Annotated in this window: 55 protein-coding genes, 1 tRNA gene, 1 pseudogene and 1 riboswitch (1 of these 58 cut by a window edge); of the genes and pseudogenes, 18 read left to right on the top strand and 39 right to left on the bottom strand. The window is 72.9% G+C overall.

Annotated features, from left to right (window positions below; genetic code table 11):
* Positions 1–440: hypothetical protein (locus tag ACXVGS_RS06175; RefSeq protein ID WP_458536745.1), on the bottom strand; the 440-nt coding region annotated here is incomplete at its 3' end.
* Positions 441–522: 82 nt separating this feature from the next.
* Here ACXVGS_RS06175 and ACXVGS_RS06180 point away from each other — a divergent pair.
* Entirely contained in the window at positions 523–945 is a 423-nt protein-coding gene (locus ACXVGS_RS06180) for an MmcQ/YjbR family DNA-binding protein (protein WP_458527696.1), read from the top strand.
* Here the strand turns inward: ACXVGS_RS06180 and ACXVGS_RS06185 are convergent.
* Entirely contained in the window at positions 923–1,327 is a 405-nt protein-coding gene (locus ACXVGS_RS06185) for an ankyrin repeat domain-containing protein (RefSeq protein WP_458527697.1), read from the bottom strand. The two genes, ACXVGS_RS06180 and ACXVGS_RS06185, sit on opposite strands and share 23 nt — an antisense overlap.
* Before the next feature lie 130 nt (positions 1,328–1,457).
* Here ACXVGS_RS06185 and ACXVGS_RS06190 point away from each other — a divergent pair, with 130 nt between their 5' ends.
* Positions 1,458–1,907, top strand: coding sequence for a group II truncated hemoglobin (locus tag ACXVGS_RS06190; protein ID WP_458527698.1), 450 nt, complete (start codon positions 1,458–1,460; stop codon positions 1,905–1,907).
* A gap of 9 nt (positions 1,908–1,916) precedes the next feature.
* On the opposite strand, the gene ACXVGS_RS06195 is transcribed toward ACXVGS_RS06190, so the two are convergent.
* The 3 genes from ACXVGS_RS06195 to ACXVGS_RS06205 all read right to left on the bottom strand — a co-directional run bounded on the left by ACXVGS_RS06195 (position 1,917) and on the right by ACXVGS_RS06205 (position 3,059).
* The gene (locus tag ACXVGS_RS06195) at positions 1,917–2,381 is read right to left on the bottom strand and encodes a DUF4825 domain-containing protein (protein ID WP_458527699.1); all 465 of its coding nucleotides are present in this window, start codon (positions 2,379–2,381) and stop codon (positions 1,917–1,919) included.
* Positions 2,382–2,455: 74 nt separating this feature from the next.
* Positions 2,456–2,716 (bottom strand): hypothetical protein, encoded by a 261-nt coding sequence (locus ACXVGS_RS06200; RefSeq protein ID WP_141786895.1) that lies wholly within the window; start codon positions 2,714–2,716, stop codon positions 2,456–2,458.
* Positions 2,717–2,837: 121 nt separating this feature from the next.
* Entirely contained in the window at positions 2,838–3,059 is a 222-nt protein-coding gene (locus ACXVGS_RS06205) for a hypothetical protein (RefSeq protein ID WP_458527700.1), read from the bottom strand.
* A 347-nt stretch (positions 3,060–3,406) separates the two neighbouring features.
* On the opposite strand from ACXVGS_RS06205, the gene ACXVGS_RS06210 reads away from it, so the two are divergent.
* Together ACXVGS_RS06210 and ACXVGS_RS06215 are read left to right on the top strand one after the other, a co-directional pair.
* Positions 3,407–3,943, top strand: a complete 537-nt coding sequence (locus tag ACXVGS_RS06210; protein WP_458536746.1) for a hypothetical protein — start codon at positions 3,407–3,409, stop codon at positions 3,941–3,943.
* On the top strand, positions 3,940–4,281 hold the full coding sequence (locus ACXVGS_RS06215; protein WP_458527702.1) for a hypothetical protein: 342 nt from the start codon (positions 3,940–3,942) through the stop codon (positions 4,279–4,281). Before ACXVGS_RS06210 ends, ACXVGS_RS06215 begins: the two co-directional genes overlap by 4 nt.
* Before the next feature lie 12 nt (positions 4,282–4,293).
* Here ACXVGS_RS06215 and ACXVGS_RS06220 read toward each other — a convergent pair whose 3' ends face one another.
* The 6 genes from ACXVGS_RS06220 to ACXVGS_RS06245 form a co-directional block, all read right to left on the bottom strand.
* Positions 4,294–5,235, bottom strand: coding sequence for a phosphotransferase (locus ACXVGS_RS06220; RefSeq protein ID WP_458536747.1), 942 nt, complete (start codon positions 5,233–5,235; stop codon positions 4,294–4,296).
* 151 nt (positions 5,236–5,386) lie between these two features.
* Positions 5,387–5,459 (bottom strand) — tRNA-Thr (locus ACXVGS_RS06225).
* Between the two features lie 274 nt (positions 5,460–5,733).
* Positions 5,734–6,486, bottom strand: coding sequence for a transglycosylase family protein (locus ACXVGS_RS06230; protein WP_458527704.1), 753 nt, complete (start codon positions 6,484–6,486; stop codon positions 5,734–5,736).
* Between the two features lie 31 nt (positions 6,487–6,517).
* Positions 6,518–6,618: riboswitch (cyclic di-AMP (ydaO/yuaA leader) on the bottom strand.
* A 228-nt stretch (positions 6,619–6,846) separates the two neighbouring features.
* On the bottom strand, positions 6,847–8,370 hold the full coding sequence (locus tag ACXVGS_RS06235; RefSeq protein WP_458536748.1) for a threonine/serine ThrE exporter family protein: 1,524 nt from the start codon (positions 8,368–8,370) through the stop codon (positions 6,847–6,849).
* Positions 8,371–8,414: 44 nt separating this feature from the next.
* Positions 8,415–10,088 (bottom strand): serine/threonine-protein kinase, encoded by a 1,674-nt coding sequence (locus ACXVGS_RS06240; RefSeq protein WP_458536749.1) that lies wholly within the window; start codon positions 10,086–10,088, stop codon positions 8,415–8,417.
* Positions 10,089–10,158: 70 nt separating this feature from the next.
* Positions 10,159–10,587, bottom strand: a complete 429-nt coding sequence (locus ACXVGS_RS06245) for a CBS domain-containing protein (protein ID WP_458527707.1) — start codon at positions 10,585–10,587, stop codon at positions 10,159–10,161.
* A 105-nt stretch (positions 10,588–10,692) separates the two neighbouring features.
* Here ACXVGS_RS06245 and ACXVGS_RS06250 point away from each other — a divergent pair, with 105 nt between their 5' ends.
* Complete coding sequence (locus ACXVGS_RS06250; RefSeq protein ID WP_458527708.1) at positions 10,693–12,144, top strand: alpha,alpha-trehalose-phosphate synthase (UDP-forming); 1,452 nt, start codon at positions 10,693–10,695, stop codon at positions 12,142–12,144.
* Positions 12,141–12,929, top strand: coding sequence for a trehalose-phosphatase (gene otsB / locus ACXVGS_RS06255; RefSeq protein WP_458527709.1), 789 nt, complete (start codon positions 12,141–12,143; stop codon positions 12,927–12,929). The genes ACXVGS_RS06250 and otsB overlap by 4 nt, the downstream gene beginning before the upstream one ends.
* A gap of 13 nt (positions 12,930–12,942) precedes the next feature.
* On the opposite strand, the gene ACXVGS_RS06260 is transcribed toward otsB, so the two are convergent.
* The 5 genes from ACXVGS_RS06260 to ACXVGS_RS06280 form a co-directional block, all read right to left on the bottom strand.
* Positions 12,943–13,956 carry a LacI family DNA-binding transcriptional regulator gene (locus ACXVGS_RS06260; RefSeq protein ID WP_458527710.1) on the bottom strand — a complete coding sequence of 338 codons (1,014 nt, stop codon included), beginning with the start codon at positions 13,954–13,956 and terminating at the stop codon, positions 12,943–12,945.
* A gap of 33 nt (positions 13,957–13,989) precedes the next feature.
* Entirely contained in the window at positions 13,990–15,828 is a 1,839-nt protein-coding gene (locus ACXVGS_RS06265) for a glycoside hydrolase family 13 protein (protein ID WP_458536073.1), read from the bottom strand.
* The gene (locus ACXVGS_RS06270) at positions 15,825–16,739 is read right to left on the bottom strand and encodes a sugar ABC transporter permease (RefSeq protein ID WP_458527712.1); all 915 of its coding nucleotides are present in this window, start codon (positions 16,737–16,739) and stop codon (positions 15,825–15,827) included. Before ACXVGS_RS06270 ends, ACXVGS_RS06265 begins: the two co-directional genes overlap by 4 nt.
* Positions 16,739–18,271 (bottom strand): ABC transporter permease subunit, encoded by a 1,533-nt coding sequence (locus ACXVGS_RS06275; protein ID WP_458527713.1) that lies wholly within the window; start codon positions 18,269–18,271, stop codon positions 16,739–16,741. Before ACXVGS_RS06275 ends, ACXVGS_RS06270 begins: the two co-directional genes overlap by 1 nt.
* A 98-nt stretch (positions 18,272–18,369) precedes the next feature.
* Entirely contained in the window at positions 18,370–19,677 is a 1,308-nt protein-coding gene (locus ACXVGS_RS06280) for a sugar ABC transporter substrate-binding protein (protein WP_458527714.1), read from the bottom strand.
* A gap of 163 nt (positions 19,678–19,840) precedes the next feature.
* Here ACXVGS_RS06280 and ACXVGS_RS06285 point away from each other — a divergent pair, with 163 nt between their 5' ends.
* The 3 genes from ACXVGS_RS06285 (at position 19,841) to ACXVGS_RS06295 (ending at position 23,632) form a co-directional block, all read left to right on the top strand.
* Entirely contained in the window at positions 19,841–21,052 is a 1,212-nt protein-coding gene (locus ACXVGS_RS06285; RefSeq protein WP_458527715.1) for an MFS transporter, read from the top strand.
* A 121-nt stretch (positions 21,053–21,173) separates the two neighbouring features.
* Positions 21,174–22,253, top strand: coding sequence for an ABC transporter ATP-binding protein (locus ACXVGS_RS06290; protein WP_458527716.1), 1,080 nt, complete (start codon positions 21,174–21,176; stop codon positions 22,251–22,253).
* Between the two features lie 113 nt (positions 22,254–22,366).
* Positions 22,367–23,632: a DUF4032 domain-containing protein gene (locus tag ACXVGS_RS06295; RefSeq protein WP_458527717.1), complete on the top strand. Its 1,266-nt coding sequence runs from the start codon at positions 22,367–22,369 to the stop codon at positions 23,630–23,632.
* Positions 23,633–23,695: 63 nt separating this feature from the next.
* Here ACXVGS_RS06295 and ACXVGS_RS06300 read toward each other — a convergent pair whose 3' ends face one another.
* The 10 genes and pseudogenes from ACXVGS_RS06300 to dacB all read right to left on the bottom strand — a co-directional run bounded on the left by ACXVGS_RS06300 (position 23,696) and on the right by dacB (position 34,498).
* Complete coding sequence (locus tag ACXVGS_RS06300) at positions 23,696–24,187, bottom strand: DUF3180 domain-containing protein (RefSeq protein ID WP_458536750.1); 492 nt, start codon at positions 24,185–24,187, stop codon at positions 23,696–23,698.
* Positions 24,181–25,065 (bottom strand): 2-amino-4-hydroxy-6-hydroxymethyldihydropteridine diphosphokinase, encoded by an 885-nt coding sequence (gene folK / locus ACXVGS_RS06305; RefSeq protein WP_458527719.1) that lies wholly within the window; start codon positions 25,063–25,065, stop codon positions 24,181–24,183. Before folK ends, ACXVGS_RS06300 begins: the two co-directional genes overlap by 7 nt.
* Positions 25,062–25,859, bottom strand: coding sequence for a dihydropteroate synthase (folP, locus tag ACXVGS_RS06310; RefSeq protein ID WP_458536756.1), 798 nt, complete (start codon positions 25,857–25,859; stop codon positions 25,062–25,064). The genes folK and folP overlap by 4 nt, the downstream gene beginning before the upstream one ends.
* Positions 25,860–25,870: 11 nt before the next feature.
* Positions 25,871–27,607 (bottom strand): phosphatidylglycerol lysyltransferase domain-containing protein, encoded by a 1,737-nt coding sequence (locus ACXVGS_RS06315; protein WP_458527720.1) that lies wholly within the window; start codon positions 27,605–27,607, stop codon positions 25,871–25,873.
* Positions 27,604–28,185, bottom strand: a complete 582-nt coding sequence (folE, locus tag ACXVGS_RS06320; RefSeq protein WP_458527721.1) for a GTP cyclohydrolase I FolE — start codon at positions 28,183–28,185, stop codon at positions 27,604–27,606. The genes ACXVGS_RS06315 and folE (ACXVGS_RS06320) overlap by 4 nt, the downstream gene beginning before the upstream one ends.
* Positions 28,163–30,199 (bottom strand): annotated as a pseudogene (gene ftsH / locus ACXVGS_RS06325) (ATP-dependent zinc metalloprotease FtsH). Before ftsH ends, folE (ACXVGS_RS06320) begins: the two are co-directional and overlap by 23 nt.
* A gap of 193 nt (positions 30,200–30,392) precedes the next feature.
* Positions 30,393–30,944 (bottom strand): hypoxanthine phosphoribosyltransferase, encoded by a 552-nt coding sequence (hpt, locus tag ACXVGS_RS06330; protein ID WP_458527723.1) that lies wholly within the window; start codon positions 30,942–30,944, stop codon positions 30,393–30,395.
* Between the two features lie 34 nt (positions 30,945–30,978).
* Entirely contained in the window at positions 30,979–31,959 is a 981-nt protein-coding gene (gene tilS, locus ACXVGS_RS06335; protein WP_458533074.1) for a tRNA lysidine(34) synthetase TilS, read from the bottom strand.
* On the bottom strand, positions 31,956–33,032 hold the full coding sequence (locus tag ACXVGS_RS06340; protein ID WP_458531658.1) for a zinc-dependent metalloprotease: 1,077 nt from the start codon (positions 33,030–33,032) through the stop codon (positions 31,956–31,958). Before ACXVGS_RS06340 ends, tilS begins: the two co-directional genes overlap by 4 nt.
* Before the next feature lie 20 nt (positions 33,033–33,052).
* Positions 33,053–34,498 (bottom strand): D-alanyl-D-alanine carboxypeptidase/D-alanyl-D-alanine endopeptidase, encoded by a 1,446-nt coding sequence (dacB, locus tag ACXVGS_RS06345; protein WP_458527726.1) that lies wholly within the window; start codon positions 34,496–34,498, stop codon positions 33,053–33,055.
* A gap of 89 nt (positions 34,499–34,587) precedes the next feature.
* Between dacB and ACXVGS_RS06350 the strand changes: the two genes are divergently transcribed.
* The gene (locus tag ACXVGS_RS06350) at positions 34,588–35,112 is read left to right on the top strand and encodes an inorganic diphosphatase (RefSeq protein ID WP_141786817.1); all 525 of its coding nucleotides are present in this window, start codon (positions 34,588–34,590) and stop codon (positions 35,110–35,112) included.
* Positions 35,113–35,201: 89 nt separating this feature from the next.
* Here ACXVGS_RS06350 and ACXVGS_RS06355 read toward each other — a convergent pair whose 3' ends face one another.
* The 6 genes from ACXVGS_RS06355 to ACXVGS_RS06380 form a co-directional block, all read right to left on the bottom strand.
* The gene (locus ACXVGS_RS06355; protein WP_458527727.1) at positions 35,202–36,563 is read right to left on the bottom strand and encodes an NlpC/P60 family protein; all 1,362 of its coding nucleotides are present in this window, start codon (positions 36,561–36,563) and stop codon (positions 35,202–35,204) included.
* Positions 36,564–36,807: 244 nt separating this feature from the next.
* The gene (locus ACXVGS_RS06360; protein ID WP_458527728.1) at positions 36,808–37,329 is read right to left on the bottom strand and encodes a GNAT family N-acetyltransferase; all 522 of its coding nucleotides are present in this window, start codon (positions 37,327–37,329) and stop codon (positions 36,808–36,810) included.
* Positions 37,330–37,418: 89 nt separating this feature from the next.
* Entirely contained in the window at positions 37,419–38,765 is a 1,347-nt protein-coding gene (locus tag ACXVGS_RS06365; RefSeq protein ID WP_458536751.1) for an MFS transporter, read from the bottom strand.
* Positions 38,762–39,409, bottom strand: coding sequence for a GntR family transcriptional regulator (locus tag ACXVGS_RS06370; RefSeq protein ID WP_458527730.1), 648 nt, complete (start codon positions 39,407–39,409; stop codon positions 38,762–38,764). Before ACXVGS_RS06370 ends, ACXVGS_RS06365 begins: the two co-directional genes overlap by 4 nt.
* A 109-nt stretch (positions 39,410–39,518) precedes the next feature.
* Positions 39,519–40,088 (bottom strand): DUF4352 domain-containing protein, encoded by a 570-nt coding sequence (locus tag ACXVGS_RS06375; protein ID WP_458527731.1) that lies wholly within the window; start codon positions 40,086–40,088, stop codon positions 39,519–39,521.
* A gap of 175 nt (positions 40,089–40,263) precedes the next feature.
* Positions 40,264–40,938 (bottom strand): helix-turn-helix transcriptional regulator, encoded by a 675-nt coding sequence (locus ACXVGS_RS06380; protein ID WP_458527732.1) that lies wholly within the window; start codon positions 40,936–40,938, stop codon positions 40,264–40,266.
* Between the two features lie 86 nt (positions 40,939–41,024).
* On the opposite strand from ACXVGS_RS06380, the gene folE (ACXVGS_RS06385) reads away from it, so the two are divergent.
* From folE (ACXVGS_RS06385) to ACXVGS_RS06400, 4 genes are all read left to right on the top strand, one after another.
* Positions 41,025–41,669, top strand: coding sequence for a GTP cyclohydrolase I FolE (folE, locus tag ACXVGS_RS06385; RefSeq protein WP_458527733.1), 645 nt, complete (start codon positions 41,025–41,027; stop codon positions 41,667–41,669).
* A gap of 43 nt (positions 41,670–41,712) precedes the next feature.
* Positions 41,713–42,933 (top strand): NAD(P)/FAD-dependent oxidoreductase, encoded by a 1,221-nt coding sequence (locus ACXVGS_RS06390; protein WP_458527734.1) that lies wholly within the window; start codon positions 41,713–41,715, stop codon positions 42,931–42,933.
* An 84-nt stretch (positions 42,934–43,017) separates the two neighbouring features.
* Entirely contained in the window at positions 43,018–43,287 is a 270-nt protein-coding gene (locus tag ACXVGS_RS06395; protein WP_458527735.1) for a DUF1876 domain-containing protein, read from the top strand.
* Positions 43,288–43,375: 88 nt separating this feature from the next.
* A complete protein-coding gene (locus ACXVGS_RS06400) occupies positions 43,376–44,998 on the top strand; it encodes a DUF3352 domain-containing protein (RefSeq protein WP_458531661.1) in 1,623 nt (540 codons plus the stop codon).
* 54 nt (positions 44,999–45,052) lie between these two features.
* Here ACXVGS_RS06400 and ACXVGS_RS06405 read toward each other — a convergent pair whose 3' ends face one another.
* Positions 45,053–45,511: an Hsp20/alpha crystallin family protein gene (locus tag ACXVGS_RS06405; RefSeq protein WP_458527737.1), complete on the bottom strand. Its 459-nt coding sequence runs from the start codon at positions 45,509–45,511 to the stop codon at positions 45,053–45,055.
* Positions 45,512–45,818: 307 nt separating this feature from the next.
* Between ACXVGS_RS06405 and ACXVGS_RS06410 the strand changes: the two genes are divergently transcribed.
* Together ACXVGS_RS06410 and ACXVGS_RS06415 are read left to right on the top strand one after the other, a co-directional pair.
* Positions 45,819–47,063 carry a PP2C family protein-serine/threonine phosphatase gene (locus tag ACXVGS_RS06410; protein ID WP_458536752.1) on the top strand — a complete coding sequence of 415 codons (1,245 nt, stop codon included), beginning with the start codon at positions 45,819–45,821 and terminating at the stop codon, positions 47,061–47,063.
* Positions 47,064–47,216: 153 nt separating this feature from the next.
* Positions 47,217–48,050, top strand: coding sequence for an alpha/beta fold hydrolase (locus ACXVGS_RS06415; RefSeq protein ID WP_458533080.1), 834 nt, complete (start codon positions 47,217–47,219; stop codon positions 48,048–48,050).
* A 25-nt stretch (positions 48,051–48,075) separates the two neighbouring features.
* Here the strand turns inward: ACXVGS_RS06415 and ACXVGS_RS06420 are convergent, their stop codons facing one another.
* The 5 genes from ACXVGS_RS06420 to ACXVGS_RS06440 all read right to left on the bottom strand — a co-directional run bounded on the left by ACXVGS_RS06420 (position 48,076) and on the right by ACXVGS_RS06440 (position 52,977).
* Entirely contained in the window at positions 48,076–48,633 is a 558-nt protein-coding gene (locus ACXVGS_RS06420; protein WP_458536753.1) for a flavodoxin family protein, read from the bottom strand.
* A gap of 123 nt (positions 48,634–48,756) precedes the next feature.
* Entirely contained in the window at positions 48,757–49,974 is a 1,218-nt protein-coding gene (locus ACXVGS_RS06425; RefSeq protein ID WP_458536754.1) for a CPBP family glutamic-type intramembrane protease, read from the bottom strand.
* A 5-nt stretch (positions 49,975–49,979) separates the two neighbouring features.
* Entirely contained in the window at positions 49,980–50,504 is a 525-nt protein-coding gene (locus ACXVGS_RS06430) for a hypothetical protein (protein WP_458527742.1), read from the bottom strand.
* A 155-nt stretch (positions 50,505–50,659) separates the two neighbouring features.
* Positions 50,660–52,294: a histidine kinase gene (locus ACXVGS_RS06435; protein WP_458527743.1), complete on the bottom strand. Its 1,635-nt coding sequence runs from the start codon at positions 52,292–52,294 to the stop codon at positions 50,660–50,662.
* Complete coding sequence (locus ACXVGS_RS06440) at positions 52,291–52,977, bottom strand: response regulator (RefSeq protein ID WP_458527744.1); 687 nt, start codon at positions 52,975–52,977, stop codon at positions 52,291–52,293. The genes ACXVGS_RS06435 and ACXVGS_RS06440 overlap by 4 nt, the downstream gene beginning before the upstream one ends.
* A 209-nt stretch (positions 52,978–53,186) precedes the next feature.
* Between ACXVGS_RS06440 and ACXVGS_RS06445 the strand changes: the two genes are divergently transcribed.
* Entirely contained in the window at positions 53,187–54,020 is an 834-nt protein-coding gene (locus tag ACXVGS_RS06445; protein ID WP_458527745.1) for an alpha/beta hydrolase, read from the top strand.
* Positions 54,021–54,243: 223 nt separating this feature from the next.
* Here ACXVGS_RS06445 and ACXVGS_RS06450 read toward each other — a convergent pair whose 3' ends face one another.
* Positions 54,244–54,495 (bottom strand): hypothetical protein, encoded by a 252-nt coding sequence (locus tag ACXVGS_RS06450; RefSeq protein ID WP_141786802.1) that lies wholly within the window; start codon positions 54,493–54,495, stop codon positions 54,244–54,246.
* Between the two features lie 181 nt (positions 54,496–54,676).
* On the opposite strand from ACXVGS_RS06450, the gene ACXVGS_RS06455 reads away from it, so the two are divergent.
* Positions 54,677–55,420 carry the start of a TIM-barrel domain-containing protein gene (locus tag ACXVGS_RS06455; protein ID WP_458527746.1) on the top strand. 1,674 nt of this gene lie beyond the right edge of the window, so the window shows 744 of its 2,418 coding nt (coding positions 1–744); it begins with the start codon at positions 54,677–54,679; its stop codon lies off the right edge, out of view.

A 55,420-nucleotide genomic window follows, 5' to 3' on the forward strand; every position in this document is an offset into this window, starting at 1 on the left:
ACCCCGGGCTGGATGACCCTGGTCCACTCCAGCACCGGCCCCAGCGGCGTGGACGAGGCAGCTGCGGCACTCCAGTGCAGCGCAGCCATCCGCGCGGCTGCGTGCGCGCGGACCTGGCCCCTGGTCTGCGTCGACGTGAACTGCCAGTCGGCGAGGATATCGCTCCACCCCTCGGTGCCGGGGCGGCCGTCGCAGGAGGTCCGTGACGGGGATGCGTCAGTGTGCTGCTGGACGACAGCCCCGGCAGGCAGGGCGACCGACACCTGCCTCAGGGCGGCCAGGCGCACACCACCCGGATCGCCACCGGCGTGGCCACCCCGGGACGCGGCCGCGACCCAGGGGACGGCCATGGCCAGCACAGCAGCGGCAGCAATGAGCCACCAGAGCCTGCGGTGTGGTGCCGTCGGCACCGCCTGCGCGTCCCCCCGGACCTCGGTCATGGGGCCATGCTGCCCGAGGAACCGGCCCGCTGTGCGGCTTCTTGTGGCTCCGGGCCAAGACGTTCCGCCCTACGCTGCTGACGTGGTGGGCAGGAGCCGGCGGGCGCGGGTCGAGGACGTGCACGACCTTGCCCTGGCGATGCCCCATGTGACGGCGGACCACGGCAACGCCGGCAACCCGATGTACCAGGTGGGCGGCAAGTCGTTCGTCTTCTTCCGCACCCCGCGGCCCGACGCGGTCGACCCGGCAACCGGGGAGCGCTACGACGACGTGGTCGTGTTCTGGGTGGCCGACGAGGCCGACAAGCAGTCCCTGGTGCAGGACCCGGCGTCGCCGTTCTTCACCACCGCCCACTTCGACGGGCATCCCTCGGTGCTGCTGCGCGCCAGCCGGATCGGCGAGCTGACACGGGAGGAGCTGATCGAACTGGTCCAGGACGCGTGGCTGTCCCGCGCCTCCGCGCGCCGGGCGCAGGCGTGGCTCAGCGCGCGGTCCCGTCGGTGAAGAGTGCCACGAGGCTGGTGGCGCCGAGGCGCTCGGCCAGCTCCCGGGGCGTCACCCCCACGTGGTTGGGCGCGTCCGGGTCAGCGCCCGCAGCCAGAAGCACCGCGACCGCCGCGCTCTCCCCGCGGGCATAGAAGACCGCCCTCGACAGCGGCGTGTTGCCCCAGTCGTCCCGAGAGTCCACGTGCGCTCCTGCGTGCAGGAGCAGGGAGATCACCGCCGGGCAGCGCGCCTGGGCCGCAAAGTGCAGCGCCGTGAACCCCTGGGCGTTGGCGAGGTCGGGGTCGAGCCCCTCGTCGAGGAGGCGCCGGACCGCGCACACGTCGCAGGCAAGGGCGGCGTGAATCAGGTCGCCCAAGCGCAGGTGCGCCTTCCCCGGCATACGCCCAGCATGCGCGTGGACTGCCTCCCCACCCCACTCCTTGACGAGATCTTGGAAGTCGGTCCTGCCGTGGCTCCGCGGCGGGTCGCCGGAGCTGTCGCATGGCGCCGTCAGCCGCCATCCTTGCGAGATGGGGAGCGTGTACGAGGCGGCGGGTGGCGACGAGGGCCTGCTCCGTCTGGCCGAGGCCTGGCACGCGCGCGTCATCGAGGACGAGGTGGTCAGCCACGCGTTCAGCCACGGCTTCCACCCCCACCACAGCGCGCGGCTCGCCGCCTACTGGGCCGGGGCGCTCGGCGGCCCGCCGGCATACTCCCGCAGTTTTGGCGACGAGACCTCGGTGGTGCGGATGCACAGCGGCAACGGGCCTCACCCGGAGATGGACGCGCGGGCGATCGCCTGCTTCGACCAGGCGATGACCGACGTCGGCCTGACCGACGGCGATCCGGTCCGGACCGTGCTGCACGACTACTTCGCCTGGGCGACGACCACGACCATGTCCGGCTACCACCGCTCGGCGGACGACGTGCCCGACGGGCTGCGGATCCCGCGCTGGTCCTGGCAGGGCCCACAGTCCTGAGGGTGTAGGTCAGTCCTGCTGACCACGCACGTAGGCGACGAGCTTGTCCCTGTGCTGGCCCAGCGACTTCACGTCGTAGCCCAGGCTCGTGGTCGCGCCGGCGGCGGTCAGCGCGTAGGTCTGCCCGCCCGCCGCGACGGTCACGCGGTCAAGGTTGGTCACCAGCCCGAGCAGGACGGTTGCCGGTGCACTGAAGTCGGTGCTGCGGAACGGCTTGTCGAGGTGGTGCAGCCGCACGGTGACGCCATACGGAGCGCGGTCGGTCTGCAGCTCCACGGTGTAGCTGCCCGCGGGTCCGAAACCGGCTTGGCTGACGAGTGCGACCACCTTTGAGCCGTCTCCCACGTACGGGCTGCGAGCCGACCACAACGAGTCAGCCCTGTCCGAGGTGTCCGGCTGGGTGGACGGTGAGGTGCCGCACCCGGTCAGGGCAACGGCGACCAGCAGAGCTACAGCGGCAACGCGACCACCCACGACTCATCCCCCATCCGTGGAACCCCTGGGTGCAGGCTACCCAGCACGACCGGGATGCGCCGTTGCTCCGTGGCCTAAGGCTCCACGAGCATGACCACCGTGTCGGGTCGGACCCCATCGAACTTCATGGCCTCGGCCGCCGCATCCGTCTGCATGAACTTCTGGAACGTGTCCACGTCCGCGAGCTCCACGATGAGCCCGACCCGGTTGGTCTTCGCCGGGTCGACGAAGGTCCGAGCCGTCATGCCGAGCGGCCCGAACACCTCTTCCCGCTTCGTCGACCGGAGCCAGTGGTCGACGTCGTCAACTTCATGGAAAACCAGCAACGTCGTCATGGTCGCCTCGCCTTCAGGTGCGTCGTGCGCTGAGCAGCGCTGCTCGCGACGCTAGTTCGCGACGGCCTCCCGACACTCGGCCAACCGGCGTAGCGGGTTCGGCCGAGCACCTGGTCGTGGGCTAGGGGTTCGGACTGAACCCCTCGTCCTCGCGGCGCCAGAGCTCCTGCTGGACCTCGTGGTGCCGGCCGGCTTCCGGGGAGATCTGCGGCGCGGCCGTCTCCGCGGGCGCCTGGAGTCGGGCCTCAGCCACGGCGGCGACCCAGTCCTGCCAGGCGGGAGAGCTTCGCTCGAGCTCGAGACGCAGCTCGGCATCGGTCAAGGCGGTTGTGGGTCTCGGCACGGGTGCACGCTAGCCACTCAACGGCGGGATTCGGGCGGATTGACAGGATTCGGACAGTCGCTCCACAGGTTCACGCGCGGCTCGCACCCCCACGCGACCTGTGCGGCAAGTGGCAAACCACCCCCTGCGGTCCAGCGCGAGAGCGAGGATCCATACATGGCCGTTCGGATCGACACTGACCGTATTCGCGCTCGTGCAGCTCAGCAGGCGTGCCGGGAGGGCTCCTCGGTCGACCTGTGGATCGTGCTGGGCGACCTGTGGGTCGTGCTGGGCGACCTGGATCGACGCGGTGCGGCCTCCGCGGTCCGGACCGCAGTTGCCCAGGTGGAGGGGCCAACCGAGCACTCGTGGACCGTCTACCCCACCAGCGGGGAGTCTTCACAGCCCTGCACGACGCCCGCAACTGGGTGAAGGCCGTTTCTGCACTGTCGAGGGTGCTGGAGGAGGCCGGTCATGAGGTCGTGGTCACCACGCCGCCCCGCGCGATTCGGGATGTCCCTCGACTCCATCTGCCTCAGCCCACGGCCTTGCTCGGGCATCGTTTGGACCCTCCCATCTCCACCGGCCCGTTCAACGAGTGGGACATGCCGGCCTACCGCTGGGGCGCGCCGGCGCGAGCGACCACGGCGCTGCTCGACCGCGCCGCCGAGTGGATCGCACTCCCCGGAACCCAGAGCCAGATCTTCACCGTCCCGGTGACCGCCGAAGACGCACCCGAGCTCTTCAAGGAAATGCTCCAGGACCGCGACCAGCACACCCCGTTGGTGTGCCTGGCCGACGAAGGTTCACGGCTGAGGCGATCAGTGACGCTCGATACCTGGGGTCAGAGCGCGTGGAACGACGTCGACCCCACCGGCCGCCGACAGCCGCTGCCCAGGACTTGAGCAAGCTGCTGACCACCTTTGCCCCCGCGCTGGACGTCGCCGCGATCCACCCAACCTTCGGACACATCGCGGCCTGGAACCGACTCAACGAACCCCTATGGCCCATGAACCGCCACTTGTGGAGCCGTTACGTGGTGGACGCCTTCGGCATCCAACTGCTCACGACGGAGCATCTCGACAAGGCCAACGACCTCTCCGCCTGGCAGGTCTCGAAGGTCACTGCGGATCGCTGGCTGGTCCGCGCACCCGACCTCTCGCCGTGGTTCGACGTCCCGGACGCGCTGTCGGTGCGCCGGCACCAATTCCCCGCCCCGGACCGAGCGGATCGCGGCGGATGAGTGGGTTCACACTCACCGAACTCGGTCGGCCCCCAGGAGGGGAATCGCCCTCGCTCGGGTGTCCCAGGCATCCACGATGCGGTCCAGGGTGCGCCTGCCCCACCGGCTCATCGTCGGGTTGGAGTCGAGGTAGTACCAGACCAGCCCCATCGCCTGCTGAAACGCCCAAGCCATCCCGCGCTGCCACTGGACGTCGCCGCATCCGAGCTCACGGCGGAGGATGCCGCGCTGGGTCTCGTCGAGGAGGTGCCAGGCCGCCACGAGGTCGAGCGCCGGGTCCGCCGGGCCGAAGCCGCCGCCGTCCAGGACCCCGACGAGACGGCCGTCTTCGACGAGGACGTTGGGCGGGATGAGGTCGCCGTGGCACATCACGTGCTCGTCGACCTCGGGCAGCGTCCGAAGCTCCGCCCAGATCCGCCGCAGGAGGGGTACGTCGAGCAGGTCCTCGCTCTGCCGGAAGCATGTCTCGAGCCACTCGTCGTGGTCCGGGAGGCGCCCGCCACGACCGACGCCGCCGAAGCGTCGCCCACGGGTGCCGTCGGCGCGCAGCCCGGCGATGAGCTCGGCCAGGTCATGGGCGAACGCGTTCGACCCCGCGGGGTCCTCGACGGTCGCGTCGTGGCCGGACAGCCAGGTCTGGACGCTCCACGGCAGCGGATAGCCCGCGCCCGGCTCCCCGATCACCACCGGCTCCGGGGTGGGCACGGTGGCGGCGTCGGCCAGTTCACGCGCGGCCTCGGCCTCGGCCACCAGCGACGCGCGGGCCTGCGCCGGGTCGTGACCGACCAGCGGGAAGCGGGCGGCCAGGTCGTCGCCCATACGGAAGATCGCGTTCACGGTCCCGGGCGTGCGCAGCTCGGTGACCGGCAGTCCGCGCCACTGAGGGAACTGGACCTCGATCAGCCGGCGGACGGTCTGCGCGTCGACGTGGAGCTGGCCGGCGTGCATCGTCATGCCGCCATCCTCGCTGTCGGCGACCCCGGGTGTCCTCCGACTTTTCGCGCGGCAGGCTCGGCGCCGTCATTGGCTGACCAGCCGCCGTGCTGCGCAGGTCGAGACGTCCACCTGCGCGAGGCACCAGACTGCCCCTCACGTGCGAAAACAGAGCCGACGAGGGGACTCGAACCCCTAACCACCTGTTTACAAGACAGGTGCGCTACCGATTGCGCCACGTCGGCCGACCCGCGCCGGAGCACGGGACGCGCCCACCAGGCTGGGTGGGCTCGCGAAATGCTACCGGCCCACCCGGCCCCGGATGGCCACCCCCGCGCGGCCACCCCACAAGGAGCGGCCGCGCCACGCGGAGACAGCGCACCCCTGCAGCGACCCGAACCCGGCACACGCCGAAGGCCCGGACGGGGACCGCCGGGCCTTCGTGTTCCTGCCACAGGGGAGCAGGATGTGCCGCTGGAACCAGGAGCCGCAGGCAGGGGGCCGACGACGAGCCTGCAATCAGCGGTGGCGGTTGAGCCAGCTCTGCAGCGCACGCACCGTGGGCGCGTTGAGCGAGCGGGCACCGTCCTGGCGCGCGTGGATGTGGCGCTGGAGCGCGCGCACCGTCTGGGGGCCGATGACGCCGTCCGGCGTGGCACCGACCTTGCGCTGCAGGGCGGCCGTCGTGATCGGGCCGAGGACACCGTCCTGGCTGGTGCCGACCCAGCGCTGGATCGACCGGACGGTGGAGGAGCTGAGGGCGCCGCTCACGGCGACGCGAGCGTGGTTGACGGCGTGCTTCTGGGGCACCGACGCCTTGGGCAGCGCCCTGCGCGTCATCGACCGGGACACCTCGACCGTGCCCGTGCCGCCGTTGGCGCGGGTGAGGCCGGCCTTGCGGCTGCACACCGGCCACGCGCCCGGGCCCTGCCCGGCGAGCACGCGCTGGGCGACGGTGATCTGCTCCTCGCGGCTGGCCTGGTCGGCGCGCGAGGCATAGCGGGCGCCGCCGTAGGCGACCCAGGTGCTCTGGGTGAACTGCAGCCCGCCGTAGTAGCCGTTGCCGGTGTTGATCGCCCAGTTGCCGCCGCTCTCACACGCGGCCACGGAGTCCCAGACGGAGGCGGCCTGCGCGGGGCCGGCCACCGCGACACCGGTGGTGACGGAGGCGGCTCCGGCGATGGCGACACCGGCCACACGAGACTTGTTGACACCCTGCGGGGCGGCGTGCCGCGGGGTGTACCGACGGGCGTGCCGGGGGGCGTAGTGCATCGAGGCGTTCCTCTCCTGACGATGCGCCGGAGAGGTCAGCTGTCGGGTTCGGGCGTGTCAGGCGTGCCCGGCCGGCGGTGCCGGCTTCACCCCAAGGCCGACCCGAAGGCCGGCCAACATCGTGGGTCCCCCACCCTCGTCCTGGCCCGGGTCACCCCGGTGAAGTGCCCGCCGGACGAGGTTTGGCGCTGCGGGCACGCATGCGTGTGGTCGGTATGCAGTTGTGGCGAACGTCCCCATTCCTATAACGGAACGGCATCGCGCCGGGCCGGTTTCACCGAACTTTTCCCAGCAGATCGTCAACCCATAGACAACGCAGGACCGGTATGCCGTGAATGTCCGGTTCCGGCTCGGGTCACCTCAGCGCATCCGGGCCCGACGCTGGCGCACGATCTGCCGGTCGAAGGGCGAGGCCATCAGGTCCCCGAGGACGACGCCGGTCGCGATGGCCAGGGCTGCCGCGCCGGCCCCGAGCAGGATCGTCAGGCCGGCTGCCGTCGAGGCGGCGCCCTGTCCGATGACCGAGCCGGACACGAGCATCGACATGCCTCGGAAGATGGTCAGACCGGGCAGCAGCGGGCCGACGGCGGGCACCACCAGCACGAGGCCGGGCGCCCCCATCCGCAGCGCCACCAGGCGACCTCCAAAGCCGACGAGCACGCACGCGATGGTGAGCCCGGTCAGCTGTCCCAACCCGAACGTCTGGTGCACCACCCCGGTGACGAGCGTGCCGAGGCCACCGAGCACTGCGGTTGGCACCAGCAGCTTTCGCCTGGTCCGTTGCGCGATCGCCGAGGCCACGGCACCGACCGCACCGGCGACGACGAGGACGGGCAGCGCGACCTCCGCACCCTCGACGGAGATCTTCGGCAGCGAAGCCCCCAACCCGAAGGCCTGGTCCAGGCGCACGGTGACCGACAGCGCCGCCGCGACACCGGTGATGATGCCGGCGGCGGTCAGCCCGACGGTGAACAGCCGTCCGGCGCCGGTCACGGGGTAGCCGGTGATCGCGTCCTCGACCGAGGACACCATGGCCCGGCCGGGCAGCAGCACGACGATGCCGCCGGCCACGATGTACGCGCTGTCCGCCCGGGTCAGGTCCAGCGCACCGCTGCGGCCAAGCACGAACGCGCCCCACGCGACGGCTGTGGCGATCGCCCCACCGACGGCCGACAGGTAGAACGACGGCAGCCCGCGGGAGGCGAGGACCCGCCCCACCCGGTCCACGAGCATCGCCGACAGCAGGGCCAGAGCAACCGCCGGGACGCTGGCGCCCAGCTTCAGCGCGACCGACCCGGCCAGCACGCCGTAGGAGAAGGTGATCGCCCACCGCGGCCAGAACCGTGGGTGCCGGCGGATCTGGCGCAGCCGCGCAGTGGCCTGGTGCAGGTCGATGCGGCCGGCGACGAGGGCCTCGACGAACTCGTGCAGGGCCGCCAGCCGGGCGAAGTCGCGGCTGGTCGAGCGGACCACGCGGAGCAGGGTGTGCAGCTGACCCGAGGGCGAGACGCACTGCACCAGCAGGCTCTGGTTGGTGATGTCGACCTCGAGCCGCTCCAGGCCCGCGGAGGTCGCGACGGCCACGACGCTCGACTCCACGTCGCGGGCGCTGCCGCCGCAGCGCAGCATCAGCTCGCCGGCGCGCACCGCCAGCTCCAGCGCGGTGCGCACCGTCTGCTCCTCGGCAGGGGCCTCCATCCGGCGCGGGTTGCGGTACGGCGTGCGGCGCAGCGACGCGGACAGCGGCATCGGCTCGGTGAGCTCCTCCCCGCGCCAGATGCGTGGCCGTCCACGGTGCTGGGTCACCCCGGGTTGCGGGGCGTTCGGGTCGGGCCGCGGTGCGGTGGGATCCGGTCGGGATGTGGCGCGATCCGGGTCGGTCATGGGCAAACGCTAGCCCGCCGCGTCAGACCGGTATCGCGCCCACCTCACCGCTGCAGGAACGACGGCAGCGGCGCCCGGGTCCCGTTCGTCGGCCACCACGAGACCTGGCCGTGACGGGTCCACGCCCACACCCCGAGCCCGGCCGCCGCGAGCAGGAGCAGCGTGACCACCACCCGGGTGGCGGTGCCGGGGCGGGCCACCCCCCGCACCAGGCTGCGCGACCCTCGGCGCAACGCAGGCGAGGCCGGGCCCCACCACACCACGAGCAGCCCCACGAGGGCGCCGATCGCGATGGGCGCGGAGGAGTCGGGGCGGGGCTGGCCGCCGGTCAGGGAGGTCAGCGCCAGGGCCGCGGAGAACGTGGTCGCGACGGCCACCACCAGGGGCAGCAGCAGCGAGACGACCGTGGCCACGGCAGCGCGGAGCACGTGCCACGGGCTGGAGATCACCGCGACCGGCATGTCGCTGCGCCGGCGCCCGGCGGCGTGCCGGCGCATCACCAGCGAGGTGACCGAGCGGTCCGCGAACCGGGCCAGCAGCGACCACACGACGGCGAGCACCACGGCGACCAGCGGCCACACCGCCGCAACCGCCACGGTGGCGGCGAGCATCGCGGCCAGGGTGCCGGCCCGGGACGGGCGACCGATCCGGGGGTCCGGCTCGCCGGGTGACATCTCCCGGGCGGCCTCCCAGTCGGACTCGGCCTCGTCGCCGGGCCACGCCTCCCCGGGGCCTTGCGACCAGTCCTCGTCCGGGTCCGGCGGCAGCGCGAGCGGCCCCCAGTCCGGGCGCTGCGCTGCCGGTGCCACGGCCGTGGGGAACTGCTGGGTCGTCGAGGAGGACACGACCGTCGTCGGGTCCAGGACCGGCAGGTTGACCGTGGCCTCCTCGCCCGCGGCGTAGCGCTCGAGGGCGTCGATGAGCTCCTGGGCCTGCGGCCGCCGGGCCGCGTCGGGCGACAGGGCCGCCCGCAGCAGCGGCTGCAGCCGGGGGTCCACCCCGGTCAGGTCGGCCCGTCCGTGGCGCACCCGGTCCAGCACCGCGTCCATGTGGCCCCGCCCGAACGGCGGCACCCCGGACGCGGCGAAAGCGAGCGTCGCCGCCCAGCCCCACCAGTCGGTCGCCTCGGTGACCGGCGCCCCCTCGAGCACCTCGGGCGAGAGGTAGCCGGGGGTGCCCATGACCAGGCCCGTCATGGTGAGCCGCACGTCGTCCGCGACGTGCGCGATACCGAAGTCGATGACGACCGGGTCGCCGTGCAGGAGGAGGACGTTGGCGGGCTTGAGGTCCCGATGGATCACGCCCGCCGCATGGATTGCGGTCAGCGCCCGGTGCAGGCCGCGCCCTAGCTGGAGCAGCGCCTCGCCGGTGAGCGGGCCGTGGTCGGCGACCACCCGGTCCAGCGGCGGGCCCGGCACGTAGCGGGTGACGACGTAGGGCCGGTCGCCCTCGGTGTCGGCGTCCAGCACCGCCGCCACGGCAGGGTCCTGCACCCGCGAGAGGGTGGCCACCTCACGGGCCAGACGGGCGCGCGCGTCGGCGTCGTGGGCGATGTGCGGTCGCAGCACCTTGATCGCCACGGCCCGCCCGTTGGGGGCCAGGGCAAGGTGGACGACGCCCATGCCGCCCTCGCCGAGCTGCTCGAGGAGGCGGTAGGGGCCCAGCATCTGCTCGGGCACGCCGTCCACCGCCTCGTCCTGGCGTGCCCCGGCAGTCATGGTCCCTACGGTAAGCCGAGCAACCCGCTGCGCAAGGGAGGTGGGGCCCCGCGTCGGGCCGGCCGACCGGCTACTGCTGGATGTAGCCCACCAGCTGGTCGCGCTCGGTCTGCAGCTCGTCGATCCGCTGCTTGACCACGTCGCCGATGCTGACGATGGCGCGCAGCCTGCCGTCGACGACGACCGGCACGTGCCGCACGCGCCGCTCGGTCATCTGCCGGGCCAGCTCGTCGAGGGCGTCGTCGGGGCTGGCGGTGTGCACGTCGGCGGTCATGATCGCCGACACCGGGCCGGTGAGGACCCCGGCGCCGGAGCGGTGCAGGTGGCGCACGACGTCGCGCTCGCTGACGATGCCGGCCACGGTCTGGCCGTCCTCGCTGACCACGAGCGCTCCGATCCCGCGCTCCTCCAGGACCGCCAGGAGATGCTCGACCGAGTCATCGGGACGGATGGTGACGACCAGGTCGCCCTTGCGACGGATGACGTCGGAGATGCGCATGAGACGACGGTAGTGCTGCGCCTGCCCTCCCGCCAGAGGATGTCGGCCGGTCACAGCGGGCACGTAGGGTGGGACCGGAACTCAAGTCGGGGAGCTGATGCCGAAGTGCCTGCTGGACCACAGACGTTCGACCTGGTGATCGCCGCGAACCGGTTGCCCGTGGACCGGGTCGTGGACCCCGACGGGACGGTGAGCTGGCGCACCAGCCCCGGCGGCCTGGTCACCGCCATGGAGTCGGTGATGCGCGGGCGGGACGGCGCCTGGGTGGGCTGGGCCGGCGAGCCCGGGGACCCGCCGGAGCCGTTCCACGAGGACGGCATGTTCCTGCAGCCGGTCGGCCTGTCCGCCCACGAGGTCCGGGAGTACTACGAGGGGTTCAGCAACGACACCCTCTGGCCGATCTACCACGACGTCATCGTCCCGGCGAAGTTCCACCGCGCCTGGTGGAACTGCTACCGCTCGGTCAACCGGCGCTTCGCCGAGGCGGTCGCCGAGGTCGCCGCGCCGGGCGCCACGGTGTGGGTGCACGACTACCAGCTGCAGCTGGTCCCGGCCATGGTGCGCGAGCTGCGCCCGGACGTGCGGATCGGCTGGTTCAACCACATCCCGTTCCCCCCGGTCGAGCTGTTCGCCCAGCTGCCGTGGCGACGGGCCCTGGTCGAGGGGCTGCTCGGCGCCGACTTCCTCGGCTTCCAGCGCACCTCCGACGCCGAGAACTTCCTGCGCGCCTGCCGCCGGCTGCTGGGGATGACCACCAAGGCCGACACGGTGACCTTCCGGCCCGGCGGCGTGGGTGCGGGCGGGGAGGAGCGGCACGTCCGCGCCAGCGCCATCCCGATCTCGGTGGACTTCAAGGGGCTGGAGGAGCTGTCCCGCACCCCCGAGGTGCAGGCCCGCGCCCGGGAGATCCGCGAGTCGCTGGGCAACCCCGCGACGCTGATGCTCGGGGTGGACCGCCTCGACTACACCAAGGGCATCCGCCACCGGCTCAAGGCGATCGAGGAGCTGCTGCAGGACGGCGCGATCGCCCCGCCGGACACCGTCTTCGTGCAGGTCGCCACGCCCAGCCGCGAGCGCGTCGACGCCTACCGCCGGCTGCGCACCGAGGTCGAGGGCACCGTCGGCCGGATCAACGGCGAGTACTCCCCCATCGGCGCCAGCGCCGTGCACTACCTGCACCACTCCTACCCACGGGCCGAGATGGCGGCGCTGTTCCGTGCCGCCGACGTCATGCTCGTCACCCCGTTGCGCGACGGCATGAACCTCGTCGCCAAGGAGTACGTCACCTGCCGCAGCGACCTCGGCGGCGCCCTGGTGCTCAGCGAGTTCACCGGCGCCTGGCACGAGCTCAAGCAGGCCTACGTGTGCAACCCGCACGACATCGAGGGACTCAAGCAGACGATCATGGCCGCGATCCAGACACCGGCCGCGGAGAAGCGCCGGAGGATGAAGGCGTTGCGCCGCCGCGTCTCCGACCATGACGTGCAGCGGTGGGCTGCCCGCTACCTTGACGCGCTGGCCGCGGCGCCGAAGAAGCCCGAGCGGAGCCCCCGATGACCCTGTCGCCGGAGGTGCACCAGGCGGTGACCGCGTTCGCCGGGCGCCGGCGCGTGCTGCTCGGGGTCGACTTCGACGGCACGCTGGCCCCGTTCGTCCGCGACCCGATGGACGCCGCGGCGGCTCCCGGAGGGCTGGAGGCGGTCCGCGCCGCCGGCGCGCTCGACGGCGTCTCGGTGGTCATCCTCTCCGGGCGCGACCTGGCCACGCTGCGCACCCTCACCGGGATCGGCGAGCACGAGCCGATCGTGCTCGTCGGCAGCCACGGGGCGCAGTCCAGCCTCGCCGGCGACCTCGACGGAGCCCTGCTCGACGACGAGCAGGAGCAGACCCTGGCGAGCCTGCGCGAGGGGCTCGAGCAGGTCGCCTCCGACCACGACGGGCCGCGGGTGGAGCACAAGCCCGCGGCCGTCGTCCTGCACACACGGGGCGTGGCGGAGCCGGTCGCCGGCCGGGCCGCGGAAGCGGCGCACGAGGTGGCGGCCCGGCATACCGGCGTGCACGTCACCCCCGGCAAGGACGTCGTGGAGATCTCCGTGCTGACTGCAACCAAGGGCACTGCACTGGAGTCGCTGGCCACCAGCCGCCGGGTCGAGGCCATCGGCTACTTCGGTGACGACGTCACCGACGAGCGGGCCTTCGCGGTGCTCGACCCCTCCCGCGGGGACCTCGGGGTGAAGGTGGGCGCCGGCGAGACCGCCGCCGAGCACCGGGTGCCGGGCATCCCCGAGGTGGTCGAGGCGCTGGAGCTGTTCGTCCGCTCCCGGCAGGAGCAGCGGCACTGACCGTGCCGGGCGCTCAGCCCTTCGGGCAGGCGCCGGTAGAGCCACGCACGACCAGCTCGGGCCGGAAGACGTACTCCGCCCGCGGCGCCGGCTCGCCGGCGATCTCGTCGAGCAGCGCGCGCACCGCCGCCTCACCCATCGCCTGCACGCTCTGGCGCACCGTGGTCAGCGGCGGGTCAGTGAAGGCGATCAGCGTCGAGTCGTCGTAGCCCACGACGGAGAGGTCCCTGGGCACGTCCAGGCCCCGCTGGCGGGCCGCCCGGATCGCGCCGAGCGCCATCAGGTCCGAGCCGCAGACGATCGCGGTGGCGCCCTTGTCGAGCAGCCGGTTCGCCGCGGCGGCGCCGCCCTCGACGGTGAACATGGTGCGCTCGATGAGGTCCTCGACGTCCTCGCGGCCCAGCAGCGTGGCCATCGAGTTGCGGAAGCCGGCGATCTTGCGGATGACCGGCACGAACCGGTCCGGTCCCACCGCCAGCCCAATCCGGGTGTGGCCCAGGTGGACCAGATGGGTCAGGGCCAGCTCCATCGAGGCGACGTCGTCGTTGGAGATGAACGGCGCGTCGATGCCCTCGAGGAAGCCGTTGACCAGCACGATCGGCAGCCCCCGCTCGCGCAGCTTGACGTAGCGCTGGGGGTCGGTGGAGGAGTCGGCGTGCAGGCCGCTGACGTAGATGATGCCGGCCACGCCGCGGTCGAGCAGCATCTGGACGTAGTCGTCCTCGTGCACCCCGCCGGGGGTCTGCGTGCACAGCACCGGCGTGTAGCCGTGCCGCGCCAGCGCCGTCTCGATGATCTGCGCGAACGCGGGGAAGATCGGGTTCGTCAGCTCGGGCATGACCAGCCCGACCAGGCCGGCGCTCTTGCGGCGCAAGCGGCTTGGCCGGTCGTAGCCGAGCAGGTCGAGCGCGGTCAGCACGGCCTGGCGGGTCGACTCCGCGACCCCCGGCTTGCCGTTGAGGACACGGCTGACCGTCGCCTCGCTGACGTCTGCCTGCTCGGCGATGTCCGCCAGTCGTGCCCTCATCGTCCGTCCTTCGCGCTCATGGTCTCGCCCCGGTCAGGGGTTCGGCCAGACCCAGATGCTCACCTCGGGCCCGTCCGCGACGAGCTCCAGGCTGACCTCGCCGAGGGCGAGGTCCCGACCGTATGCCGTGCGCGCACCCTCGATGCCACCCAGGTGCGTGGTGGACACCGTGACCGCTGCGTGCTCGGCCCGCGCGACGTGCACGAGCGCGGTCTCCGCCGCGGTCTGGCGCAGGTAGACCAGCGCGTCGTCCGAGGCGTGGACCCATCGCAGGCCGCCCTCGCGCAGGGCGACCGAAGAGGTCCGCGCCGCAATCAGGCCACGGTAGACGTCCAGCAGCCGGTGGTCCCAGCGACTTTCGTCCCACGGCATCGGGCGGCGGCCGTCCTCGCCGAAGTCGCCACGCATCCCGATCTCGTCGCCGTAGGTCATCATCGGGATGCCCGGCATGGTGAAGAGCAGCCCGGCCGCGGCGTCGACCTGGCGGGCGTCCTCGCCCACCAGGGTCCGCACCCGGGTGGTGTCGTGCGAGCCGACGAGGTTGAAGCTGTGCTGCACGGTGCGGAACGGCACCAGCGCGGTGAACTCGCGCATCGTCTCCATCACCGAGACGCCGCCCAGGCGGGGCACCATCAGCGGGGAGCCGAGGAACTTCGGCGCGTAGCCCTTGTCGCGCAGCCACGTCCAGACCGGGCGGGTGAAGCCGGCGTAGTTCATGACCCCGTGCCAGCCGTCGCCGACCGCGTCGCGGGTGAAGTCGTGGCAGTGCTCACCGACCAGCAGGGCGTCCGGACGCGCCTCGGCCATCGCGGCGCGCATCTGCCGGGCGATGTCCTGGTTGTGGTCCTGGTCGCGGTAGCGGCCGGTCATGTTGGCCACGTCGACCCGCCAGCCGTCCAGGCCGTGCTCGCCACTGATCCACTTGCGCACCACGCCGTCCGCGTCGTCGAAGACCCGGCGGCGCAGCTCGGCGCTGTCGTAGTTGAGCTTGGGCAGGCTCTTCACGCCCAGCCAGGCGACGTAGTCGCCGTCCTCGTCCCAGAGGTAGAAGCCCCGCTCGTCGCTGGTCTCGTCGGCCTGCGCCTTGGCGAACCACTCGTGCGCCGCACCGGTGTGGTTGGTGGTGAAGTCGCCCAGCACGCGCATGCCGCGCGCGTGCGCGGCCTCGGTGAGCCGGGCCAGCGCCTCGTCCCCGCCGAGCACCGGGTCGACCGCCGCGAAGGTCGAGGCGTCGTAGCGGTGGTTGGAGCGGGCCGGGAAGAACGGCGTGAGGTAGACCGTGTTGACGCCGAGCTTCTCGAGGTGGTCCAGCCGCTCGACGACGCCATCGAGGTCGCCACCGAAGAGCTGCCAGGCGATGACGTCGTGGCCGAGGTTGACCGGCTCCTCCCACTGCGCCGGGACGGCCCACTCCGGGGTGGGCCGCTCTTCGGCGGCCGCCGACCGGGCGAACCGGTCCGGGAAGACCTGGTAGACCACGGCCTCGCCCGCCCAGGCAGGCGGCGCGGCATACGTGACGATGCGGAAGTCGGCGGCGTCGGGGACGTCGCGCAGGTGGACGCCGGTGCCGTTGAGCCAGGCGTAGCCCGAGGGCCCGCCCTCGAGGATGAACCGGTAGTTGGTCACCGGGTTGTGGCAGACGACCTCGGCGCTCCACCAGGTCTCGGTGTCGGTGACCGACTCCACGACCGCGTCGACGAACACCGGCTCGGCGTCCGGCGTGAGCCGCACGTGCACCGCGGTGATGTCGGCCTCGTGCGGCACGCGCACGCGCAGCGTGACCGTCTCGCCCAGCCGGGGCGAGGTGTTGGAGACGTAGAGGTCGGAACCGTCGTGGTGGGGCTGCGACAGCAGGTCGAGCGAGGAGCTCACTTCACCGAACCTTGGGTCAGGCCGCCGACGAGCTGCTTCTGGAAGCCCAGGTACAGCAGGACGACCGGGATGGACACGAGCAGGGCACCGGCGCAGAACTGGCCGAAGTAGCGGTTGCGGTCGGCCTTGAGCATGGCATTGAGGCCGACGCCGAGGGTCTGGGAGTCCACGTCGCGCAGGAAGATGCTGGCGAGCAGGAACTCGTTGAACAGGCCGATGAAGGTCAGCATGAAGACGGTGATGAGGATCGGCAGGACCAGCCGCAGCGTCATCGTGAAGAAGATCCGCGCGTGCGAGGCGCCGTCGACCTTGGCCGCTTCGTCGAGTTCGCGCGGGACGGTGTCGAAGTAGCCCTTGAGCAGCCAGACGTTGGCCCCCATGGCGCCACCGCTGTAGGCGAGGATCAGGCCGAGGCTGGTGTTGAGGCCGAACATCGGGATGACGTCACCGATGGCGGCGAACGTGATGTACATGGCCACGAAGGTCAGCAGGGCGGGGAACATCTGCAGCAGCAGGAGCAGCAACATGCCCGGACGGCGTCCGACGAAGCGCATGCGGGAGAAGGCGTAAGCGGCGCTGGCGCCGATGAAGACGGCGAGCAGGGCGCCGACGGTCGAGATAACCATCGAGTTCTTGAACCACTCGAGGAACGGGCGGTTCTGGTCGTTGAACAGCGCGTCGAAGTTGTCCATGCCGATCTTCGTCGGCAGCAGCGAGGAGGTGCTCAGCGTGCCCGACGGGTTCAGCGCCGCCGACAGGATGAACACGATCGGGAACAGCGACCAGAGCAGCGCGACGATGGCCAGGGCGTGGCGCCACCACACGCGGCCACTGACGGGGACGCGCCGGCGCGCGCTCGGTTCCGGCTCGGTGGCGACCGGGGTGGCGAGGGTCTGGGTCAGGCTGGACATCAGTTGATCTCCTCCAGTGCCTTGGTGCGACGGAAGCCCTGCGCCGAGATCAGCGCCACGATGATGAAGATGAGGACCGACACCGCCGCCGCGAAGCCGTAGTTCGGGCTCACGCCGCTGAACGCCAGGCGGAAGGCGTAGGTGATGAGCAGGTCGGTGGACCCGATCGAGGTGTTGGCCGCCTCGAACGGGCCGCCCTCGGTGAGCAGGAAGATCAGCGTGAAGTTGTTGAAGTTGAAGGCGAACGACGCGATGAGCAGCGGCCCGACCGCCACCAGCAGCAGCGGCATGGTGATGGAGCGCAGCATCCGCAACGGGTTGGCCCCGTCGATGCGGGCCGCCTCCTTGACGTCGTCGGGGATCGACTGGAGGGCGCCGGTGCAGACGATGAACATGTAGGGGAAGCCCAGCCACAGGTTCGCCAGCAGGATCGCGGCGCGGGCCGCCCACGGGTCTCCCAGCCAGTCCACGTCGAGGTGGGTGAGCTGGTTGATCAGGCCGTAGTCCTGGTTGAACATCGAGCGCCAGACCAGCGCCGTCACGAAGCCGGGGATGGCGTAGGGCAGGATCAGCAGCGAGCGGTAGACGGCCTTGCCCCGGAGCCGGGGGTCGTTGAGCAGCAGCGCCAGCAGCATGCCGAGGGCGAAGGTGCTCACCACGGAGACCGCTGCGAAGGCGACGTTCCAGATGAGGATCTTCACGAAGCCGGCGCGGATGACGGGGTCGGTGAAGGCAGTCTTGAAGTTCTTGAAGCCGACGTTCTCCTTCCACCCCTGCGGCAGCGCGTCGCCCTGGCCGTCCGCGGGCACGAACCGCGCGTCCTTGGCGACGTACTTCTTGCCGGTGGCGGAGTCGGTCAGGGTGTCGGTGGCCTTGTCGTAGGACATCGTGGCCTTGCCCTCGAACGCCTCGGACAGGCCGACCCGCTTGATGGCGCTGCCGTCCTGGCTCGGCACGGCGAACGTCTTGAGGTCCTGCCGTCCGTTGACCTGGATGGCGTTGAGGATGGTGTAGCCAGCGGCCGCGGTGATCTTGCCGGTGGGGGCCTTCTCGACCCCTTCGGTCAGGTCCGACAGGCCCTTCGCGTCGCCGACGTAGGTCTTGCCCTGCGGGTCGGTGAGCAGGTAGAAGGCGTCGCCGGTGGCGGGGTCGCTGCCGGACTTCACCGCGACGGAGAGCTTGTAGCGCGGCGTGCCGGGGACCTCCGTGACGGAGTTGGCGACGATGCTGTCGATCGCGTCCTGCTTGGAGATCGAGTGGCCGTCGCCGTAGTTCGTGAACGCGGTCATGGCCGTGTAGACCTGCGGCCAGATCTGCAGGCCGACGAGGAGGATAAGGCCCGGGAAGAGGTACTTCAGCGGCACCGCGCGACGCGTGCCGTAGATGGCGAGGACAGCCAGGCCGACCATCGACACCAGCACCACCGCGAGCAGGTGGCCCTGGCTCGCCAGCTGGGTGTCGACCCAGAAGACGACGGCGAGCGCGACGGCGATCGCGCCCCACTTCATGACGTTGGCGGCCATCCGGCTCATCGGGTCTCCCGGGATCGTGCGGGGGGTGGATCAGGTGGTGCAGCAAGCAGGTATGCCGGGTGGCCGCCGACCGGGGTCGGCGGCCACCCGCGCCGTCATCAGCCCTTGGCGATGTTGGCGACGATCTCCTTCTGGGCGGCGTCGAAGCGCGCCTTCGGCTGGGCCTTGCCGGCGATGACGTCGGCGGCAGCCTGGCCGAGCGGGCCCCAGACCGAGTTCATGGCCGGGATGTTCGGCATGGCCTGGCCACCCTTGCCGGCCTCGAACCACGCCTTGACGTCAGGGTTGGAGGCGGAGACCTCGTTGTAGGCCTCGGTCAGCGCCGGGGGACGGTTGCCGGCGGCGAACAGGGCCTCCTGGACGTCCTTGCGCGGCACGTAGTTGGTGACGAACTCCTCCGCGAGGGCGGCGTTCTTGGCCTTGGCCGAGACGTAGAACATCTGGACACCGAGGAACGGCTGCATCTGGCCGCCACCGATGGAGGGCAGCGGGGAGATGGCGTACTTGATGCCGGCCTTCTTGGCCTTGTCGATCGCCCACGGGCCGGTGATGTAGAACGGCGCCTTGCCGGCGTCGAACAGCGCGTCGGCGTTGTCACCGCTCACGTTGGTGGACAGGGCCTTGAGCGCACCGAGCTTCTGCAGCTCCGCGGCGCCCTTGAGGGACCCGGCGCTGTTGACGATGACCTTGGTGGCGTCGTAGTCGCCGTTGGCCTTGGTGGCGAAGATGCCGCCGTCGAAGGCCTTCAGGTAGGGGTAGGTGTAGTACGCGTTGCCGGTCTTGCCCACCTCCTGGATGAGGATGTTGGTGGCCTTGCCGGCCTTGACCAGGGCCTGGCCCTTGGAGACGAGGTCCTCCATGGTCTTGGGGGCCTCGGGGGCGAGGGCGGTGTTGCGCACCAGGCCGATGTTCTCCACGGCGTAGGGCACGCCGTAGGTCTGGCCGTTGAACTTGGTGGCCGCCATGGCGGACGGCGCGAACTTGCTGGAGACGTCGGCTGAGAGGTTGATCGGGGCGACGGTGGCGTTCTGGACGAGCTCGCCCAGCCAGTCGTGCGCACCAACGATGACGTCGGGGCCCTTGCCGACCTTGGTGGCGTCCTTGAACTGCTGGCGCACGTCGGTGGCGACCTGGACGGCGACCTTGACGCCGTTCTCCTTGCCGAACTGGTCGGCGTACTTCTGCAGGATCGGGGCGCGGTCGTTGTCGGCCCAGATCACCAGCTCGGCGTTCGCGTCACGGACGGGGGCGCCGGTCGTGGTGGGCGAGGCGGCCGGGGTGGTCGCGGTCGCGGTGGTGCTGCTGGTCTTGCCGGCGGCGGCGGGGGTGCTGGACCCTCCACAGCCGCTCATCAGCAGGGCAGCGACACCGGTGACGGCGACGGCCCCAAACGCACGCTTGTGCATCGAGTCTCCTAGCAAGTGACGAGAAGGGATGGCCCACGCCGACCCCCTGAAGCGCGCAAAACGTAGCAAGTTCTTGCAGACTTCTGGAAGCAGAACTGCAAGATCTTGCAGCCACGTTTCGATAACGTCACCGGGTCACCACGCGTCACAGGGGGAACGGCAGATGTTCACGGCATGGCGTCAGGTCGGGTTGCTTCCTCGCTGGCTGCAGGGCCTGTTGCTGGGCCAGCTGGTCAGCGCAATCGGCTCGCTGGCGTTCACGTTCCTCACGCTCTACCTCGTCCAGGACCGGCACCTGGCCGCCGACACGGCCGGCCTGGTCGGCGCCGCGTTCGGCGTCGGCATGATCACCGGCAACCTCGCCGGGGGCTCACTCGGCGACCGGTTCGGCCTGCGCGGCGGCCTGCTTGCCGCGACCCTGGTCTGGGCCGCGGTCTGCGCCGTCCTGCCGCTCACCCCGACCTCCTGCCTGGCCGCCCTGACCGCGGTGGGCGGCTTCGCCGCGGGTGCCCAGCGCCCGCTCAACATGGCCGTCGTCCTCGCCGCCGTCGCGCCGGAGCACCGTCGCACCGCGGCCGCCGTGGGCCGCGCCGCCTACAACGCCGGCATGGTCATCGGGCCCCCGCTCGGCGCCCTGGCCGCGGCCCACGACTTCGGCCTGGTCTTCGTCCTCGACGCCGCGAGCAGCGCGCTCCTGGCCGCGACCATCTGGCGGCTCGTGCCCTCGCCGGCCGCCCGCCCTCGCCGCGACTCCCCCGGGAGGACGCGCGGCGCACTGTGGCACACCCTGCGTGCCCGCCCGCACGTGCTGTGGGTCCTCGGCACCGTCATCGCCGTCGACGTCGCCTACCGGCAGTTCTACGTCGCGCTGCCCCTGCAGCTGCGCGCGCTCGGCCTCGCCCCCATCGCCTACGGCCTGCTGCTGGCCGGCAGCTGCGCCGTGATCGTGGCGCTCGAGGTGCCGCTGTCCGTGCGCATGGCCGGGCACCGGGCGCTGGCCCTGGTCGCCCTGGGCTACGGCCTCGTCGGCCTGGCGTGGCTCGTCGTCGGCGCCGCTCCCTCCCTCGTCACCGCCGTCCTCGCGGTCCTCGTGCTCACCGCCGGGGAGATGCTCTACAAGCCGACGGCCACCGCGACCGTCGCCGACGCAGCCCCCGAGGGGTATGCCGGTCGCTACCAGAGCCTGTACGCCTCAGCCTCCGTGGCCGGCATGTTCCTCGCCCCGGCGCTCGGAGGACTCGGCTGGACCCACGCCCCGCGCCTGGTCCTGCCGGTCGCCGGCGCCGTCGCGCTGCTCGCCGCCTCAGCCCTGGCCGTGCACGACCGGGCCGCTGCACGGCATACCGGGCACGTCACACCCGTCACTCCGGTCTAGCCGGATCGGCGCCCATGGGGGAAGATCCGTTCCACCACCGCTGGCACCCGCCCGGTGGGGCACCACCTTTACAACGGATCGTCCGGCACGTTCCTGCCGGTGAAGGAAGGTTCGATCACACATGGCTACGGTCAAGTTCGACAAGGCGACCCGGCTCTACCCGGGCAACGACACCCCCTCGGTGGACAAGCTGGACATCGACATCGCCGACGGCGAGTTCCTCGTCCTCGTCGGTCCCTCCGGCTGCGGCAAGTCCACCAGCCTGCGCATGCTCGCCGGCCTCGAGGAGGTCAACGACGGCAAGATCTGGATCGGCGACCGCGACGTCACCGACCTCTCGCCCAAGGACCGTGACGTGGCCATGGTCTTCCAGAACTACGCGCTCTACCCGCACATGACGGTGGCCGACAACATGGGCTTCGCGCTCAAGATCGCCGGCATCAACAAGAGCGAGATCAGCAAGCGCGTGGCGGAGGCCGCCAAGATCCTCGACCTCGAGCAGTACCTCGAGCGCAAGCCGAAGGCCCTCTCCGGTGGCCAGCGCCAGCGCGTCGCCATGGGCCGCGCGATCGTGCGCAACCCGCAGGTGTTCCTCATGGACGAGCCGCTGTCCAACCTCGACGCCAAGCTGCGCGTGCAGACCCGCACCCAGATCGCCTCGCTGCAGCGCCGCCTCGGCGTCACCACCGTCTACGTCACCCACGACCAGGTCGAGGCCATGACGATGGGTGACCGCGTGGCGGTGCTCAAGGACGGCCTGCTGCAGCAGTGCGACACCCCGCGGCACATGTACGACCACCCCAACAACGTCTTCGTCGCCGGCTTCATCGGCTCCCCCGCGATGAACCTCCTCGAGGTCCCCGTCGTCGACGGCGGCGTGAAGTTCGGCGCCAGCGTCACCCCGATCGAGCGTGAGCACCTCGCCGGCGCCGGCAAGGCCGTCACCCTCGGTGTCCGCCCCGAGGACCTGTCCCTGGCCGGAGAGACCGAGGGCCTCCCGGTCACCGTCGACGTCGTGGAGGAGCTCGGCGCCGACGCCTACGTCTACGGCTCCACCGAGATGGGCGGCGAGACCAAGCCGATCATCGCCCGGGTCGACGGCCGGCGCCCCCCGACGAAGGGCGAGACCGTGCACTTCGCCCCCAAGCAGGGCCACGTGCACCTGTTCAACATCGAGACCGGCGAGCGCATCGGAGACTGAGCGGACCCCGCGTCACGGAGGCGGCGGCACCCACCAGGTGTCGCCGCCTCCTCGCGTCCGGGGCCGCGGACGCTCGCGGCGCCCCGGTCGCGGCGCGTGTCACCATGGACCCCGTGGCCCTGCAGATCACCGCTGCCCGTCCGGACCCCGCGCTGCTCGACCTGCCGTGGTCGGTCCCCCTCGAGGAGTGGCCCGAGGACGTGCTCGCGGCGCTGCCCCGGGGCATCTCGCGCCACGTCGTCCGGTTCGTCAAGCTCTCCGGCCGCGTCCTGGCGGTCAAGGAGATCAGCGAGGACCTGGCCCGGCGCGAGTACAACCTGCTGCGCCTGCTGACCCGGCTCGACCAGCCGTGCGTCGAGGCGTTCGGCGTCATCAGCGGCCGCACCACGCCCGACGGTGAGGAGCTGGACGCCTGCCTGATCACGCGGCACCTGCAGTTCTCCCTGCCGTATCGCGCGCTGTTCAGCCAGACGCTGCGCAAGGACACCGCCCAGCGGCTCATCGACGCCCTGGCTGTGCTCCTGGTCCGGCTGCACCTGACCGGCTTCTGGTGGGGTGACGTGTCGCTGTCCAACACGCTGTTCCGCCGGGACGCCGGCGCGTTCGCCGCCTACCTCGTCGACGCCGAGACCGGGGAGCTGCGCGACAGCCTCTCCGACGGCCAGCGCGAGCACGACCTCGAGATCGCCCGGGTCAACATCGCCGGGGAGCTGATGGACCTGTCCGCCGGCGGGTTCCTGCCCGAGTCGGTCGACCCCGTGGACACCTCGCAGCGCATCGTCGACCGCTACCGCGACCTGTGGCGCGAGCTGACCGAGCTCGAGCGGTTCGAGCAGGGTGACCGCTGGCGCGTCGACGAGCGGATCCGCCGGCTCAACGAGCTCGGCTTCGACGTCGACGAGCTGGCCATCTCCACCGATATCGGCGGCACCCAGATCCAGATCCAGCCCAAGGTGGTCGACGCCGGCCACCACTCGCGCCGGCTGCTGCGGCTGACCGGGCTGGACGTCGAGGAGAACCAGGCCCGCCGACTGCTCAACGACCTCGACGCCTACCGTGCGGCCACCGACCGGCAGGGCGACGACGAGGAGATCGTCGCGCACGACTGGCTCTCCCGGGTCTACGAGCCGGTGCAGCGCGAGGTGCCGCGGGACCTCACCCACAAGCTCGAGCCGGCCGAGCTGTTCCACGAGGTGCTGGAGCACCGGTGGTACATGTCAGAGCGCTCCGGGCACGACGTCTCGATCGAGGCCGCGATCAAGGACTACGTCGCCCACGTCCTGCCGGGCAAGCCGGACGAGTCCGCCGTGCTGGGCGTGGACACCGTGGAGATGCCGATCATCGCCCGCGTCTCCGAGCCACCGCGCCGCCGCCGCTGACCGGGCGCGCAGCTGACCGGGCGCAGCTGAGCCACCGCGCCCCGCGCACCAGGCGCGCGCCGCTCAGCGCGAGGCGTCGGCGTCGTCGTCCTCGCGGTCGGACCGGTCGTCGTCGACGCGGCACATCCGCTGGGCGGCCATCCCGGCGACGGTGAGCAGCACACCCGCGAGGAGCAGCACCAGGGCGTGCACCGCGTCGGCCCGCACCGACGCCACGTCGACGTCGGGCAGGCGCAGCAGCACCAGCGCGGCATACCAGCCGGTGACCATGGCCCCGGTGAGGGCCGCCGCCTGGGCGAGCACCAGGGTGCGCAGCGCCCGGACCATGCTCAGCTCACGGGTGGCCTTGCCCTGCTGCCAGCGGCGCACCGGCAGACCGGCGACGTAGATGCCCACGGCCATGAAGGCCAGCAGCACCGCGCTGCCCCAGGACGCCCCCGGCAGGCCGTGGCCGGCGCCCTCCCACCAGCGCAGCACGGCCCACGAGACGGCGGCCACCACGACGACGACCGCCAGGACCAGGCGCACGGTGACGCCCCGACCGTCCTTCACCATGTTGCACTCCATTCGGGTCCGGGTCGCACGCCGTCCGCGTCGGTGGCCGCGAGCAGGCGCGCCACATCGGCCACCTCACCGGGGGCCACCCGCAGCCGTGCGTCGGGATCGGCTCGCAGCCATGGGGTGAGCACGAACGCCCGCTCTGCCGCGCGCGGGTGCGGCAGCAACAGCTCGGGGTCGTCGCTCACCACGTCGGTGCCGGCGTCGGGATCGCCGTACTGGATGAGGTCGAGGTCCAGCGTCCTGGCGCCCCAACGGGTCTCGCGCGTGCGGCCGTGCGCGGCCTCGATCCGGTGCAGTGCAGCCAGCAGTCGGTGCGGGGCGAGCCGGGTGTGGGCCAGCAGCACCGCGTTGAGGTAGGCCGGCTGCTCCGGCCCGCCCACCGGGTCGGTCTCGACGAGCGGCGAGACCGTGTCCACGCGCACCCCCTCGAGGTCCCCGACCGCGCGGACCGCTGCCTCCAGGGTCTCCTGCACGTCGCCGAGATTGGCGCCGAGGGCGACCACGACCGGGGTGTCCCGCTCGCGCCGGACGTGGACGCTGACGTCGGTGAACGGCACGCCCACGGGCGCGTCCGGCTTGTGCACGGTGACCTCGACCGCCTCGACGAGCGGGTAGGCCAGCGCCCGGCGGGCGACCCGCTCGGCGACGGCCTCGATGAGGTCCAGCGGCTCGCCGGCCAGGACCTCGACGACCTCGGCGGCGACGGCGGCGTAGTTGACGGTGTGCGCCAGGTCGTCACTCTCCCCGGGCCTGGCCAGGTCGACCTCGAGGACCACGTCGGCCACGAACGGCTGGCCCAGCTGCTTCTCCCAGTCCAGCACGCCGTGGCGACCCCGCGCGCTGATGCCGGTCAGGGTGATCCGGTCGGTCATCGTGCCCCCTCCGTCGCCGCGACGACCCGGACCGCGGCCACGCTGGAGGCCACGTCGTGGACGCGGACCGCCCAGGCCCCGGCCTGTGCGGCCAGGACGGTGGTGGCGCAGGTGGCGGCGTCGCGCTCCAGCGGCGGGCGCGGGTCGGTGCCCTCGGGCACGCCGAGCCGGCCCAGGAAGGTCTTGCGGGAGGTGCCGACCAGCACCGGCAGACCCAGCGCGATGACCTGCTCCAGGTGCGCCAGAAGGGTCCAGTTGTGGGCGGCCAGCTTGGCGAAGCCGAAGCCCGGGTCAAGCACCAGCTGCTCGCGGCGCAGGCCCCGGGCCAGCAGCTGCTCGACCCGCTCGGTGAGCTCGGCGCACACCTCGGCGACGACGTCGTCATACTGCGCCCGCTGCTGCATCTGCGCGCTGTGGCCACGCCAGTGCATGGCGATGAACGGCACGTCGGCGCCGGCCACGACGGCCGGCATCTCCGGGTCGGCGAGGCCGCCGCTGACGTCGTTGACGATGCTCGCCCCGGCCTCGAGCGCGGTGCCGGCCACGGACGCCCGCATCGTGTCCACCGAGACGCGCGCACCCTGGGAAGCCAGCTCGCGCACCACCGGTATCACGCGCCGCAGCTCCTCGGCCTCGTCCGGACGCTGCGCGCCGGGACGGGTCGACTCCCCGCCCACGTCGAGCAGGTCGGCGCCCTGGTCGAGCAGCTCCAGCCCGTGCTCGACCGCCGCCCCCGGCTCGAACCACCGTCCTCCGTCGCTGAAGGAGTCGGGGGTGACGTTGACGACCCCCATGACGAGCGTGCTCACGACGACGCCCCGCTGAAGAAGCGCAGCCGGGGCCAGGTCAGGAACGCCTCGGCCTCCAGCGCCGCGAGGGCGATGCGCGGCACGTCCCGGGTCGCCGGGTAGACCACGAACCGGGGCGTCCACTGCGGCTGGAACTTGGCGTTGAAGCGGTAGAGGCTCTCGATCTGGAACCAGCGGGAGGCGAACTTCAGCACGCGGTACCAGGCCCGCTCCATCGGCCCGGCGCCCAGCCGCTCACCGCGCTCGAACGCCGAGCGGAACGCCGCGAAGTTCAGCGACACCCGCTTGACCCCCAGCTCCGGCGCGGCCCGCAGGGCGTCGACGATCATCAGCTCGTTGACGCCGGGGTCGGCGGTGCGGTCGCGGCGCATGACGTCCAGGGACATGCCGTCGCTGCCCCACGGCACGAACTGCAGGAAGGCCCGGATCACGCCGTCCTGACGGGCCACGACGAGCACGCAGTCGGGGTCTACGGGGTCGACCAGCCGCCCGAGTGCCATCGAGAAGCCCCGCTCGGTCTCGGTGCCGCGCCACGCGCTGGCGTCGGCCAGGGCCCGGCGGCGGTCGCCCTCGGTGACCTGCGCGGCGCGCACCACCTCGGTGGTGTAGCCGGCCCGGCCGATCCGCTTCACCATCTGCCGCACGTTGCGCATGGCCCGGCCCTCGAGGGTGAACGAGGCCGCGTCGACGACCGCCTCGTCGCCGAGCTCGAGGATGTCGAAGCCGGTCTCGCGCGTCCACACGTGGCCGGCCCGCTCCGAGCAGCCGATCACCGCCGGCCGCCAGGCGTGCAGCTCCGCCTCGCGCAGGAACGCCGAGATCGCGCCCGGCCACGCCTCCGGGTCGCCGAGCGGGTCGCCACTGGCCAGCATCACGCCGGAGACCACCCGGTAGGCGATGGCTGCCTTGCCGCTCTCGGACCAGATGACGCTCTTGTCGCGGCGCAGGTTGAAGTAGCCCAGGGAGTCGGGGCTGCGCTCCAGCAGTGCCCGCAGGCGGGTCTCGTCCTCGTCGGTGACCATGGGCCGCGGCTCGGGGGCGCGCAGGGCCAGGTAGACCGGGACGAGCAGGGTCATGATCCCCAAGCCGAGCAGGACCGCGCCGATGACGTCGTTGGTCCGGTCGCTGACGAAGACCAGGGGCCCGTTCAGCCCGACGAGGCCGGTCAGCACCTGCCAGAGCGCCTCCTGCAGGCTGGGCGGCCCGCCGACGATGGCGTGCCGCCGGGACTCCACGAGGATGAGCCCGAGGACGACGCTGATGACCGCCATGGCCACGAAGACGCGCGCGGCCCGCCACCGGGTGGTCGGGTCGCCGAGCGCATGGAACTGGTCGCGGGTGACCACGAGCACGATGAGCACCACCATGGAGACCGCGGTGGCGATGAGCTCGACCCGGCCGGCGTGCAGCAGCACGCTGATGCTCAGGAGCACCACCCCGGCCCGCCAGGCACGGCGCTTGCGGCGGGTGAGGGCGTGCGCCAGGAAGAGCAGCAGGATGCCTGCCACCACCGAGGCCGCCGAGGCGGCGTTCGCGACGCTGCCCGGCAGCACCTCCGCGATCGGGTGGAACCGGCTGCCCAGGCCACGGCGCAGCCCGGTGATGATGTCGCCGATGCCGATGAGGTAGGTCAGCAGCCCGAGGACCCGGGGCACCTTCGACTGCGGCCCGGTGAAGGCGGCGAAGCGCTGGCTGTGGGGTGGGGCGTGACGCGTGGAGGCGCGTTCACTCACCGGTGACCACCGATCAGCCCCATCGCCTCGGCCCGGGTCGCGGGGTCACGCAGCTGGCCCCGCACCGCCGAGGTGATGGTCCGTGACCCCGGGCGGCGCACCCCGCGCATGGACATGCACAGGTGCTCGCACTCGACCACGACGATGACCCCCTGCGGCTTCAGGTGGTCGACCAGCGCGTCGGCGACCTGCGTCGTCAGCCGCTCCTGCACCTGGGGGCGACGGGCGAACACGTCGACCAGCCGGGCCAGCTTGGACAGGCCGGTGACCCGGCCGTCCCTGCCCGGGATGTAGCCGACGTGGGCCACGCCGTGAAATGGCACGAGGTGGTGCTCGCACGTGCTGTAGACCTCGATGTCGCGCACAAGGATCAGCTCGGAGTGGCCGATCTCGAACGTCGTGGTCAGCACGTCCTCCGGCTGCTGACCCATGCCCGCGAACATCTCGGCGTAGGCCCGCGCGACCCGCCCCGGCGTGGCCTGCAGCCCGTCGCGATCGGGGTTCTCCCCGATCGCGACGAGCAGCTCACGCACGGCGCGCTCCGCGCGCTCGAGATCAATGTGCGTCGGGGTCGACATACCCACCCTCGGGCACCTCGATCACCGCAGTGGGCGGGTGCTCCTCGACGTGCTGCTGACCGTCCTGCGGGCGCGAGCCGTTGGCCATCGCCGCCTTCTCGGCCGGGGTGAGCACCGGCGGCAGGTCGCTGACGTGGCGGCGGTCGCTCGAGAGCCAGATCGGGCGCACCGGGCGCTTGATCACCGGCGAGAAGATCTCGGCGAGCTACTCCTTGCCGAGGGTCTCCTTCTCCAGCAGCTCCAGGACCAGGTGGTCCAGGACCTCGCGGTTGTCGTTGAGGGCGTTCCACGCCTCGTCGTGCGCGGCCTCGATGAAGCGACGGACCTCTTCGTCGACGACGCCGGCGACCGACTCGGAGTAGTCGCGCTCGTGTCCCATGTCGCGGCCGAGGAAGACCTCGCCGCGCTCCTGGCCGAGCTTGATGGCGCCGACGCGCTCGCTCATGCCGTACTGCGTGACCATCTTGCGGGCCAGGCCGGTGGCCTTCTCGATGTCGTTGGCGGCGCCGGTGGTCGGGTCGTGGAAGACCATCTCCTCGGCGACGCGGCCACCGAGGGCGTAGGCGAGCTGGTCGAGCATCTCGTTGCGCGTGGTGGAGTACTTGTCGTCCGCCGGCAGCACCATCGTGTATCCGAGGGCGCGACCGCGGGGCAGGATCGTCACCTTGGTGACGGGGTCGGTGTGGTTCATCGCCGCGGCGACGAGGGCGTGGCCGCCCTCGTGGTAGGCGGTGATCTTCTTCTCCTTGGCGCTCATGATCCGGGTGCGCTTCTGCGGCCCGGCCACGACGCGGTCGATCGCCTCGTCGAGCGCCTTGTTGTCGATGAGCTTGGCGTTGCCACGGGCGGTGAGCAGCGCGGCCTCGTTGAGCACATTGGCCAGGTCGGCACCGGTGAAGCCCGGGGTGCGGCGGGCGACGGCGAGCAGGTCGACGTCGGTCGCCATCGGCTTGCCCTTGGCGTGCACCTGCAGGATGTGGTGGCGGCCGAGCATGTCCGGTGCCTCGACGGCGATCTGCCGGTCGAAGCGGCCCGGGCGCAGCAGCGCCGGGTCGAGGATGTCGGGGCGGTTGGTCGCCGCGATGAGGATGACGTTGGTCTTGACGTCGAAGCCGTCCATCTCGACGAGCAGCTGGTTCAGCGTCTGCTCACGCTCGTCGTGGCCACCGCCGAGGCCCGCACCACGGTGCCGGCCGACCGCGTCGATCTCGTCGACGAACACGATCGCGGGGGCGTTGGCCTTGGCCTGCTCGAACAGGTCACGCACGCGGGAGGCGCCGACACCGACGAACATCTCGACGAAGTCCGAGCCGGAGATCGAGTAGAACGGCACCCCGGCCTCGCCGGCCACGGCGCGGGCCAGCAGCGTCTTGCCGGTGCCGGGCGGGCCGTAGAGCAGCACGCCCTTGGGGATCTTGGCGCCGACCGCGAGGAACTTGGCCGGCTCGGCCAGGAACTCCTTGATCTCCTGGAGCTCCTCGACCGCCTCGTCCGCGCCGGCGACGTCGGAGAAGGTGACCTTGGGGGTGTCCTTGGAGGCGAGCTTGGCGCGGCTCTTGCCGAAGCTCATGACGCGGGAGCCACCGCCCTGCATCTGGTTCATGAGGAACCAGAACAGGCCCAGCACCAGCACCAGTGGCAGCAGCGTCGCGGCGAGGCTGAGCAGCCAGTTGGGCTGGGCGACCTCGTCGGTGTAGCCGGCCGGCGGCAGGTGGTCGTTGAGCAGCTTGACCAGCTCGGGGCCGCGCGGGGTGACGTAGTAGGCGCGGACCCGGGTCGCGTCCTTGACGTCGCCGCCGGTGTAGCTCTGCCCCTTCTTCAGGGTCAGGTCGATGTGCTCGTTGTCGACGAACTTGGCCGAGTCGACCTTGTTGTCGGTGATCAGCTTCTCCGCCGCGGAGGTGTCGATGCGGGTGAACCCGCTCGTCTCACCGACGGAGAACCACAGCACGCCGATGCCGATGATCAGGATCACCCAGACCATCGGGGTGCGAAGGATGCGCTTGAAGTCCATGTGTGTGCGGGGCTGTGGGCCCCGTTCCTCCTGGTCGCTCAGCAAGGTCGTCCGCGGGTAGAGCCAGCGTGCCGACGGTGGGGATGACGGTACACCGCAGCGAGGTGCGGCATTCTCGCTGGTCAACGACCAGCAAGACGGCGGTGTTCCGGCCGGCCTCGCCCTTGTGGGGGTTGACCGGACCGCCCCGGCGTCAGGAGTAGACGTGTGGGGCGAGGGTGCCGACGACCCGCAGGTTGCGGTACTTCTCGGCGTAGTCGAGGCCGTAGCCGACGACGAACTCGTTGGGGATGTCGAAGCCGACGTACCTCACGTCCACCTCGACCTTGGCCGCCTCCGGCTTGCGCAGCAGCGTGCAGATCTCCACCGAGGCGGCGTTGCGCGACTCGAGGTTGGACTTGATCCAGGACAGGGTCAGCCCGGAGTCGACGATGTCCTCGACGATGAGCACGTGGCGGCCGGTGATGTCGGCGTCGAGGTCCTTGAGGATCCGCACCACGCCCGAGGACTTGGTGCCCGAGCCGTAGGAGGAGATCGCCATCCAGTCCATCGGCGCGGTGCCAGGTAGGGCCCGCATGAGGTCGGCCATGACCATGACCGCGCCCTTGAGCACGCCGACGAGGAGCAGGTCCTTGCCCTCGTAGTCGGCCCAGATCTTGCCGGCGAGCTCGTCGAGCTTGGCGTGGATCTCCTCCTCGGTGATCAGCACGCGCTCGAGGTCGGCTCCCATGTGGGCAGCGTCCACGACTTCTCCAAACAGCTGGGGGGACACGAAGCCCCTATTCAACCCGACGCGACGGCTCCAGCGTGACCCGCCCGTCGAACCGGCGGGCCTGCACGGCGCCGGGCAGGTCGACCGGCCCCTGCCCGTGCCAGTCGGTCACGAGCGCGTCGAGGGCGTCGACGTGGACGGCGAACAGCGCCCCAGGTGGTGAGCCGGCCTCGGAGGCGAGCGAGCGCCATACCCGCGTGCGCACCGCGCGGGGCAGCGCGGTGAGCTCAGCCACCGCCCACGGCCCCTCCCCCAGCCCGTCACGGGCGGTGCGGGCGAGCTCGTCGAGGGCGTCGGCGTCCTGGCGCAGCAGGTCGGCGCTGCGGGCCAGCGCGGCGGCGACCCCGGGGCCGAGCGCCGCCTCGAGCTCGCCGAGCAGCCGCCGGGCCCGCACCCGCAGGTAGGTCTCGTCGGCGTTGTGCGGATCCTCCCACGGGGTCAGCCCCTGGGCGTCGCACGCCGCGCGCGTGGTGGTCCGGTCCAGGGCAAGGAACGGTCGCACCAGCCCGCCGCGCCGCGCCGGCATGCCCGCCAGCGAGCGGGCCCCGGAGCCCCGCACCAGCCCGAGCAGCACCTGCTCGGCCTGGTCGTCGCGGGTGTGCCCCAGGAGGACCTGGGCGGCGCCCAGCCGGTCCGCCGCCTGCTCCAGCGCGGCGTATCGCGCACGCCTCGCCTCCGCCTCGGGGCCGCTCCCGCCGCCGGCGACCTGCACCGTCACGACCTCGACCGGCTCGAGCCCGAGCGCCCGGCACTGCCCGGCGGCCTCCTCGGCGACCGTGGCGGACCCCGCCTGCAGCCGGTGGTCCACGACCACGGCACCGGCGACCACGCCCAGCCGGGGCGCCTCGAAGGCCACGGCCGCGGCCAGGGCCAGGGAGTCGGCCCCACCGCTGCACCCGACGAGCACGCGGCTGCCGGGGCCGGCCTCGGCGAGCGCCGGCCGGACCGCCACCCGGGTCGCGGCGACGGCCGGGTGGGGGCCGGTCATCCGTGGACGCGCCTGACCCAGGCCTGCGGGTCCTCGATGTCGGCCGGCCTGGGCAGGGTCTCGGGCGAGGTCCACACGGCGTTGAAGCCGTCGACGCCGACCCGGTCGGTGACGGCGCGCACGAAGGTGGCCCCGTCGTGGTACTGCCGCATCTTGGCCTCGAGGCCGAGCAGCCGGCGCAGCAGACGGTCGATGCTGCCCGTGCCCTCGCGGCGGCGCTGGAACTTGACCCGGATCTGCTCCACGGTCGGCACCACCTGGGGTCCGACGTCGTCCATCACCACGTCGGCGTGGCCTTCGAGCAGCGACATCACCGCGGTCAGGGCCGCGATCTTGTCCCGCTGCTCCTGGGTGGTCATCAGCTCGGTCAGCCCGGTGCCGCCGGCGCGGAAGGCCTGGGGCAGGTTCTGCACCAGCTGCTCCAGGCGGGCCCCCAGCTGGTCGGGGTCGGGCATGAGCTCCAGCGAGAGCTCGCGGGCCCGCTCGATGAGGTGCTGGCGCAGCCACGGCACCGCGGTGAACTGCACCCGGTGGGTCTCCTCGTGCAGGCAGACCCACAGGCGGAAGTCGCCCGGGTCCACCCCCAGCTCGGCCTCGGCCTGCACCACGTTCGGGGCGATGAGCAGCAGGCGGGGGGTCCCGTCGGGGGCGAGGTCGTACTGCCCGAGGACCTTGGTCGCAAGGAAGGACATCAGGGCGCCGGTCTCGCCGCCGGTGACCTTGCCGCCGACCGTCACGACCGCGGTGGACTGCCCGGTGTGGCGCGCGGCCATGGCCTGCACGACCGGGGTGAGCATGCCGCGCAGCGAGTCGACGTTGGCGTCGATCCAGCCGGGGCGGTCCACGACGAGGGCGGCGTCACCGGCCGGGGCGTGCAGGTGGGCGGTGTCCGCCACCGGCTGCCGGGACCGCTGGGCCGCCTCGCGCAGCGCGGCGACCGCCGCGGCCGCCTCCGCCGGGCTGACCTTCGGCCCCGCGGGCACGAGCCGGCGGCCCGTCGCCTTGGCGAAGTCCCAGTCGACGTAGCCGGGGTCGGTGCCCGCGGCAGGTCCGGTGCTCGTTGCCATGCCCATGCCTTCACCGTAGGGGGGCGTCATCGACAGCCGCAGGTCGCGAGTGTCGCTACGAAGGCGTCCAACGCTGCCCTGGCGTCCAGCGTTCCCCCGCCGGGGGGCACGGCGTCGGCGAGGACGACGAACGTCAGCAGGCGGCCGTCGCGGTCCACGACCGTCCCGGCCAGGCTGCTCACCCCCGTCAGGGTGCCGGTCTTGGCGCGGGCGATGCCGGCGGCCACCCGGGAGGACGGCGCGTGGAATCGGTCGTGGAGGGTGCCGGTCAGCCCGGCCACGGGCAGCCCGGAGACCACAGCCTCGAGCCCGGCGTCCTTGCCCCGCGAGGCCAGGCCCAGCACGTCACCGATGACCCGGGCCGGCACGGTGGTGCCGCGGCTCAGGCCGGAGCTGTCGACCAGGCGCACCCCGGCGGCGGGGATGCCTCGCGCCTTGAGCGAGGCCAGCACCCAGGCCGCCTCCGCGGGGAAGTCGGCGCGTCGCCCGGCGCGGACCGCCACCTGCCGGGCCAGCGACTCGGTCAGCGCGTTGTCGCTGTCGGCGAGCGCCAGCGAGAGCGTCTCGCCAAGGGTCGCCGACTCCACCTGTCCGAGCACGGCGGCGCCGGAGGGCGCGGTCGTCCGGGTCACCGCAGGCGCGACCGTCAGGCCGAGGGCGCGCAGCCGCCCGGCCAGCGCGGTGGCCGCGCTGGCCGCCGGGTCGGCCGGCGCCGGGTGTCCAGGGGTTGCGCGCTGGGTGGACAGGCCGAGCGTGGCGACCGCGCCGGTGAGCCCGAGGTCGATGTCGGGGCCCAGCCAGCCGGGGGCGTAGGCCGGCCCGCGCGCCCAGGTGTCGTCCAGATGGAGCCGGACGCTGCGCAGACCCTGCTGGCGCGCGGCCGTCGCCACCTGACGGGCGAGGTCGAGCAGGCCGGCCCGGCCGGCCACCGCGTCGGGGTTGCCCCGGCCGGGGCTCAGCAGCATGTCGCCGCCGGCGACGAGGACCAGGTCAGCCGGTCCGCCGCCCTGGACCACCTTGGTGGTCATCCGCTGGGACAGGTCCGTGGCCCGGGCGATCGCGGCGGCGGTCAGCAGCTTTGCGGTCGATGCGGGTGCTCGTGGCACCTCGGGTGCGACGTCGAGCAGGTGGTCCCCGGTCAGGCCGTCCCGGATGGTCACACTGACCTGCCGGCCCAGGCGGGGGTCGTGGAGCCGGCCGCCCACCGCGGCCAGCAGCCCCTTGGCGGTCGGCGTGGGGGCGAGGGAGTCCACGTCGGGCAGCGGTCCGGCGGCCGAGGCCGGCGCGACCGGCACCGCCACGGACGGGGACGGTGAGGAGGAAGGCGTGGGCCGGCCGCCCGGCATACCGGCTGCGGCGGTGCGCGGCGCCGCATCGGTGAGCAGGCCCGGCACAACGTCGTGCACGTCGAGGGTGACGTAGCCGGCGAGCAGCGCGACCACCCCCGCCGCGATGGCCAGCTGACGACGCACGAACCCCCCTCGACCCGGATTTGCACTGGTGCGGGACACTTGACGGCGAGCCTAAGCCAGATCGCTGAGACCCGTGAAAGGGCACACACGTGGAATTCGACGTCACCATCGAGATCCCGCAGGGACACCGCAACAAGTACGAGGTGGACCACGCGACGGGGCGCATCCGGCTGGACCGGCTGCTGTTCACCTCCACGCGCTACCCGGCGGACTACGGCTACGTCGAGGACACCCTCGGTGAGGACGGCGACCCGCTGGATGCCCTGGTGCTGCTGGAGGAGCCGACCTTCCCCGGCTGCCTGGTCTCCGCCCGCCCGATCGGCCTGTTCCACATGCGCGACGAGGCCGGTGGCGACGACAAGATCCTGTGCATCCCGGCCGGTGACCCGCGCCAGGCGCACATCACCGAGCTCGAGCACGTCAGCGAGTTCGACCGCCTGGAGATCCAGCACTTCTTCGAGACGTACAAGGACCTCGAGCCGGGCAAGTCGGTCGAGGGCGCCCACTGGGGCGGCCGCGCCGAGGCCGAGAAGATCGTCGCGGAGGCGGTCCAGCGCGCCAAGGACGCCGGCATGACCACGGCGCGCTGGCCGGGGCCGAACCCGGGCCACTGAGCCCCGCTCCCCCTCTCACGCCGAAGGGCGCCCGCTGACCGCGGGCACCCTTCGCGCGTCTTCCGAGGTCTGCCGGCCGGCCGGGCCGGTCAGGGGCGGCCGCCGTAGGGCAGCAGGTCGCTGCGCCAGATGCTGGAAATGCGCACCTCCGCCCCGGTGTAGGGCGCCTCGATCATCTGGTCCCCCCCGATGTACAGGCCCACGTGGTGGCTGGTGGGGCCCGAGTCGCCGAAGAAGACCAGGTCGCCGGGACGCAGGTCGCCCAGCGGCACGCGGGCGGTCTCGTCCCACTGGGCGCCGGTGTAGTGGGACAGGCTGACCCCCGCCTCGGCCCAGGCGCGCATGGTCAGGCCGGAGCAGTCCCACGTGCCGGGACCGGCCGCCCCCCACTCGTAGGGGTCGCCGACCTGGGCGCGAGCGAACGCGATGACGGCGGATACACCGCCGGACACCGGAGGCGGCGCGTCGGTCACCGGCGGCGTGGGGGTGCTGCTCCCGCCATCGCCGTTGCCGGATCCGCCACCGGAACCGCCCGTGGTGCTGCCGCTGTGCGAACCGCCGCCGCTGGGGTGGTTCTTCGCCTGCTCGGCCGCGCGGCGTGCCGCCTCGGCCGCGGCCGCACGGGCCCGCGCCTGGGCTGCCGCCCGCGCGGCGGCCGCGGCACGGGCCTGCGCCTGCGCCTCGAGGCCCTGCTGGCGCTGGCGCTCGAGCGTGACGGAGGTGTTGCGCAGGGTGGCCAGCTGGCTGAGCATCCTCGCCTGCTCCTGCTGCACCCGGGCCGTCTCCGCGGCGGCCTGGGTGGCCTGCGACTGCGCCGCCCGCCGCGCCGCGTCGGCGGCCTGGGCCGCGGCCAGCTGCTGGGCCTGGGCCTGCGCGGCCTGGCGCTGCAGCACCCCCGCGACGACCGCGCTGGCCGAGGCCTCGGCGAGCGTGCGGTTGCGGATGTCGCTGACGATGGACAGGCCGGCTGCCTTGTCGAGGATGTCCTGCGGGCCCCGGCTGGACAGGAACGCGTCGAGACCGCCGAGGCCGTTGCTGCCCATGTAGGCCTGCGCCGCGAGCTGGCCGACCTTGTCGGAGGCCCGCTGGGCCACCGTGGCGGCGGCCGCCGCGCGTAGGCGGGTCGCCTGCGCCGCCCGCGTCTTCTCGGCGAGGAGCAGGGTGGCGCCGTTGGCGGCCTCGGCCGCCTGCTCCGCACCCGCGCGCACCTGCTCGAGGTGGGCGGTGGAGGCGATGAGCCGGGCCTGGATCGCGTCGGCCTGCGCTGCCTTGGCCGCGGTCGCCGCCTTGGCCTGGGCGACCTGCTTGGCGGAGGGGTAGACCGGGTCGGCCGACGCCGGGAGGACGAAGCCGAGCAGCAGGCCGGCGCCGGCACCAGCCACGAGGGCGGCACGCAGGCCCCGGGGCAGGACGGGGTGCTCGCGGCGCGGGGCGAGGGGCTCTCGACGCACGGGGGACCTCCGGATCAGCGGGCTCGGCCGATCGAGCGTAGGCGCGCTTCACCACTTCCTGCCCACGAGTCACAAAAATCCCATCCGTGCCAGAGCAGGGCCCTGACCTGCGAGAACGCCACCACCGGAAATGACACCCATGTCTTTTTGCAGGTCACCTCCAAGGTCGGCGCATCGACAAGCGCCGATCCGCCGGCAGGTCACAACTTGGTCACGGCAGGCCGACGAGATGGTGGTGTCGAGCTCAGGGCAGGCGGCGCTCGAAGCGCGGCTCGCCGTCCTCGTTGCGGCCGGTCGGCAGGAACCGGTTGCGCAGCAGCACCGCCTGGCTCGGCACGTTGTCGGGGAGGGTGTGGGCGACGACGAGCCGGATCCCGGCCGCCTGGGCCGCTGCCACCAGGCCGGCCACCGCCTCGGAGGCGTAGCCCTGGTGCCGCGCCCCCTCGACGAGCCCGTAGCCGATCTCGACGCTCGCGTCCGGCCCGGGCGGCCCGAAGAAGCCGACGCTGCCGACGGCCAGCCCGATCTCGCGCACCACGATGTGCCGGGGCAGCCACGGCACATCCTGCGGCCCCGGCGCGGGCAGGGACGCCACGTGCCGGGCGACGTCGACGTCGTCCTCGCGCGGGTAGCCCTCGACCCAGCGGGGCAGGCGTCGACCCTCCAGCATCGCGGTGACGTCCTCGCGGGTGAACACGTGCAGGTCCAGCCGGGCAGTGCGCACGGGCAGGTGGGACAGGGCGGCGGTCTCGGTGGCTCCAGTCACGCCAGCGAACCTAACCGCCCGCGACCACACCCGCCGCCGGGTTTCCCGCGCCCCGAGGTTGCCCCCATGCGCCGAGGGGGACCCCGGCCTCAGGCGGCGGTGACGCGCTCGCCGCGCAGCGCGGCATACATGGCGGGGTCCTGCTCGCGCAGGTGGACCCGGGTGCGGCGCCGGTAGCGCAGGATCTGCACCACACCGACGGCCCAGACGAGGTACTGCACCGACATCGCCGCCTTGAACGAGCCGACGGTGTAGGTGGCGGGGCCGCCGGGGGCGACGTGGTCGAGGACCACGCCGATCAGCGCCACCGTGGACAGGGCAGCGAAGAAGCCGCCGACGTTGACGATGCCGGTGGCGCTGCCGATGCGGGTAGGCGGGTTGAACGTGCGGGCGAGGTCGAAGCCGACCATCGAGCCCGGGCCGCCGACCGCCGTGACGACCACGAGCACCACGAGCAGCCACAGCGGCGCCCGGCCGGGCCAGAGCAGCACCGCGGTCCACACCGACACGATCGCCGCGACGATCCACAGGATCAGCGTGGAGCGGGAGTACGGCCAGCGCGTGACGAACGTGCCGATGACCGGGCTGCACACGATCGTCGTGACGACCATGAGCCCGAGCAGAGTGCTCGCCGTGGCCTCGCTCAGGCCTTCGCCGGAGACGAGGAACGGGAAGCCCCACAGCAGGGTGAACACGTTGGCGCCGAACTGCGAGGAGAAGTGCGACCACAGCCCGAGGCGGGTGCCCGGGGTCTCCCACGCCAGCCGCAGCGCCCGGCCCACGGCGCTCATCTTCAGCTCCTCGCGGTGGTGATCCTCGTAGGGCGAGTCGCGCACCACCGCCAGCAGCAGCGCACCGGCGAGGACGCCGAGCGAGGCCGCGAGGGCGAAGGAGCGGGTCCAGCCCAGCCCGTGCAAGGCCGCCGACAGCGGGCCGGCGGCTGCGAGCGCGCCGAGCTGGCCGACCAGGCCGGTGACCTGGGTGACCATCGGGGTCCGCGCAGCGGGGAACCAGAGCGCGACCAGGCGCAGCACGCTGATGAAGACCATGGCGTCGCCCATGCCGACGAAGACGCGCGCCACGACGCCCTCGGCGAAGGTGTCGGCGAAGGCGAACCCGAGCTGCGCCAGCGTCATCAGGGTCAGCCCGATGCTCAGCATCCGCCGCGAGCCGAACCGGTCGAGCGCGGCGCCGACGGGGATCTGCATACCGGCGTAGACGAACAGCTGGACCATCGTGAAGGTCGCCAGCTGCGCCGAGCTGATGTGGAACCGCTCGGCCGCCACCAGCCCGGCCACCCCCAGGGAGGTGCGGTGGAAGACGGCCAGCAGGTAGACCGCGATCGCGACGGTCCAGACCAGCCACGCCCGACGTCCGCCGAGCGGGTGCCTCAGCGTCGGGTCGGTCGGCTGCAGGTGCGCGGGCGGCGGGGTCACCGGGCCACCCCGGCCTGCTCGCGTGCGATCTCGAGGTGGTCGCGCGTGGCCGCCAGGAAGGCCGCCTTGGTCCCCGAGCGCAGCAGCTCCAGCAGCTGCCGGTGACCCTGCACAGCCTTGTCCATCCGGCCGTCGGCGACTCGCATGGCGGTGCTGGTCAGGCACATCTGGCGCTCTCGCAGTGAGCGGTACTGCCGGGTGAGGACGGCATTGCCGGCACCGGCGACGATCCGCTCGTGGAAGGCCCGGTCGGCCTCGCTGAACTCCGCGACCGCCCCGCGACGACGGGCGTCGCGCATCTGCTCCAGCAGCGTGGCGAGGTCGTCGAGCACCTCCTTGCGCCGCGCCCATAGGCGGTCGGCCGCCCACTGCTCGATCAGCTCGCGCGCCTCCACGACGTCGCGCGCCTCCTGCGCAGAGACCGGTATGACGAGTGCGCCCTTCTTCGGGTAGAGCCGGACCAGGCCCTCGGCCTCCAGACGCAGCAACGCCTCGCGCACCGGGGTCCGGGACACACCCACGGCCTCGGCGACCTCGCCCTCGGTGACCAGCACCCCTCCGGCGTGGGTGCCGTCGAGGATGGAGCGCTTGAGGTGGGCGTAGGTCCGCTCGGAGGCGGACGGCATACCGGAGGATGTGTCCATGATGCATCTATCTTAGATGCATCATGGCCGTGGCCCGGACATGGGACAGGGCGCCCACCCCCTCGGCGCGCGCCCTGTCGGCTCGGGTGGCCGGGTCCCCGGCCCGGTGTCAGCGCAGGCTGAGCGTGACCCCGTCGGAGTAGGCGGAGTCGTGCAGCTCAACCGCGGCGGGACGCGCCGACCGCGGGACGTCGTAGTAGACGTCGCCGCTGACCGACTCACCCGGCGCGACCTCCTGGTAGATCGTCTGCACCTTGTCGCCCCCGTCGTAGATGCTCGCCGTGCTGTCGGCGGAGAACTTGTGCCCGCTGGCGTCGACGAGCAGCTGGTTGTCGGCGAAGAGCGACTGCGGCTGGTCGGCGACGTTCTCGACGGTCAGCGAGACGCGGCAGTACTGCCCTCGGGGTCGCTGGCCGAAGGTCGCGGTGCCGACCGAGGACAGCCCACACGTCAGGCCGGTCACGTCGAACTCCAGCCGGCCGTCGCGCACCGTGGACCGGTGCTCGGCCGCGGCGGCCTGCTGCCCCCGCACCGAGGCCTGCGAGCCGCCACCCGAGGCGGCCGCGCTGACCACCCCGGCCAGCACGAGCGTGCCGACGACGGCGACGAGACGGTTGCGGCGGTGGTGGCCCGGGTGCACGACGGGGGTGCGGTCGACGACCGGGGGACGCGCGGGCATGCGGGAGACGCTCCTTGCAGACGGGCAGGGGGCAGCGCCGGGCGCGCCGCAGGGGCAGGCAGGTGGGGTAGGCCCCGGCATGGCTCATGCCCGGAGGCCGCACCCATTGTGTGGGTTGGGTGCGCATCTGTCCGGCAAATCGCCACATTCCTCCACCCAGCCGGTATGCCGCGCCTCAGGGCTCGCGGGAGGCCGGCTCCAGGCGCACGCAGCAGTGCCCCGGCTGCGGCGCGAGGCGAGCCACCATCGCCGTGTCACCCAGGCCGTCGAGCAGGCCCTCGACGAGGTGCAGGTTCATGCCGCAGACGAGCGCGGTGTGCTCATGCGCGAGCTCGTGGAACGGGCAGTTGCGCAGGACCAGGCCCTCCCCCTCGGCCGCGGGCTCGAAGCCCAACCCCTCCAGGGCCTGGGTGACGGACCCGGACGCCTCCCGGGCGCCGACGCCGGCACCCATCGCCCGGGACCGGCGCTCGAGCACCAGCCGGGGCGGCTCCTGCGAGGCCTGGGCCTCCTCCATGGCCCCGGCGAGCAGCAGGCCGGCGAGGTCGTAGCGGCGTTCGGGCAGCTGCACGCAGACCTCTCGCGCGGAGCGTACGTAGAGCTTGGCCGGACGACCCGCGCCCGGCCCGACCCGTCCGGTGCGCCGCTCGAACCGCACGTCCAGCAGGCCCTCGTCGGCCAGCCGGTCCAGGTGGAACGCGGCGGTCTGGCGCGGCAGGTCGAGGGCGCTCGCCGCCTCGTCCCGGCCGACCGGTCGCTCGGAGCGGGCCACGAAGTCGTAGAGGCGTCGCCGCGTCGGCTCGGCGAGGGCCGCGGCGGCGTCGAGGTCGTCCCCGGGTCTGGTGTCCACGCTCCCACTGTAAAACCCGGCGGGGTTGACGGAAGAGAGATCGAGATTCTAATTTCAAGAGAACCAGTTTTTAGAAAGGACCGGCCATGACCTCCGCCGCCCCCGAGTCGTCCCCCGCCCGCCCGCTGCACACCGGGACCGAGGCACCCCGGCGGCTCCGGGTGGTGCACGGCCGCGACGGCGTCGACCTGCCGGCGGCCGAGCGCGCCGTCGCCGACCTGCTGCGTGCCCTGGGCAAGGACCCGGCGACCGAGCACCTGACCGACACCCCGCGCCGGGTCGCGGAGTCGCTCACCGAGCTCATCACCCCGCGCGAGTTCGACCTGACCACCTTCCCCAACGACGAGGGCTACGACGAGCTCGTGCTCGCCCGCGACATCCCCGTGGCTTCGCTGTGCGAGCACCACATGCTGCCGTTCCGCGGGGTGGCGCACGTCGGCTACCTGCCCGGCCCCCGGCTGCTCGGGCTGTCCAAGCTCGCGCGCGTGGTCGAGCTGTTCGCCCGCGACCTGCAGGTGCAGGAGCGGCTGACCACGCAGGTCGCCGGGTGGCTCCAGGAGCACCTGGCCCCCAAGGGCGTCGGCGTCGTCATCGAGGCCGAGCACCAGTGCATGTCCCTGCGCGGGGTGCAGGCCACCGGCTCCCGCACCGTCACCTCGGCCGTGCACGGGCTGATCCGCGAGGACGCGCGGTCGCGACAGGAGTTCTTTACGCTGGCACGAGGCTTCTGACCCCGCGTCCGACACCCCCGCACCGCCTGAAGGAAGAGGACCTGTGAGCACCCAGACCTTCGTCATCGTCGGCGCCAGCCTGGCCGGCGCCAAGGCCGCCGAGACCCTGCGCGAGGAGGGCTTCGACGGGCGGGTCGTCCTGCTCGGCGAGGAGACCGAGCGCCCGTACGAGCGCCCCGAGCTGTCCAAGGGGTTCCTGCTCGGCACGAAGCCGGCGGACAAGCTCTACGTGCACGCGGCCGACTTCTACGCCGGGCACGACATCGAGCTGCGCACCTCGACCGCGGTGACCGCGCTGGACCCCGGCGCCCACGAGGTGGTGCTCGACGGCGGCGAGCGGCTCGGCTACGACCGCCTGCTGCTGGCCACCGGCGCCTCCTCGCGCCGCTTCCCGGTGGCCGGCGCCGACCTGCCCGGGGTCGTCTACCTGCGCCGGATGGGCGAGTCCGACGACCTGCGCACCGCGATCCAGGGCGCCTCCCGCGTCGTGGTCGTCGGCGCCGGCTGGATCGGCTCGGAGGTGGCCGCCTGCGCCCGGATGCTCGGCGCCGAGGTATCGATGATCGCCCCCGAGGCGGTGCCGCTGGAGCGGGTGCTCGGCCCCGAGGTCGGCGCGGTCTACCGCGACCTGCACGCCGACAAGGGCGTCGACCTGCACCTGTCCACCGGCGTGGACCGGATCGAGGGCACGGACGCGGCGACCGGCGTGCGCACCTCCGACGGCACGCTCGTCGAGGGCGACCTCGTCGTCGTCGGGATCGGCGCGGCCCCGCGCGACGAGCTGGCCCGCGCGGCGGGGCTCGAGGTCGACAACGGGGTCCTCACTGACGAGCACCTGCGCACCAGCGAACCGGACATCTACGCCGCCGGAGACGTCGCCAACGCGATGCACCCCTTCTACGGCAAGCGAATCCGCGTCGAGCACTGGGCCAACGCCCTGAACCAGGGGCCCGCGGCGGCGCGCAACATGCTCGGGGCGGGCACGGCATACAGCCGGGTGCCGTACTTCTACTCCGACCAGTACGACTTCGGCATGGAGTACAACGGCTACGCCACCGAGTGGGACCGCGTCGTGTTCCGCGGCGACCCGGCGAGCCGGGAGTTCCTCGCGTTCTGGCTGCGCGACGGCCAGGTGGTGGCGGGCCTGAACGCCAACGTCTGGGACCAGGCCGACGGGATCAAGGCGCTGGTGCGCTCCGGCGCCCGCGTCGACGCCGACCGCCTGGCCGACCCCGCGGTCGACCTCGGCGAGCTGCTGGGCTGAGCGGCGGGCCCCGCGGGGACCTTCGCCCCTGACCCGCCCGGGGGCCTGCGCAGGAGGCTGGAACCCCGAGGGGCGGAGGCCACCATGACCCGGACCATGCACCTGACGGTCGACATCTACGTCGACGAGCACGACGGCGACACCCGCGCGGAGGCACGGCTGCACCACCCGGACGGGCCGCTGCACACCGGCCACGGCACGGCCCGGCGCAACCCCGGCGACGCCGAGGTGGCCGAGATCGGCGACGAGGTGGCCATCTCCCGGGCCCTGTCCGACCTCGCCACCCAGCTGCTCGACGCCGCCTCGGGCGACATCGCGGCCGTCACCAACAAGCCGGTGCACCTGAACCAGTGACCGGTTCGCCCGAACTGTCCCGATGGGTTCCCGCTGAGCACTAGGCTTCGGCCGCCAGCCACTGCGCACTCCCCAAGGGGACCCCATCATGTCGTCGCACGAACCCGATCCTGCACGCCCTCCGGGCGACTCCACGCCCACCGAGCCGACGCCTGCGGAGGCCGCGGCCGCCCCGGTGGACCCGGCCGCCCCGGCTGCCCCCGTCGAACCCGCCCCCTCCGAGGTCGCACCGGCCCGGCGCCGGCGCGGACCGGTGATCTGGGGCATCGTCGCCCTCGCCGTCGTCGCGCTGGCCCTGACCGCCGCGGCGTTCGGCATGAAGCTGGTCGGCGGCGGCCCCCAGCCGGACACCCTGGTCCCGTCCACGGCGCTGGCGTACCTGCGGGTGGACACCGACCCGTCGATCGGCCAGAAGGTCTCGGCGGTGCGGTTCCTGCAGAAGGTGCCGCAGGTCAAGGGCGTCCTGGACAGCGGCGACCCCCGCAAGCGGCTGGTGGACTCACTGATCGAGCGCAGCGGCAACAAGGACTTCAGCTACGCCCGTGACATCGAGCCCTGGCTCGGCGACCGGCTCGCGGTCGCGGTCCTGCCGCCGAAGTCCGAGGGCGCCGACCCCGAGCCGCTCGTCGTGGTGCAGGTCAAGGACGAGGCCAAGGCCCGCGCCGGCATCGCCAAGCTCTCCGCCGGCGACAACGACAAACCGGAGGTGACCTTCAAGGACGGCTACGCCCTGCTCACCTCGGCCGGCAACGGCAAGGCGGTCACCGACGCCATCGCCAAGGGCACCCTGGCCGACTCCTCGACGTATGCCGGTGACGTCGCCGCCGTGGGCGACCAGGGCATCGCCTCGGGCTGGCTCGACCTCGCCGGCCTGGCGAAGGCCGGGGCCTTCAAGGAGGTCGGCGGCGACACCACGAAGCTGTCGGTCAACCCGTTCGGCTCGGGTGACCTCAAGGGCGCGGGCCGGGCCGCGTTCGCGCTGCGGTTCGACGCCGACGCGGTCGAGCTCGTGGGCGTCTCCCGCGGGGCCACCGCGGTGAAGAAGCCGGCCACGACCGCCGGGTCGGCGATCACCCACCTGCCCGCCGACACCGCCGTGGCCATGTCCGTCTCCGGCCTCGACCAGGTCATCGGGCAGGCCTGGGACGGCATCCTCAAGGGCATCGGTGCGCAGTCCCCCGGTGAGGACGTCAACGGCGAGCTCAAAGCGATGGAGTCCCAGCTCGGCATCTCGCTGCCGGGCGACCTGCAGACCCTGCTGGGGCGCAACCTCGTGCTCGCCGTGCCCGACCAGGACTTCGCCTCCGGCGACGACCCGCAGTTCGGGGCCCGGGTGACCACGGACGCCGCCAAGGCCGACGCGGTCGTCACCCGCCTGGAGCGCCTGGCGATCCAGACCGGCGGGGAGCTGCCGATCGTGCACCAGGCCAAGGGCGACCAGTTCTACCTGGCCAGCTCCCGGGACTACCTCGGCAAGCTCACGGCCGACGGCACGCTGGGCGACAGCGCGGCGTTCACCGCGGCCGTGCCGGACGCCAAGGACGCCCAGTATGTCCTGTTCGCCGACCTCGACCGGCTCGAGAAGAGCTACCTCGACCAGGTGCCGGCGCGGGACCGCGACCTGGTCAAGGCGCTGCGTGCGGTCGGTGCCTCCGGCTCGGTCACCGGGAACGGCGAGGCCCGTTTCACCCTGCGCGTCGTCGGCAACTGACGCCGGCACGACGGTGCCCCGGAGCCTGAAGCTCCGGGGCACCGTCGTGTCCGGTCAGGTCGCCGACGGGGCTCCCGGCGCCTCGACCGTCGGCTGCGCGGAGCTGCCGCCCACCGCGATCGGGATCCGGCGCGGCTTGGCCTCCTCGGCGACCGGCAGGCTCAGGCTCAGGACGCCGTCGGCGTAGGTCGCCTCGATCCGGTCAAGGTCCAGCCCGCGGCCGAGCGTGAGCTGGCGCACGAACGTGCCGGTCGGGCGCTCCTGTGCCAGCCATTCGACGTCCTCGGGCTGCGCCGAGCGCTGCGCCCGGATCGTCAGCGTGCGACCGTCCACCCCGACGTCGACCGAGCCCGGGTCGGCCCCGGGCAGGTCGCAGCGGAGCACGTAGTGGTCACCGGAGCGGAACAGGTCCACCGGCATCGACCGCATGGACTGCCCGACGTCCGAGGCGCGGGAGAGCATGCGCTCGGTCAGGGTGTCGAGATCACGGAACGGGTCATAGCTGAACGCCACCACCAACACCTCCTCGGTATGTCGTGCCGCAGCCACCGCGGCTTCGGCCGGTGCGCGGCGGGCCGAGTGGTCATACGCCCCCGCGCCACACCCCCACAGGTAGCACGCCCCGGCGAGGGACCCCAGGGCCTGAGGGCCCGGCGTACCGGGCAGTTTTTGGGCAAACACCCGGCGCGGGGACCCGTCGCGGGAGCAGAGTGTCCGTGGGGCCCGCCCGGGGGCGGGAGGATCGGGGGACGCGATGTCCGCACGCAGCGGGGTCAGGACGTCGGCAGGCACGACAGGACCAGGCGCCGGCACGCGGCGGGTGACACCGCCGGGGCCGGCGCCGGACGCGGACCGTCGGCACCTGGAGATGCTGGCCCGGGCCACCCGCCTGCTGGAGACCCCGCTCGACCTCGCAGCCACGGCGTGGCAGACCGCCGAGCTCGTCGTGGCCGAGCTCGCGGACTGGTGCCTCGTCGAGGTGACGGGGTCCGACCAGCAGCGGCTGTGCGTGCTGGCCCACCACGACCCGGCTCTGCTCCCGACCGCCGAGCTGCTCCGGCGGCCGGAGCACCTGACCATGCTGCTCGAGCTCATGGCGGTCCTGCCGGCGGTCACACCGGTGGGCCTGGCCGGCGCCGGCCACGGCCTCCCCCCGGCACTGGGGGACGCCTGGTGCGCGCTCACGGTGCCGCTCACCTCGGCCGGTCGACCGGTCGGCTCGATGATCCTGCTCCGCGCCGCAGACCGGCCCAGCCACGCCGACGACGTCCAGCTCGCGGTCGAGCTGGGCCAGCGAGCCGGGGCCGCGGTGCAGAAGGCCCGCCTCTACGCCGACCTCGAGGAGACCACCCGGGTGCTCCAGGCCAGCCTGCTGCCCCCGGTGCTGCCCCGGGTGCCGGGGCTGATGGTGTCGGCGCAGTTCCGCTCCGGCACGGCCGGCAGCGACATCGGCGGCGACTACTACGACGTCTTCCGCACCGGCCCGAAGCGGTGGTGGGTGGCCCTCGGCGACGTCTGCGGCAAGGGCGCGGCGGCGGCCGCGCTCAGCGCCGCCGTGCGGCACAGCCTCCACGCCATCGCCCCCGACACCGACGACCCGGCTTTGGTGCTGCGCCGGCTCAACGACGTGCTGCTCGGGGAGGACTGGGACGGGCGGTTCACCACCCTGCTGCTCCTCACATTCGTCGACGGGGGCCACCGTGACGGGCCGCTGCCGGTCTGGATGGCCTCCGGCGGCCACCCGGCGCCGATGCTGCGCGCCGCCGACGGCACGGTCCGCCCCGTCTCGTGCCCGGGCACGCTCGTGGGCGCGGTGCGCGAGCTGTCGGTGGCCACGGTGCGGCTCGACCTGGAGCCCGGCGACACGCTCGTGCTCTACACCGACGGGGTGACCGAGGCCCGCGACCCGTCCGGGGTGGAGCTCGGCGAGGGCGCCCTGGCACGGCTGCTGGCCGGGCACCGAGGCGACGGCGCGGACCTCGCCCAGGCGCTGGCGCAGGACGTGCTCCGACACGCGGATGGTGAGCTGCGCGACGACCTGGCGCTGCTGACCCTGACCCGGTGACCATGCATGAAGCGCGACCAAACGGGGTACAGGCCCACCCAGCACGCTGATTGCCGGAGACGGAACTCGTGCTCGGGGGCGCGGCCGCAGGGGACGCGCCCCCATCCCTGTCCCCGGCGGGCACCCCGGCCGCTCCCGGCCTAGGGTCGAGGCATGTGGCAGTACCACCGTGACGGGCTGACCTTCGACGTCCTCGACAGCGGACCGCGTGACGGCGAGCCGGTGCTGCTGCTGCACGGCTTCCCGCAGGACCACACCGCCTGGGACGCGGTCACCCCGCTGCTGCACGCCGCGGGCCTGCGCACGCTCGCTCCCGACCTGCGCGGCTACTCCCCCGGGGCCCGTCCCCGCGGCCGCGCGGCATACCGCATGGGAGAGATCACCGCGGACCTCGTCGCCCTGCTGGACGCCGCCGGGCTGGACCGCGCGCACGTCGTGGGGCACGACTGGGGCGGGAGTGCCGCGTGGTCACTGGCGGGTCGCCAGCCGCAGCGCGTGCCGTCGCTGACCGTGCTGTCCACCCCGCACCCGGCGGCGATGCTCTGGGCCTGGACGCACACCCGGCAGGCGCTGGTCAGCTGGTACATGCTCGCCTTCCAGCTGCCGTGGCTGCCCGAGCGGATCGTCGGTCCGCGGCTGGCCGGCTCCCTGCGCCGCAGCGGGGTTCCCGCCGAGCACGCCCAGCGGTATGCCGCCCGGCTGGCCGAGCCGGGCGCCCTGACCGCCGCCCTCGGCTGGTACCGCGGCATCCCTGCGACCCGCAAGGAGGGAGGCGGTGGTGGGCGCACCCGCGTGCCGACCACCTATGTGTGGGGCCGGCACGACTTCGCGCTCAGCCGGGCGGCGGCCGAGCGCACCGCCGGCTACGTGGCCGCGCCGTACGAGTTCATCGAGCTCGACGCCGGCCACTGGCTGCCCGAGAACGAGCCGCAGGCCGTTGCCGACGCGGTCGTGGCACGGGTGCACAGCGCGGCCGGCCAGGCCTGACCGGGCCCGGCCGCACCGCTCGCGCTCAGACCTGGGTGTGGGCCGGCGCCGGCACCAGCGAGGCGCCCCACGCCTGGGCGCGCGCCCGCTCACCCTTGGTCAGCGGCCCCTCGGTACCTTCCACCACGAAGCCCTGCGGCGGGGACATCAGCTCGTAGCCGTGGTGGCGCAGCTTGCGCGCGATGCCGTGGGCGGCACCCCCGGCCAGGTGCGAGCCCAGCCGCGTGTCGAACGCCGCGGCCCGGTGCCCGGCACCCACCTTGGCCAGCGAGGCGAACCACTCCCGCAGACCGGGCCCCTCGGCACCGGGCTCGAGGTCGAGGTGCTGGCCATGGGACTCGGCCTTCTTCTCCTCGCCAGCCAGCCCCGACTGCCGGGTGCGCTCGGAGCTCATCCGCAACACGTGGGTGGGGCCGCCGACGATGAGCAGGTCGACCGCCGCGCTGTCCGCTGCCTCGGCCTCGCCGGCTCGCACCAGCCGCACCCTGGCGTGCTGGTCGGCGTGGCGCACCCCCTCGGCGATCGCCTCGGCGACGGCGTGCGTGTTGCCGAACAGGCTCTCGTAGATGATCACTGCCTCCATGGCGGCACCTCCTCCCAGCAGCCTTGACGGGGCCGGTCGGGGCGGGCAGGGCACATGGTCCCCACGTGCCGCGACCGCGGCGGGGCTGGCCCGTGAGGACCGCGGGCCGGCCCCGCCGACAGCTCAGGCCGGCAGGCCCAGGCGACCACGGGTGCGGGCGGCAACAGCCACGGCCGCGACCACGGTGACCGCCACGGCCGACCAGAACAGGCGCCGGTCACCGCCGACCACGCCGGTCCAGCTGTAGCTGGCGTTGAACGAGGCGTGGAACAGGGCGGCGATGACCACGCTGCCCCCGGCTCGGTTGACCAGCGCGCTGACCAGGACGCTGGTGCCGACGATGAGCAGCGCGAACCCGCCGAGCGGCAGCCCCTGGTCCCGCTCCCCGGGGACGTTGAGCAAGGGCACGTGCCACAGGGCCCAGACCAGGCCGAGGACGACGCTGGCGACCAGCGGCGAGTGCCGGTGCTGAAGCCACGGCAGGAGGACCCCGCGCCAGGCCGCCTCCTCGGTGAGCAGGTAGAGGCCCACGCCGTAGGTCAGGTAGGTCAGCGCCGCCGGCAGCGACATCAGCCGGCCCGGCTCGACCTGCCCGCGGAGGAGGAGGGTCAGCCCGGCCGCGGCGGCGGCGACGGCCATCGGCGCGCCGAGGGCGACGGCATACCAGCGGGGCGACACCCGGAAGCGCGCGAGGTGCGAGCCCAGGTCCCGCAGTGCCGCGCGCCCTCCGGTCAGCAGCAGCGCGAGGGCCAGCGGCAGGGTCATGCTCCACAGGGCCACGCCCTGCGGCAGGTGCCAGCCGAGCAGACCGTCCTCCTGCGCGATGCGCGAGCCCCAGACCGCCCACGGGGGCAGGAACACGGCGGCCAGGACGGCCGCCATGCGCAGCGGGGAGAGCGCGGCCACCGGTGAGGCGCCGACCTCCCGGGCCACCTGACCCTCCGGCCGGGGTCGAAGACCGCGCAGCGCGGCGAGGATCTGCTCGGGGTCGCCATCCTGCTCCAGGTGCAGGACGGCCCCGGCAGCGAGTGCCGCGCGCTGCTCGGCCCGGCCGGGGCTGGTCGCGATGACCGGCAGCGTGACGGCCAGGTCCCGGACCAGGTCCAGGCCCTCGGGGCAGTGCCCCGGCCCGACGTCGACGAGGACGGCGTCGGGGTGGGTCGTGGCGACGGCCTGCCGGGCGCGCGTCGCGTCGGTCGCCTCGGCCACGACCTGCAGGTCGGCGGTGCTCATGAGCAGCCGGCGGACGGCCTGGCGCACCCGAGGGTCCGGCAGGACGACGAGGACCCGCAGGGGGCGGACGCGCGTCGGGGAGGAGGTGGCGGGCATGGAGCCCGTCATGGCCCTCACGCCCCGACCCGGACGTCGGCCGCGACGGTGGCACGCCGGGTGAGCGCGACCTGCCCGGCGGTGACGACCATGCGGACGGTGACCATGGCCAGGGCCATGAGGACGAAGGCGACCGTCCAGGCGTCGGCACCGGTGATCAGGTGGCGCATGGAGAACTCGCCCACGGTCCGGCTCCCGGCGCCCGTGGCCCACTCGGCGAAGGCGACGCGCCCACCGATCACCACGACCCACAGCGCGGCGAACGCGACCCCGGCCCGCACCACGACCTCCTGGCCCTCCCGGCGCACCCGGGTCAGGGCGGCGGCCACGACCCCGAGGACGGCGCCGCCGGCCAGGCCGATGAGCTCCAGCCCGGTGTCGTTGCCGGCCGAGGGCACGTCCTGCAGGAAGACCCCGCCCACGACGAGGACGATGACGGCAGGGACGAGGAACGTCCCGCGGGTGACGCGGTGGCTCCCGAGGTTGCGCAGCAGCACCCAGGCCAGGAGGCCGAGGTTGAGGATCCACTGGGTGGTCGACATGAGGAGGTCCTTTCCGTGGCGCCCGAGGGGGTCGGGCTGTTCACGGAAAAGCCTGTCGCGACAACGCTTCCGGCGGATCGGACTCGTGGCCGGGTCGGTCCGTGCGCAACGGCCACCCCCGGCCTCGGCGCAATGACGTAGACGTGCCCGGCTGCTCAGCCGGGCAGCGGCTGCTCCACCACCACACGGGTGCCCTGTCCGGGGGTGGAGTCGACCACCAGCTCCGCGCCGGCGGCCACGGCCCGCTCACGCATCGTGCCGAGGCCCAGGTGGCCGGGCCGCGGCGCCGCGGGGTCGAAGCCCCGACCGTCGTCGCTCACCTCGACCCGCAGCACGGGTATGCCGTCCGGCCGGCTCCCGGTGCCCAGCACCACCGCCAGACGCGAGGCGTCGGCGTGCTTGAGCGCGTTGTGCAGCGCCTCGAGCACCAGCCGGTAGAGGTGCTCCTCGACGTCCTCCGGCAGCGGGATCCGGGTGGTGGGCGCCTCGACCTCGATCGGGACCTGCTCGCGGGCGGACAGGGCCGCAGCCTGCTTCGCCAGCGCGGAGGCCAGGCCCTCCTCGGCCAGGGCGCCGGGGCGCAGCTCGAAGATGAGCGCCCTCATCTCGGCCAGGGCACCCTGGGTCAGCTCACGCAGCCGCCCGACCTCCTGGGCCGGGGCGCTGTCCTCCCCGAGGCCGGCCGCACCGAGGTGCCGCTCGGCCGCGCGGGCGTGCAGCGTCATGGAGAACAGCGCCTGGCTGACCGAGTCGTGCAGGTCGCGGGCCAGTCGCTGCCGTTCGACCAGGGTGGCGTTCTGCGCGGCGGTGCGGAACAGGGTGGCGTTCTGGGCGGCGACCGCCGCCTGGTCGGCCAGGGCGACCAGGTAGGTCTCGTCGTCCTCGGTCAGCGACTGGCCGGGCCGCAGGTAGACGTCCAGCTCCCCGAAGATGCGCCCCGAGGAGACCAGCGGGATGCCCACGGCGTCCTCCCAGAACGGCTCCTGCCAGAAGGGGTGCAGCCGGGCAAAGGCGGGCTCGGCCACGGCCTCGCTGCGGAAGCCCCGGCGCAGCCCGAGGCGGGGCAGGTCCGCCACCTCCACGTCGCGGAAGGCCCGGTCGCCCCACGCGGCGGCTAGCGCCTCGGCATACCCGGGGGCGAAGGCCTCGTCGACGAACGCACGCGGCGGCACGTCGGAGTCCTCGTCCCAGCACATGATCGAGCAGGCGACCGCCTCCGTGGTCTGGCTCACCGCGGCCACAACCTCGCGCAGCGTCGTCTCCAGCGGCTGGTCGACGCTCATGCCGGCAGCGACGCGGGTGAAGGTGGCGATCCGGGCCTCCATCCGGCGGAAGCGCAGCACCCGGTCGGTGGCGTCGGTGACGATGTCGACGACGCCGACGACCTGACCGTCGGCGTACAGCGGGGCGAACACCACGTCCCAGTAGGTCTCGCGGCCGGGGATCGCGATCCGGTGGGCCGCCTGGCGCACGGTCCGGCCGGCCAGTGCGTTCTCAAACAGCGGGAGCACGGTGTCCTCGGAGCCGGGGATCATCTCGAAGATGTGCCGCCCGGGGCTCGTGAAGTCCGGCGGGGCGTCCAGGTAGTGCTCGTAGAACCCCTGCCAGGTCTTGTTGCAGCGCTGCAGCCGCATGTCGGTGTCGAAGACCGCGACGCCCATGGGCACCCGGTCGAAGAACAGGGCGAGCAGCTGGGCGTCGAGGCTGGCGTCGGTGGCCGGGACCGGCTCGATCACCGGCTCGGTCGGCATCGAGGTGCTGCGCAGCGACGCCTCGTCGGGCAGGGTCATCGGGGACCGCCGCCGACCAGTCCCTCGCGCACCGCCCACAGGGCCGCCTGGGTGCGGCTGGCCAGGCCGAGCTTGGCGAGGATGTTGGAGACGTGCGTGCGGGCGGTGCGCTCGGTGACCCCGAGCAGCCTGGCGATCTGCCGGTTGGTGCCGCCCTCGGCGAGCAGCACGAGCACCTCGCGCTCGCGAGGGGTGAGATCGGCGGCGGCGGAGCGCGGGGTGCGCAGCGAGGCGGTCAGCGCCTTGGCGGCGACGGGGTCGAGGTGCACCTCCCCGGCCACCGCTGCCCGGATCGCGGCCGCGACGTCCGGGGCGTCGGCGTGCTTGAGCAGGTAGCCCGTCGCCCCCGCCTGGAGCACGTCGCGGATGGAGGACTCCTCGACGAAGGAGGTCACGGCGACCACCTCCACGTCCGGCCAGCGGCGCTTGACCTCGCCGGTCGCCTCGACGCCGCCCATCTGCGGCATCTCCAGGTCCATGAGCACCACGTCGGGCAACCGTCCGGCGGCCTCGAGCACCGCCAGCTCCTCCAGTGCCCGGCGCCCGTCGGCGGCCTCTCCGACCACGTCGATGCCCTCCTCCGTGGCCAGGTAGGCGGCCAGCCCGGTGCGCACGACCTTGTGGTCGTCGACGAGGAAGACCCGGGTCGGGCCGGTGTGGCCGGGGTCACCGCTACTGCTCACCGCAGGCTCCATCTCACGCAGGGGGTCACCTCGCATTCTGGCGGCGCGGACCCGCTCAATGCCCGGGTTTCGCGGGTTCGCGGCTAGAATCGAGGGCCAGTCCCCCTGCGAGGGCGGTTCACCGCCGCCCGACGGGCCTGTCTGTGCCGGTCCGTCATGTGCCGCTTCCGTGCGGCCCGCTCCCCCGACGCCGAGGACCCTCGACGCCCGTGAAACGCCTGCCCACCCTGATCGTCTCTGCCCTGGCCGCGCTCGCGCTCAACGCGACCCCAGCCGTCGCCCACAGCCTGTCCGAGGACACGGACGCGCTGCCGTCGATGACCGGCCAGCCAGCCGGCCAGGTGATCATGGCCGACCACCGCGGGCAGGGGCGAGTGATCGAGGCGTTCGGGGACATCGACCACGCCGACCACGTCGTCGTGCTGGTCCCCGGGGTCGGCTGGAACGCCGCGGCCCTGCTCGACGAGTCCGAGGCCACCCGTCGGCACCCGGCCGTGCAGGCACGGGGCATCCTCGCCCAGGCCCGGAAGCTCGACCCGCACAGCCGCACCGCGGTGGTCGTGTGGCTGGACTACGACGCCCCGTCGACCGTCGACCTCGACGCGGCCGAGTCGACCCGCGCCATCCAGGGCGCGCCCCGGCTGGCCGCCTTCGTCAACATGGAGTCCAAGCGGGCCGACGTGAGCGTGGTGTGCCACAGCTACGGCGCCGTCGTCTGCGCCCATGCCGCCTCCCGGATGAACGCCCGCGACATCGTCGCCGTCGGCGCTCCCGGGATGGACGTCTCCACGGTCGGGCAGCTGCACTCCCGCGGCCGGGTCTGGGCCGGCACCGCGCCGGACGACCCGATCTCGATGGTCCCGCACACCACGATCGGCGACCTCGGCCACGGCGCCGACCCGACCGACCCCGGTTTCGGCGCCCGGCTCCTGCCGACCGGCACCTCGCACGGCCACAACGGCTACTTCACGCCCGGAACGCTGTCCCTGATCAACATCACCCGCATCGCCCTGGGCCGCTTCGACCTGGTCCGCGACCGCTGAGGTCCTGAACGCCGCGGACCGGTATGCCGGCCGCGCACCCATGTGCGCGATGACACCTGGCGGGCCACACGGCATACGGCGTTGAGGCTCCGCGCCGGGGCGGCGGGTGCCACACTCGCGCCATGGGCGGATCTCGTGGGGTGGGCGCGGTGCGGCGTGTGCTGACCCAGGTCTGAGGGTTGTCGGGGCCCTGGCCCGGAGGAGTCTCAGGTGAGGCGCGCGGTCAGGCGCGCTCGACGGCACCGGCCCAGACCCAGGTCTCGAACACGTGCGGCGGGGCGCCCCAACGCACCCGTACCGCCCGCTTCGTCCACGCGACGGCCACGGCCGGGACCAGCTCCTCGACGCCGTCCTCCCAGACCACCCACGCGCGCACCCGCGCCGGCTGGGCCGCCGTGGTGACGTCGAGCTGCCCGAGCTGCTCGGGTGCCAGCGAGCGCGGCTGCCGTCCGGCGAGGCGGGGGACGTCGGTCATGACCCCAGAGTATCGAACACCTGTCCGAGTCGATGCCACCGGCGGTCCCGCGCCACCGGGGAGGCGTCCACCCAGCCGACCTGACCTTGCGCGCCGGGTCCGGGCGCCGGAAGCATGGGCGCGGCCACCGCCGACGGCCGGTGGGCACCCGATGACCGACCCCCCGAAAGGCGAGAGCCCCGTGCTGCAGACCGACCACTACATCCGCTTCGAACGGGTCGACTCGGTGGAGGAGACCCCGCGTGGGCTGCTCGCCGGGCTGCACCGGGAGCAGCTGCGCGTCGACCTGGTCGCCGACGACGTGGTGCGGGTCAAGATCAGCCGGGGCGGGGTGTTCGACGAGTCGCCGACGTTCGCGGTGTGCACCGACCCGCTGTCGCGCCCGGTCGAGTTCCGGGTCGAGCGTGACGAGGACCGGGTCCGGGTCATCACCTCCTCGATGGTGGTCTCGCTGTGGCTGGACCCGTTCCGCCTCGACGTGCACCGCACCGACGGCACCCCCGTCGTGGAGACGGCCGCCGACGAGCAGGGCCGCTACTGGGCCTACGCCACGCTGAACGACTCGTTCACGCTGCGCCGCCGGTGCCGCCAGGAGGACGCGGTCTTCGGCCTGGGCGAGAAGTCGGGCCGGCACAACCGCAAGGGCCGCGACTTCACCCTGTGGAACACCGACGTGCTCAACGAGCACGAGACCGCCGAGTTCACGGCCGGCAAGGAGCCGGGCGACCCGCGCGGCGACCGCACCAGCGTCGACTTCGACCCGTTCTATGTCTCGATCCCGTTCTTCTACCACCAGAGCTACCCGGCCGGGACGATGGCCGCCTCCTTCGTCGACAACGGCTACCGGGGCAGCTACGAGTTCTCTGCCAAGGACGAGTACCGCATCAGCTTCGCCGGCGGGCAGTACACCGAGTACATCTTCGCC

The sequence above is a fragment of the Oryzihumus sp. genome (assembly GCF_054325275.1).

Excerpts from the sequence above, each read along its gene's own strand:
- folP (WP_458536756.1), bottom strand. The coding sequence starts at position 25,859 with ATGGGGGTCGTCAACGTCACCCCCGACTCCTTCAGCGACGGAGGACGG.
- ACXVGS_RS06430 (WP_458527742.1), bottom strand. The coding sequence starts at position 50,504 with ATGTCGACCACCCAGTGGATCCTCAACCTCGGCCTCCTGGCCTGGGTG.
- ACXVGS_RS06200 (WP_141786895.1), bottom strand. The coding sequence starts at position 2,716 with ATGACGACGTTGCTGGTTTTCCATGAAGTTGACGACGTCGACCACTGG.
- ACXVGS_RS06400 (WP_458531661.1), top strand. The coding sequence starts at position 43,376 with ATGTCGTCGCACGAACCCGATCCTGCACGCCCTCCGGGCGACTCCACG.
- tilS (WP_458533074.1), bottom strand. The coding sequence starts at position 31,959 with ATGACCGGCCCCCACCCGGCCGTCGCCGCGACCCGGGTGGCGGTCCGG.
- ACXVGS_RS06235 (WP_458536748.1), bottom strand. The coding sequence starts at position 8,370 with ATGACCGACCCGGATCGCGCCACATCCCGACCGGATCCCACCGCACCG.
- folK (WP_458527719.1), bottom strand. The coding sequence starts at position 25,065 with ATGACCGACCGGATCACCCTGACCGGCATCAGCGCGCGGGGTCGCCAC.
- ACXVGS_RS06370 (WP_458527730.1), bottom strand. The coding sequence starts at position 39,409 with ATGGACACATCCTCCGGTATGCCGTCCGCCTCCGAGCGGACCTACGCC.
- ACXVGS_RS06450 (WP_141786802.1), bottom strand. The coding sequence starts at position 54,495 with ATGACCGACGTCCCCCGCCTCGCCGGACGGCAGCCGCGCTCGCTGGCA.
- folE (WP_458527721.1), bottom strand. The coding sequence starts at position 28,185 with ATGTCGACCCCGACGCACATTGATCTCGAGCGCGCGGAGCGCGCCGTG.
- ACXVGS_RS06245 (WP_458527707.1), bottom strand. The coding sequence starts at position 10,587 with ATGCGCATCTCCGACGTCATCCGTCGCAAGGGCGACCTGGTCGTCACC.
- ACXVGS_RS06280 (WP_458527714.1), bottom strand. The coding sequence starts at position 19,677 with ATGCACAAGCGTGCGTTTGGGGCCGTCGCCGTCACCGGTGTCGCTGCC.
- ACXVGS_RS06290 (WP_458527716.1), top strand. The coding sequence starts at position 21,174 with ATGGCTACGGTCAAGTTCGACAAGGCGACCCGGCTCTACCCGGGCAAC.
- ACXVGS_RS06220 (WP_458536747.1), bottom strand. The coding sequence starts at position 5,235 with ATGACGATGCACGCCGGCCAGCTCCACGTCGACGCGCAGACCGTCCGC.
- ACXVGS_RS06185 (WP_458527697.1), bottom strand. The coding sequence starts at position 1,327 with ATGCCGGGGAAGGCGCACCTGCGCTTGGGCGACCTGATTCACGCCGCC.
- ACXVGS_RS06270 (WP_458527712.1), bottom strand. The coding sequence starts at position 16,739 with ATGTCCAGCCTGACCCAGACCCTCGCCACCCCGGTCGCCACCGAGCCG.
- ACXVGS_RS06435 (WP_458527743.1), bottom strand. The coding sequence starts at position 52,294 with ATGACCCTGCCCGACGAGGCGTCGCTGCGCAGCACCTCGATGCCGACC.
- folE (WP_458527733.1), top strand. The coding sequence starts at position 41,025 with ATGACCTCCGCCGCCCCCGAGTCGTCCCCCGCCCGCCCGCTGCACACC.
- ACXVGS_RS06340 (WP_458531658.1), bottom strand. The coding sequence starts at position 33,032 with ATGGGCATGGCAACGAGCACCGGACCTGCCGCGGGCACCGACCCCGGC.
- ACXVGS_RS06395 (WP_458527735.1), top strand. The coding sequence starts at position 43,018 with ATGACCCGGACCATGCACCTGACGGTCGACATCTACGTCGACGAGCAC.
- ACXVGS_RS06300 (WP_458536750.1), bottom strand. The coding sequence starts at position 24,187 with ATGGTGAAGGACGGTCGGGGCGTCACCGTGCGCCTGGTCCTGGCGGTC.
- otsB (WP_458527709.1), top strand. The coding sequence starts at position 12,141 with ATGACCCTGTCGCCGGAGGTGCACCAGGCGGTGACCGCGTTCGCCGGG.
- ACXVGS_RS06425 (WP_458536754.1), bottom strand. The coding sequence starts at position 49,974 with ATGACGGGCTCCATGCCCGCCACCTCCTCCCCGACGCGCGTCCGCCCC.
- ACXVGS_RS06285 (WP_458527715.1), top strand. The coding sequence starts at position 19,841 with ATGTTCACGGCATGGCGTCAGGTCGGGTTGCTTCCTCGCTGGCTGCAG.
- ACXVGS_RS06230 (WP_458527704.1), bottom strand. The coding sequence starts at position 6,486 with ATGCACTACGCCCCCCGGCACGCCCGTCGGTACACCCCGCGGCACGCC.
- ACXVGS_RS06275 (WP_458527713.1), bottom strand. The coding sequence starts at position 18,271 with ATGAGCCGGATGGCCGCCAACGTCATGAAGTGGGGCGCGATCGCCGTC.
- ACXVGS_RS06260 (WP_458527710.1), bottom strand. The coding sequence starts at position 13,956 with ATGAGGGCACGACTGGCGGACATCGCCGAGCAGGCAGACGTCAGCGAG.
- ACXVGS_RS06375 (WP_458527731.1), bottom strand. The coding sequence starts at position 40,088 with ATGCCCGCGCGTCCCCCGGTCGTCGACCGCACCCCCGTCGTGCACCCG.
- ACXVGS_RS06420 (WP_458536753.1), bottom strand. The coding sequence starts at position 48,633 with ATGGAGGCAGTGATCATCTACGAGAGCCTGTTCGGCAACACGCACGCC.
- ACXVGS_RS06190 (WP_458527698.1), top strand. The coding sequence starts at position 1,458 with ATGGGGAGCGTGTACGAGGCGGCGGGTGGCGACGAGGGCCTGCTCCGT.
- ACXVGS_RS06415 (WP_458533080.1), top strand. The coding sequence starts at position 47,217 with ATGTGGCAGTACCACCGTGACGGGCTGACCTTCGACGTCCTCGACAGC.
- ACXVGS_RS06240 (WP_458536749.1), bottom strand. The coding sequence starts at position 10,088 with ATGACTGCCGGGGCACGCCAGGACGAGGCGGTGGACGGCGTGCCCGAG.